Source organism: Atopobium sp. oral taxon 810 str. F0209 (genome assembly GCF_000466405.1).
GTDB lineage: Bacteria > Actinomycetota > Coriobacteriia > Coriobacteriales > Atopobiaceae > Olegusella.
Window position 1 is genome coordinate 2,168 of sequence record NZ_KE952938.1, and the last position, 57,671, is coordinate 59,838.

At 44.0% G+C, this 57,671-nt stretch carries 45 protein-coding genes (1 of these 45 cut by a window edge); 14 read left to right on the forward strand and 31 right to left on the reverse strand.

The features are described from left to right. Positions 1–225: 225 nt before the first annotated feature. The 4 genes from HMPREF9069_RS02155 to HMPREF9069_RS02170 form a co-directional block, all read right to left on the reverse strand. Positions 226–432, reverse strand: a complete 207-nt coding sequence (locus tag HMPREF9069_RS02155; RefSeq protein WP_035438175.1) for a hypothetical protein — start codon at positions 430–432, stop codon at positions 226–228. Beyond that, entirely contained in the window at positions 419–1,753 is a 1,335-nt protein-coding gene (locus tag HMPREF9069_RS02160) for a Y-family DNA polymerase (RefSeq protein ID WP_021625470.1), read from the reverse strand. The genes HMPREF9069_RS02155 and HMPREF9069_RS02160 overlap by 14 nt, the downstream gene beginning before the upstream one ends. Before the next feature lie 15 nt (positions 1,754–1,768). Next, positions 1,769–2,383 (reverse strand): DJ-1 family glyoxalase III, encoded by a 615-nt coding sequence (locus HMPREF9069_RS02165; RefSeq protein WP_035438178.1) that lies wholly within the window; start codon positions 2,381–2,383, stop codon positions 1,769–1,771. Between the two features lie 76 nt (positions 2,384–2,459). Continuing rightward, positions 2,460–3,080 (reverse strand): hypothetical protein, encoded by a 621-nt coding sequence (locus tag HMPREF9069_RS02170; RefSeq protein ID WP_035438181.1) that lies wholly within the window; start codon positions 3,078–3,080, stop codon positions 2,460–2,462. 238 nt (positions 3,081–3,318) lie between these two features. Here HMPREF9069_RS02170 and HMPREF9069_RS02175 point away from each other — a divergent pair, with 238 nt between their 5' ends. After that, positions 3,319–4,860 carry an L-lactate permease gene (locus HMPREF9069_RS02175; protein WP_021625474.1) on the forward strand — a complete coding sequence of 514 codons (1,542 nt, stop codon included), beginning with the start codon at positions 3,319–3,321 and terminating at the stop codon, positions 4,858–4,860. A 91-nt stretch (positions 4,861–4,951) separates the two neighbouring features. Here HMPREF9069_RS02175 and HMPREF9069_RS02180 read toward each other — a convergent pair whose 3' ends face one another. The 8 genes from HMPREF9069_RS02180 to HMPREF9069_RS02215 form a co-directional block, all read right to left on the reverse strand. Further along, positions 4,952–8,083, reverse strand: a complete 3,132-nt coding sequence (locus tag HMPREF9069_RS02180; protein WP_021625475.1) for an RICIN domain-containing protein — start codon at positions 8,081–8,083, stop codon at positions 4,952–4,954. Positions 8,084–8,088: 5 nt separating this feature from the next. Beyond that, entirely contained in the window at positions 8,089–8,478 is a 390-nt protein-coding gene (locus HMPREF9069_RS02185) for a hypothetical protein (protein ID WP_035438183.1), read from the reverse strand. 43 nt (positions 8,479–8,521) lie between these two features. Continuing rightward, positions 8,522–9,439 (reverse strand): hypothetical protein, encoded by a 918-nt coding sequence (locus HMPREF9069_RS02190; protein WP_035438186.1) that lies wholly within the window; start codon positions 9,437–9,439, stop codon positions 8,522–8,524. 95 nt (positions 9,440–9,534) lie between these two features. Further along, positions 9,535–10,071: a hypothetical protein gene (locus HMPREF9069_RS02195; RefSeq protein ID WP_021625478.1), complete on the reverse strand. Its 537-nt coding sequence runs from the start codon at positions 10,069–10,071 to the stop codon at positions 9,535–9,537. Next, positions 10,068–10,835, reverse strand: a complete 768-nt coding sequence (locus HMPREF9069_RS02200) for a class B sortase (RefSeq protein WP_051317758.1) — start codon at positions 10,833–10,835, stop codon at positions 10,068–10,070. Before HMPREF9069_RS02200 ends, HMPREF9069_RS02195 begins: the two co-directional genes overlap by 4 nt. Before the next feature lie 234 nt (positions 10,836–11,069). Further along, positions 11,070–11,390 (reverse strand): VOC family protein, encoded by a 321-nt coding sequence (locus tag HMPREF9069_RS02205; RefSeq protein WP_021625481.1) that lies wholly within the window; start codon positions 11,388–11,390, stop codon positions 11,070–11,072. Between the two features lie 30 nt (positions 11,391–11,420). Next, complete coding sequence (locus HMPREF9069_RS02210; RefSeq protein WP_021625482.1) at positions 11,421–14,036, reverse strand: RICIN domain-containing protein; 2,616 nt, start codon at positions 14,034–14,036, stop codon at positions 11,421–11,423. Between the two features lie 30 nt (positions 14,037–14,066). Further along, positions 14,067–16,655, reverse strand: coding sequence for an RICIN domain-containing protein (locus HMPREF9069_RS02215; protein WP_021625483.1), 2,589 nt, complete (start codon positions 16,653–16,655; stop codon positions 14,067–14,069). Positions 16,656–16,829: 174 nt separating this feature from the next. Here HMPREF9069_RS02215 and HMPREF9069_RS02220 point away from each other — a divergent pair, with 174 nt between their 5' ends. Further along, a complete protein-coding gene (locus HMPREF9069_RS02220; RefSeq protein ID WP_021625484.1) occupies positions 16,830–20,135 on the forward strand; it encodes an RICIN domain-containing protein in 3,306 nt (1,101 codons plus the stop codon). An 86-nt stretch (positions 20,136–20,221) separates the two neighbouring features. Here HMPREF9069_RS02220 and HMPREF9069_RS02225 read toward each other — a convergent pair whose 3' ends face one another. After that, positions 20,222–21,202 carry a glycosyltransferase gene (locus tag HMPREF9069_RS02225; RefSeq protein ID WP_021625485.1) on the reverse strand — a complete coding sequence of 327 codons (981 nt, stop codon included), beginning with the start codon at positions 21,200–21,202 and terminating at the stop codon, positions 20,222–20,224. 145 nt (positions 21,203–21,347) lie between these two features. Here HMPREF9069_RS02225 and HMPREF9069_RS02230 point away from each other — a divergent pair, with 145 nt between their 5' ends. The 3 genes from HMPREF9069_RS02230 to HMPREF9069_RS02240 are packed head-to-tail and all read left to right on the forward strand — an operon-like array spanning position 21,348 to position 23,429. Further along, positions 21,348–22,028, forward strand: coding sequence for a glycosyltransferase family 2 protein (locus HMPREF9069_RS02230; protein ID WP_021625486.1), 681 nt, complete (start codon positions 21,348–21,350; stop codon positions 22,026–22,028). 13 nt (positions 22,029–22,041) lie between these two features. Further along, entirely contained in the window at positions 22,042–22,386 is a 345-nt protein-coding gene (locus HMPREF9069_RS02235; protein WP_021625487.1) for a DUF2304 domain-containing protein, read from the forward strand. Then, on the forward strand, positions 22,386–23,429 hold the full coding sequence (locus HMPREF9069_RS02240; RefSeq protein ID WP_021625488.1) for a glycosyltransferase family 2 protein: 1,044 nt from the start codon (positions 22,386–22,388) through the stop codon (positions 23,427–23,429). Before HMPREF9069_RS02235 ends, HMPREF9069_RS02240 begins: the two co-directional genes overlap by 1 nt. 16 nt (positions 23,430–23,445) lie before the next feature. Here the strand turns inward: HMPREF9069_RS02240 and HMPREF9069_RS08770 are convergent, their stop codons facing one another. After that, entirely contained in the window at positions 23,446–25,389 is a 1,944-nt protein-coding gene (locus HMPREF9069_RS08770; protein ID WP_021625489.1) for a glycosyltransferase, read from the reverse strand. 93 nt (positions 25,390–25,482) lie between these two features. Here HMPREF9069_RS08770 and HMPREF9069_RS02250 point away from each other — a divergent pair, with 93 nt between their 5' ends. Then, positions 25,483–27,978, forward strand: coding sequence for a YfhO family protein (locus tag HMPREF9069_RS02250; RefSeq protein WP_021625490.1), 2,496 nt, complete (start codon positions 25,483–25,485; stop codon positions 27,976–27,978). A gap of 7 nt (positions 27,979–27,985) precedes the next feature. On the opposite strand, the gene HMPREF9069_RS02255 is transcribed toward HMPREF9069_RS02250, so the two are convergent. Genes HMPREF9069_RS02255 through HMPREF9069_RS02280 form a run of 6 tightly spaced genes read right to left on the reverse strand, consistent with a single transcriptional unit; the run spans position 27,986 to position 33,871 of the window. After that, positions 27,986–29,812: a DUF6020 family protein gene (locus HMPREF9069_RS02255; protein ID WP_021625491.1), complete on the reverse strand. Its 1,827-nt coding sequence runs from the start codon at positions 29,810–29,812 to the stop codon at positions 27,986–27,988. Further along, complete coding sequence (locus tag HMPREF9069_RS02260; RefSeq protein WP_021625492.1) at positions 29,813–30,787, reverse strand: glycosyltransferase family 2 protein; 975 nt, start codon at positions 30,785–30,787, stop codon at positions 29,813–29,815. 44 nt (positions 30,788–30,831) lie between these two features. Then, entirely contained in the window at positions 30,832–31,968 is a 1,137-nt protein-coding gene (gene rffA / locus HMPREF9069_RS02265; RefSeq protein WP_021625493.1) for a dTDP-4-amino-4,6-dideoxygalactose transaminase, read from the reverse strand. Next, positions 31,968–32,324, reverse strand: a complete 357-nt coding sequence (locus HMPREF9069_RS02270) for a DMT family transporter (RefSeq protein ID WP_021625494.1) — start codon at positions 32,322–32,324, stop codon at positions 31,968–31,970. Before HMPREF9069_RS02270 ends, rffA begins: the two co-directional genes overlap by 1 nt. A 2-nt stretch (positions 32,325–32,326) precedes the next feature. Beyond that, positions 32,327–32,713 carry a DMT family transporter gene (locus HMPREF9069_RS02275; RefSeq protein ID WP_021625495.1) on the reverse strand — a complete coding sequence of 129 codons (387 nt, stop codon included), beginning with the start codon at positions 32,711–32,713 and terminating at the stop codon, positions 32,327–32,329. A 3-nt stretch (positions 32,714–32,716) separates the two neighbouring features. Beyond that, positions 32,717–33,871, reverse strand: coding sequence for an ATP-grasp domain-containing protein (locus HMPREF9069_RS02280; protein WP_021625496.1), 1,155 nt, complete (start codon positions 33,869–33,871; stop codon positions 32,717–32,719). 256 nt (positions 33,872–34,127) lie between these two features. On the opposite strand from HMPREF9069_RS02280, the gene HMPREF9069_RS02285 reads away from it, so the two are divergent. The 3 genes from HMPREF9069_RS02285 to HMPREF9069_RS02295 are packed head-to-tail and all read left to right on the forward strand — an operon-like array spanning position 34,128 to position 37,741. After that, complete coding sequence (locus HMPREF9069_RS02285) at positions 34,128–35,066, forward strand: glycosyltransferase domain-containing protein (protein WP_021625497.1); 939 nt, start codon at positions 34,128–34,130, stop codon at positions 35,064–35,066. Between the two features lie 14 nt (positions 35,067–35,080). After that, the gene (locus HMPREF9069_RS02290) at positions 35,081–36,187 is read left to right on the forward strand and encodes a glycosyltransferase (protein ID WP_156894143.1); all 1,107 of its coding nucleotides are present in this window, start codon (positions 35,081–35,083) and stop codon (positions 36,185–36,187) included. Positions 36,188–36,211: 24 nt separating this feature from the next. Continuing rightward, complete coding sequence (locus HMPREF9069_RS02295) at positions 36,212–37,741, forward strand: lipopolysaccharide biosynthesis protein (protein WP_021625499.1); 1,530 nt, start codon at positions 36,212–36,214, stop codon at positions 37,739–37,741. A 5-nt stretch (positions 37,742–37,746) separates the two neighbouring features. Here HMPREF9069_RS02295 and HMPREF9069_RS02300 read toward each other — a convergent pair whose 3' ends face one another. After that, the gene (locus tag HMPREF9069_RS02300) at positions 37,747–38,664 is read right to left on the reverse strand and encodes an ATP-grasp fold amidoligase family protein (RefSeq protein ID WP_021625500.1); all 918 of its coding nucleotides are present in this window, start codon (positions 38,662–38,664) and stop codon (positions 37,747–37,749) included. A 40-nt stretch (positions 38,665–38,704) separates the two neighbouring features. Beyond that, entirely contained in the window at positions 38,705–39,784 is a 1,080-nt protein-coding gene (locus HMPREF9069_RS02305) for an NAD-dependent epimerase/dehydratase family protein (RefSeq protein ID WP_021625501.1), read from the reverse strand. A gap of 133 nt (positions 39,785–39,917) precedes the next feature. Here HMPREF9069_RS02305 and HMPREF9069_RS02310 point away from each other — a divergent pair, with 133 nt between their 5' ends. Both HMPREF9069_RS02310 and HMPREF9069_RS02315 read left to right on the forward strand, forming a co-directional pair. Next, positions 39,918–41,075, forward strand: coding sequence for a CapA family protein (locus tag HMPREF9069_RS02310; RefSeq protein ID WP_021625502.1), 1,158 nt, complete (start codon positions 39,918–39,920; stop codon positions 41,073–41,075). After that, positions 41,072–42,262 carry a Coenzyme F420 hydrogenase/dehydrogenase, beta subunit C-terminal domain gene (locus tag HMPREF9069_RS02315; RefSeq protein ID WP_035438191.1) on the forward strand — a complete coding sequence of 397 codons (1,191 nt, stop codon included), beginning with the start codon at positions 41,072–41,074 and terminating at the stop codon, positions 42,260–42,262. Before HMPREF9069_RS02310 ends, HMPREF9069_RS02315 begins: the two co-directional genes overlap by 4 nt. Here the strand turns inward: HMPREF9069_RS02315 and HMPREF9069_RS02320 are convergent, their stop codons facing one another. From HMPREF9069_RS02320 to HMPREF9069_RS02350, 7 genes are all read right to left on the reverse strand, one after another. Continuing rightward, entirely contained in the window at positions 42,263–44,380 is a 2,118-nt protein-coding gene (locus tag HMPREF9069_RS02320) for a DUF6541 family protein (protein ID WP_156894144.1), read from the reverse strand. 32 nt (positions 44,381–44,412) lie between these two features. Further along, positions 44,413–47,076, reverse strand: a complete 2,664-nt coding sequence (locus tag HMPREF9069_RS02325) for an RICIN domain-containing protein (protein WP_021625505.1) — start codon at positions 47,074–47,076, stop codon at positions 44,413–44,415. Positions 47,077–47,199: 123 nt separating this feature from the next. Further along, complete coding sequence (locus HMPREF9069_RS08775) at positions 47,200–49,353, reverse strand: CDP-glycerol glycerophosphotransferase family protein (RefSeq protein ID WP_021625506.1); 2,154 nt, start codon at positions 49,351–49,353, stop codon at positions 47,200–47,202. A 14-nt stretch (positions 49,354–49,367) separates the two neighbouring features. Beyond that, positions 49,368–49,796 (reverse strand): glycerol-3-phosphate cytidylyltransferase, encoded by a 429-nt coding sequence (gene tagD, locus HMPREF9069_RS02335; protein ID WP_021625507.1) that lies wholly within the window; start codon positions 49,794–49,796, stop codon positions 49,368–49,370. Between the two features lie 500 nt (positions 49,797–50,296). Further along, positions 50,297–50,827: an ATP-binding protein gene (locus HMPREF9069_RS09750; protein ID WP_353640729.1), complete on the reverse strand. Its 531-nt coding sequence runs from the start codon at positions 50,825–50,827 to the stop codon at positions 50,297–50,299. Further along, positions 50,721–51,041 carry a hypothetical protein gene (locus tag HMPREF9069_RS09365; protein ID WP_021625509.1) on the reverse strand — a complete coding sequence of 107 codons (321 nt, stop codon included), beginning with the start codon at positions 51,039–51,041 and terminating at the stop codon, positions 50,721–50,723. Before HMPREF9069_RS09365 ends, HMPREF9069_RS09750 begins: the two co-directional genes overlap by 107 nt. Before the next feature lie 27 nt (positions 51,042–51,068). Beyond that, entirely contained in the window at positions 51,069–51,344 is a 276-nt protein-coding gene (locus HMPREF9069_RS02350; protein WP_198009697.1) for an AlbA family DNA-binding domain-containing protein, read from the reverse strand. 283 nt (positions 51,345–51,627) lie between these two features. Here HMPREF9069_RS02350 and HMPREF9069_RS02355 point away from each other — a divergent pair, with 283 nt between their 5' ends. From HMPREF9069_RS02355 to HMPREF9069_RS08780, 3 genes are all read left to right on the forward strand, one after another. Next, positions 51,628–52,944 carry a CDP-glycerol glycerophosphotransferase family protein gene (locus tag HMPREF9069_RS02355; RefSeq protein WP_035438194.1) on the forward strand — a complete coding sequence of 439 codons (1,317 nt, stop codon included), beginning with the start codon at positions 51,628–51,630 and terminating at the stop codon, positions 52,942–52,944. A gap of 9 nt (positions 52,945–52,953) precedes the next feature. Next, positions 52,954–54,093, forward strand: coding sequence for a CDP-glycerol glycerophosphotransferase family protein (locus tag HMPREF9069_RS02360; RefSeq protein WP_021625512.1), 1,140 nt, complete (start codon positions 52,954–52,956; stop codon positions 54,091–54,093). A gap of 63 nt (positions 54,094–54,156) precedes the next feature. Then, positions 54,157–56,301, forward strand: a complete 2,145-nt coding sequence (locus HMPREF9069_RS08780; protein ID WP_021625513.1) for a glycosyltransferase — start codon at positions 54,157–54,159, stop codon at positions 56,299–56,301. Positions 56,302–56,408: 107 nt separating this feature from the next. On the opposite strand, the gene HMPREF9069_RS02370 is transcribed toward HMPREF9069_RS08780, so the two are convergent. After that, positions 56,409–56,885, reverse strand: a complete 477-nt coding sequence (locus tag HMPREF9069_RS02370) for a PTS sugar transporter subunit IIA (RefSeq protein ID WP_021625514.1) — start codon at positions 56,883–56,885, stop codon at positions 56,409–56,411. A 391-nt stretch (positions 56,886–57,276) separates the two neighbouring features. Further along, positions 57,277–57,671 carry the final stretch of a glycosyltransferase family 2 protein gene (locus HMPREF9069_RS02375; protein ID WP_021625515.1) on the reverse strand. It continues 1,858 nt past the right edge of the window, so the window shows 395 of its 2,253 coding nt (coding positions 1,859–2,253); the start codon falls outside the window, past its right edge; its stop codon occupies positions 57,277–57,279.

Consider the following 57,671-nt stretch of genomic DNA (forward strand, 5'->3'; position numbering starts at 1 on the left):
TTCAATAACGACCCTAAATGGCGCACATCGTGCGTCAGAGCGAAGAGGGGTCAAAGGATCGCAGATATATTGCGCCGTATCTGACGTGGCACAGGCTGCCACACCACTACACGTCAAAAAATTAATTCGCTGCAGATACTCTTCGGCAATACACCGGGCTTGACTTGGCTTAGATTTAGCCCAGTTTGCTGTTGTTAGAGGAAACCTCAACCCTGCAAGTACACTTTATGCCGAAAAATCGTCATTGGATGTTGGAGCGTGATTGTCCTCATAGGGAAAGGCTTCGGATTCAAGCTCCACAGCACGTAGGGCTGCACTAAAGCCACCAAGCGGATCAAAGGGCACAAAAATTTTGGCACGCTGCTCAAGAGACATGCGCAAACGACCACTAGGAGGATTAGGACGGAAGGGCTGACTCTTATAATCCGGCACGATGACCTCCTATCTGCATATTGCGTTCGCGAGCATTAGCTTCGGGAAGTAAATCCAGCGCCTTGAGCATGGCATTTTTACCATATTTTTGTTTGATAGCATTTATAGCCTTTTGCCTACAACGTTCGCACTCCTCGGCAGCCATATCAGTAAACAGAGAAAGTTGTTGCCCCGTGCTCTGCGCAGGCTCAACACCACCAAATTCAACACCAATACGCTTGATACGACGCTTAGCGATTGCAATCTGAGGCCAGACTTCTACTAAAGCATCGATAATATTTCTACGTGAATCTGTAGGCGCAACAAAAGTTTTGCCAGCATGGGTCCCATACCCAATAACAGCGCCGCGAGTACCACCATGCCGCACTGCATGTCGCTCCTCATCGTTCAGCTCAAAACCAACCCACACCAAAAAAGAGTGGGCGACTTCTTGGCGTTCAACCAAATCGAGTGTAAGGCGCTCGGTCATCTCCTTGGCAAGAATCAAACCCGTGCGGCTATCAACACCCTCGGCAAGCACCTGTCCATTAGAAAGAGAATGCCCACGGGAACGATATGCTTTTATCTGAGGCATCCCCACAGTCTCAATCCCCCACGCATGATCAACCAAAATCTCAGCATCAACGCCAAACTCCTGGTACAGTGCCTCATGTTGTTTTGGGTCTTGGGATGCGAGAGCCAACTCTCCCATACAGGTAATACCCATTTTTGCTAAGCGGCGCGAAATACCAGGCCCTATCCGCCAAAAATCAGTCAGTGGCCGATGATTCCAAAGTTCTATCTTGTAACTCTGCTCATCAAGCTCACCAAAAAAATCGGCACGACGCTTTGCCATGATATCAAGAGCGATTTTCGCCAGATATAGATTGGTCCCCAAACCACAAGACGCAGGAACTCCCGTCTGCCTCACAACGCTCTCCCGTATGCGTTCACCCAGCTCACGTGGTGTGCAATGGTACAAGCTAAGGTAGCCTGTAATATCAATAAATGCCTCGTCAATGGAATAGACATGGATGTCTTCCTTGGCAACCCACTGCAGGTAAATGCCGTAAATCTGAGTAGACACATCGATATAACGCTGCATGCGAGGAGGTGCTGTGATGTATGTAATACCTGCGGGAATCTCAAATACGCGGCAGCGGTTACGCACACCCAGAGCCTTCATCGCAGGTGACACAGCAAGGCAGATTGTCTTATTCGTACGCGTGGAATCCGCCACAACAAGCTTGGTTGTCATGGGATCTAAGCCCCGATCAACGCACTCAACCGAGGCATAAAACGACTTCAAATCAATTACGAGATAGTGGCGTTGCAATGCCATGAGCTGATATAAGTTCTAATGCAATACGACAATTCCAGACTTCACGCGCTCGGCAGCTTCCTTGCCGCAAAGACGCCGCACCAACGCCAAGCCCAAATCTACTGCCGTGCCCATACCCTGAGAAGTGATGATGTTGTCATCTTCAACAACAGGCTCATTAGCACATACGTGGGCAGCATGCTCGCTTAGTACATCCTGAAAACCAGGATTGGTAGTAGCACGCTTACCCTCAAGCAAACCAAGCTCAGCCAAAATAGAAGGAGCAGCACAAATAGCGGCTAGCTGCTTGCCAGCACTACCCTGTCCGCGTCCTGCTTCAGCAAAACGGAGAAGTGCTGCACACAGGGGTTCACAGACCTTAAGGTTGAGCGTGCCTGGCATACCACCAGGCAGGAAAAGCAAATCATAATTGTCAAAGTCAAAATCAGCATCTGTAATACTACAGTCGCAACGCACATAAACATCGTGACTCGATTGGACAAGCAAATCAGAGCCAACTGCCACTAAATCACAAGGAACGCCCGCGCGAAAAAGAATATCCGCAGGGGCTAGGGCCTCAACTTCCTCAAGACCTTCAGCAAAAAAGATTGCAACGCGACGGTCACAGCTCTTCTTAAACTTTGACTCCATGGCTCTCTCTCCTTCTTTTAAGCCCAACATCCCCCAGTAGTCAGCTCGTAAAATTAGCTGTACACAGCTGTATCCCCTACTTATCCAAATCACAACTACGTTTGCCAGACTCTTTTGTGGCTCCGACCTCACTAAAGTCGGGCACGCGCTCTAGATATTCTTTCGCACGCGCAACAGCGTTGTTAACTTCGTCATTTGAGCCTCGACTAAGCTCATCAACGGTCTTTTTTGCCTTCTCAATCTCTGCATCAAGCTGGGCATAAGCCTCACCGAGGCTAGGCACATTGCCAGATTTTGCCTGCTGGGCAACAGGACCAATGCCCTTCTCGGAAATATCAGAGAGTGCATCAACAAGTGCACGAACATTTTTGACATCTTCACCGATAACGGGTAGCTGAGAGGCAATCTGCCAGAGAGGTCCTTCCACCGTCGAACGCGCCTGAGCCGCTTGTTTTTCAATTTTTGCAGAGGTTGTAGCCACACCCTCAAAATCCCCTGTCGTCATCTGATTGCTAAGGGTCTTCATGCTAGTCAAGATATCTGCTGACTGAGATTTGATTGCATGCCCTTCGCGATACAGCTCAAATCCTCCTGCACCGCAAGCCAAAACCAAAACAAGCAACGCAATAAGAAGGCCTCGATGAGCCTTGCCTTCACTGCTGCGCTGCGACCACATATGCGTAATTCCAAAACCCATATATAACTCCTCACAAGCTTTTCTTGTGCGGGCAAAGTATTCTTAACCGCCACCAAAACATCCTTGACTGCCCTAAAAGTACCCTTGGCTGCCTTAGCTATAAGTCTATCTCTTAGACAGGACATGACTTCCTCAATACAAATTTCCAACTCTCTCCATGAGTCCGCCTATAATCAAAGTACCTGTTAACTGTGCGTCTCGCATTTTTTGTGGACACACAAAAAGCGAATGGAGCCTTATGGATCTCCTCATCCCCTTCTTACTTGGACTGGCCCCTATCCTTTGGCTTGTAATCGCGCTTGTAGGTATCAAAATGCCTGCTCACTTCGCGGCAGCGGGCGCGCTTTTGGTAGCTGCCGTACTTTCAGTTGTTTGGTGGCATATGCCGCTCATCAATATGGCAACTGCCGCCCTTGAAGGTATCGCGATGGCAATCTGGCCGATTGTCATTGTCATCATCGCAGCAGTCTTTACCTACAACGTTACCGTTCATACAGGTGCTATTGAGACCATCAAGGTCATGCTCACTTCAGTCAGTTCTCATCAGCGCGTACTAGCTGTACTTATCGCTTGGTGCTTTGGCGGCTTCCTTGAAGGTATGGCTGGCTTTGGTACTGCCGTTGCCATTCCCAGCTCAATGATGATTGCTTTGGGCTTTGACCCACTCAAAGCTGTGCTGGTATGCCTTGTTGCAAACGGCACGCCAACGATGTTTGGCTCCATCGGTATCCCCACCACCACCCTTGCGGCAATTACCGGACTCGATGGTACTGCCCTTGCTCTTACTCAGGCCCTGCAGGTGGCTCCTTTTGTCATCGCTACACCCTTCATCATAGTCATGATTATCGGAGACGGGCCTCGCGCACTGCGCGGTCTACTTCCCGTCACACTCACTGCAGGTCTTTCAATGGCTATTCCTGAGGTTGCAACAGCGGCCGTTATCGGTGGAGACTTGCCCATGGTCGTGGCTTCGGTCATCTCGCTCATTGCAACGTTTTTTGTTGCCCGCGCAACCAACGACAAGATTGATGTACTCTATCCGCCCCTTAAACCCAAAGAGAATATCAATGTATGGTGGGATCAGGCATTACGTGCTTGGTGTCCTTTTATTCTTGTGTTTGTCGTCCTTGTCTTTACCAGCAAACTCGTTCCAATAATCAATGGCCCTCTTTCTGCAATCAAGTCCACTGTCAATATCTATCGAGGCGATCCCACAGCAACGCTTAGCTTCTCGTGGATTAATACACCTGGTGTGCTCATTCTCATTTGTGGCATTCTTGGCGCCTTTGCCCAAGGCTGCGAGCCTCATGAAATTTGGGAGGTACTCATTGCAACCTGCAAACAGATGAGTAAAACCATCTTGACCATGCTTTCAGTCCTCGCCTGCGCCAAAATTATGGGCTACTCAGGCATGATTGCCAGCATCGCTGCGTTCTTTGTGGGAACACTTGGTGGCTTCTATCCCCTCGTTGCACCTTTGCTCGGCGCTATGGGCACCTTTGTAACTGGCTCTGGAACTTCCAGCGAAGTACTTTTTGGCAACGTGCAAGTACAAGCGGCACATTCCATCAATGCCAATCCTATTTGGCTTGCCGCCTCTAACTCTGTTGGCGTTTCCGCAGGCAAGATGCTCAGTCCGCAAAACATTGCTATTGGCTGCGCCACACCTAAACTCTCTGGTCGTGATGGAGAAGTACTCAGTCGCGTAGCCCCTTATGCCTTTGGCTATGCCGTACTGATGTCGATTCTCACCTTTGTGGGCGTACTTCTTGGCTGGTAAAGCATTTCTCACAATTGCATGACACGCATAAGCCCGACACTAGAATCCAATCTAGTGTCGGATCTTTTTTTATCTCACAAGCAAAACAGCGCTAAGGTAGCACCACTTGAGGAGCCTCTCCAGCAGGACAAATATCACTTATGCCATCACCGTCTGCATCTACAACCTCAAGTTCTGTCAAAGGTCGCTTCCCTACCGCTGTAGCGTGGTACTGCACAAAACCCTTCCAAGTATCAACCGTATAAACTTCCCCCTGAAGTCTCACAATATCTTGAGCAGAACCATTTATCGCTCCATCAGCTTGAGCTTCAAAACTAAGGCCTTTACCTGTAGCGATATCACTTTTTACTGTAATATGCTCTTTTGCTCCTCCCACCGATAGCATGTCTGCTGGCTTATCTGCACTCAGCAAAACATTATTAGCGCTACCCAGCCAACCAGCCGCTTTGATGGGCAGCTCGTTATAGGCCATAACCTTGCCCAAACGTTGATTGGTATAGCTAATAGCTGTGGGAATAGAAACCTTCCATACTGCAGGAATCCATTTAGCATGTACCGTTTGATCATGCTCAAGGGTCTGCCCAAATTCAAATACCTCATCAAAACTATCCGAACTATACCACCCACCAAATTGCCAACCAGTCGCTTGAGGAATAGGAGGCTCTTGAGTTTTATCCTCAAATCCCAACGTCTGGGCCTCAATCTGCTTGCCATGACCGTTCATATCAAAATTCAACCGCGCTGTCTTGCGCACCCAAACTGCATGTAGGTACAAATCACCGTCTGGCATGTACGCATCGCTATCCGCTTTGAGCAGAGCATCCTTGCTAAGGCTACCTTCCTTTCCAAAAGCCTGCTCAAACTCCGTTTCAGAAAAGGCCTCGTCTTTGGCCTTCGACTCCTCCCAAAGCTGTGCAAAAGGATTGTCAGAGCTTTCCATGCGATACCAGCCCTTAAAGCTATAGCCTTTTCTCTGCGCCATAGGAAGCGTTACCACATCGTCCTTATGAAGATCATCTCGCTCAAAATTTCCCGCTTCATTAGGCTCACCAAACTTTTCAATCACACCTTGATGCGGCAGATAAGTCAGTTTATGCACACCAGGCGTACGACTGGACTCATATAGACTATTGGTAGAAAACGAAGTCCAACCCGTCTGTGCACCTAAATACGACTCACTAAACGCAAAGGCTCCATCCTGCCAAATACTCACAGCACGATTGGCAAAGAAGGGATTGGCTCCTTCGGGATTAATCGTATCCGTATCAGTTCCTACCTTTATTTTGTTGGGAAATCCTTGGGTGGGATAACAGTGGATGGTGCCATCATCCTGAACCTGAATATTCATCGCATTGCCATGCGAGACCACTTGCCCTACAGCTCTTGACCAGTCACGATCGACCAGTTCAATCGCTTTGAGTTTGCTTGTAACCCCATCGGCAAGTACACGAGTGCTCAGCACCCATTTAGACTCTGAAAACTCCCCTGCATTGGTATCACCTACCGCAATCCTTGGGTAGTTGAGAGATTCTAGGGTAAGGTACGAGTTGCTAATAGGGATTGTTTCTCCTAGAACACCGTTATCATTCCAATCTGCTGCGGGCAGGTAATTTTGCAACTGCTTCTTTTGGAAGTACGCATCGCAAGCAGAACGTATCTGCTCGTCTGATACTTCGTGAACCACAATAGACACATCTATATCGCCTAGATTTATCGCTAAAAAGCCACCACGCAACAAGTCGGCCACATCAATTAAGGGTTGGCCGTTGTTATAGTTTGCAGCCGCGCCGTTGGATGCATACTCATCAATGCGAGCCGAGCCTGAAATTGTCAGAGTTGCCCCCACGGGAATAAGTTTGCCATCTTTACGCGTATAAGTACCTACAATAGGAAAATCAAAACCAGCAGTCATGCGCTGACCCTCACGCATGCCTTCAGTCTCCAGAAGCAAACCTGACTGGCAAACATACTGATTTGCCATTTGAAAAGGAATATAGCTATGGATGGTGTCATTTAAGGCATTTACCGATACTCCTTCGGTACGAGAATGTTTGTCTTGACGATAACTTTTATAGTGAGGGGCGCCTGTTACCGATAGCAACCGTGGACGCAGGGCACCAGGACCAACGAGCCCATCATTTGCCAAACAGTCGGCAAGCTCAAAACTATGCGTTAACTCCAAAGCAGTACTATCTGCTGCTCCCAAAGAACCATCTGCATAAAGATGTGCTCTATGCACATCACCCGAGTCAAGATCGACAGTTCTCAGTTCAAAGCTATTGCCATCTATCCGCAGTGCTGAATCTTTTGAAATAACTTTGTCGGAGCGTTTAGGTGCGAGAATAAACTCTCTGGGAGCATCACCTGTTGCGCCAACACGTCCTTCGCCAAGCGCAAATATACGTAGCCGATACTTAAAGCCAGAACCAAGACCCGAAACTTTACAGTGGGTATCGCTGGTAGTAGTCAGCGCAAACCAAGCCTCATTAGCAGCAAAAGTATCTTCCCCAGAGCTTTGTGCCCATACCTGATATTCCTTGGCATAAGGTACCGCATCCCAACTAAGAGTTGCGATTCCCTCAGTTGTAATATCTGTCTTGACCTTATTGTGCGCCAGCTGAGAAGGTACGCGATAAAGATGCCATTTCTGAGCAGTAGAGTTATTTGACTTATAAAGCTGGATGTTCGAACCGTTTTCGGTTTTGCCACCTTTAAGATCAAGCACTTTTCCTCCGTAATTGGAAGTCAGTGTGCTCAAACCCTTTGCATCTGTAGCAATGGTCCACTGAATAGGCAAGGAGGCTAGCTGAACATTTGAATCCTTTACCCTTGCAGTACCCAAAGCCTTTCCACTCAGCAAACCAACAATTTTGTAGCTTTTGGTCTTTGCATCATAGCTAATCTTCCAGCACTGATTTGCATTAGAAAGAGGCCATTTGCGATTGGTACGATGGTAAAGCTGTACATTAGTACCCACCGTCGTGTGCCCTCCAGCAGCATCCAAAACAAAAGAATCATCTTTGGCACTCGCAATGACATACACGCCATCTTGGATGTGTTGAGCGGCTTTGACCTCTGGAGCCCAAGCAGCAAAGCCCGCAAGCAACGCAAGGGTGAGCATTGCAACTAACAAAGCGCGTCCAAGTCTGTACGCAAAAGCTCGCTCGTGCCTATAGAAATCTTGTACATACACACGCACGGAAGTACCTGCTTCACATGTCATTTTGCTCACCTCTCTCGACTGATCTGTGTTGTAGTTTTACCTGCAAGCAAAGCAGCCCCACCAGCAAGGGCAAAACCCGTAGCCGCAAGGACGTATCCCATAAGGTCAATGCCCGTTTTGCCATAGCTTGTCTTTTCTTCTGCAGGCTGAGATGGCGGACTATCCTCTACCGAAAGCGATAAATCAATTGCTCCATTGTTGGCAGTACCAGATTCTTTAGAGCCACTCCACCGGTCGCTTTGCAAGTCGTATGTCTGGTCACCTATCAGCTGTCCGCTTTCTACAGATAGAGCCTCAGTATCTTGGGCAAAACCTATCCCAGGGCTTATAGAAACCATCAAAGCAAGAGTCAAAACCACAGCAGCAAACAGGCTTATCACAGGAGGGCTTGACACACTCCCTGCTCTTCTTCTTGCAATCATGCGTATCAGCCCCTGCCTACTGCGTCACAATATCTTTGAATTCACTGGCAACCTTTGCAGACTGGCCAGCTTCAGCATCCTTGTTCTCGTTCCAAGCCTCACGCGCAGAGACGATACGATAGCCACTCTCGGGAGCCTCATCGCCTTTCAGGGTTGCAGCATACTCACCTGCTGCCAAAGTTTGCTCACCCATACCATTGGGAGACTTCATCGAAGTTGTCTCTTTGATTTCAGAACCACCATCGCGAGGGCCCTGCAAAATTTTGCCTGTCTCTGCCCAGACTTTTACTGCCTTACCTGCAGGCAAAGCACCTTGAACATTAATGATGTAGTCATCAGAGGTATCAACTGTGCCAACACGCATACCGCTGTACTTAATGGCAGTAGGTACCGTCAACAGATACGTACCGTTAGCATGTTCAACACCTCCACCGTCAGGCTTATCGTCACCATCTACGCTGGCACCATCTACCCAAGCACCATCTTTGGTGGAATACAGCAAATCAACTTTGCCGTCATTGGCACGACCCTTGTCCTTGGCAGCACTCCAGGTTTTGGTCTGAGAGTCATAAACCTGATACCCTTCAAGAGCAAAGTCTGAATCGGGTCCTATCTCACTCCCTTGGCCACTCGTACCTGGAGTCTGTCCACCCTCATTAGCTATTTGAGTTTTGTCATCTACCAGAGCAGAGCGATACTGCACCGTTGCAGTCCAATCACCTGCAACATAGACATGACCATTCATCTGAATATTGTCCGTAAAGTCACAGCCATAAGTCACAGGCGCTCGAGTACCTTTATGCACAAGCGGCTCACTATTTACTTGCTCGGCCATTGCCACAGCTGGCAGTGAAGACAAAGCACAAGCAATACCTGCGCTTATGACGGCAGCTGTACGGGCAGAGTGGAGCAGATGAGCAATATTTATTTGCATTTGGGACATCCTTTCTCAGCATGTATATCTTCAAAAACAGCGAAAGAGCTACGGTGAGCGAGCCCGACAGCAATATCGAAAACCCTTAGACATGACTAGCCCACCTTTACACGGAAGTCCATGGTCATGCCATTTGCTTGTTGTTGAGTCTTGATATGAAATGCCGAAAAAACTACCTGGCCTTTGTGCTCCCCTGTAGGAACTTCGCGCTCAAGATCTATCTCATCAAGATGAGTTCCTGGAGCCAGGCTCTGAGGGTTTTTATCTTTGTGTTTGGCATTCCATACGATTTCGTTGTCAGAAAATTTGCCATCATCATTGCAATCCACGTAGACCACAGGGACCATATCAACAGGATTACCCTGGGGATTTGCAAGCAACAACCCCACTCGACTAGCACCAGATTCCCAAAACACATCGGGCACACTCTGAAAACTGGTATATTCCTCAATAACGGCGTGTGCATCCGCATTTGACTTGTGCAATCCCGTACTGTCACCCACATAATCCACCGCATTAGCAAGGTAGTTTTGCCCTGTAAGGACAAAGGCAACTCCTACCGCTGCGAGACCAATGCCACATACTCCAAGCGCAATCTGCCATAGTCGTACTCTCTTTTTGATTTGTTTCATCTAGTGTCTCCTTCGATGCAATAAATGATGGTTCTCTCGTTTGACCAGCTTGTATAACTGCAGGTAACAAGGCTAATTACATGATTTGGAGGGGACGTATTATCAAGCGCAATGTCAGCTTTTAAAAGCTCGTCTTGATACCAAGCAACAAAATCTTGTTTATCTGAAAATCTGAGCTTTGGACCCTCTGTTGCAGCGTTAACTACCCTCACAAAAGCCGGTCGCAAACACAGTTTTCTTGTAGGGGTCTGTAGCAAAATCTGGCTATGTGCTTTTGCCCATGAAGCATCAAGATACTTACTCAATGGAGCAAACATTGCACCGTCTGGTGAATGATGTCCATATATCACTGCATTCGGCGCTAATACATTGCCCTTGCAAGCTGCATCAAGGTAGGCACATCCATAAATATTTTTTCTACCTTCTAAATCATGTGTAAGATAAAAAAGTGGTTTATCTACATCAGCTGCAACAATAGGTAATGAGATTGGTGTATCAGGCACGCTTAGCCACGCAACAACCTCTGGATGCTCGCTATGCAGAGTCTCCCAATCCACTACAGGGAAAATTGGCTCATCCTGCACATCGACCGACTGCTCCGCACTTACTTGTGACCCCGATGCGAGATAGCGCTGAGCATCATTTGCTGCAAAACGCATAAGTACAAGAGAAACAACTATGCCTGCAGAAAGTCCCAGAGAGCAGATCCCTGTCGAAAGCAAAACTGTCTTATACCAAGGACGTCTTGTATAACGCCGCAACATAGTCACCCCCATCAACTCTGATAAAGGGCACTGTAGAGGGGGCAGCTTGGATTTAGCTTGTTGGTTTACTGACTGACAGCTGCAGGCAGTCTAGCAACAGCAGCTTGGACTCGCTGGTAAATTAAAAGCCGCAATAACGATTTAAAAACCAAAGATGAAAAAGTCATAAAGAAAGGGCTGTGGATATCCACAGTCCTTTCACAAGAATGCAAGCTTATAGTGCTGACGCTTTGCTTACTGCCAGTTTTGCGTGTACTCAATGAGCGTATCTCTTAGGGTTACCAAACTCTCATTACTCATAAATACACGAGAGGACAACACGCCAGAAGCAGTCCCGTCAGCTGCGGGAGGAGTATCTACCAACACAAAGTCAATCATCGATTGCCCACCATTGGTGCGAATCATTGCAATATCAGCATGTACGCCACTGCGCACATCAGGCGTTGCTTCTACAGCAATAGCATTTCCCTCAATGGAACTCTGAGCAGGATCAGGCAACATATCAGCAGAAATACGTGGAAGCTGATTGGCACCATTTGCTTCGTGCTTTGCCATGTATGTCTCCTTCTTAAATAACTTAGCTCACTAGTTGAACAGACGAATAATTCCACGAGGAGTACTGTAGCGCCACATACTCCTATTAACGACGCCTTCATCAGGGGCAGCCTCAATCATACGGTCGTTACCAAGATAGATGGCAATATGGCCTGGCCAGGAAATGAGGTCACCACGCTTACGGCTACCCAGAGATGATATATGCTGGAGGTCTCCCCTTTCCCAAAAGGCATTAGCATACGCCGCGTGATAGCCACCATTGAGGCCCTTGTAATAGTGGTTATAGGGATTCATCGAACCAAAGTTCATACCACAGGCATATGCGCACTGCAGAACCAAGCCTGCACAGTCAACACCAACACCAGGCGCACAGGCATAGTCCCAGATATAAGGAGTTCCCAAATACTCCTTCGCGCGTTTAATAAAGGCTTCAACGCACTCACTACGCGAAGCAGTCCGCGAAATTCTTGAGGGGCTTGCGTAGTTGAAAGGCCATCCGTAATTACGCCATGCACCCCACACTGTATTTGGACTCAGCTGAACCATCCATGAAGGGTTTTGGTAACCGAGCTTATTAGGTGCAGTTTTTACTTGGAAACGCCAACCCTGGGCAACAGTATTGTTGGAAGTATAGGCATCCACATTGACACCGCTATAATTCTGAGCACCTGCCACATCCAAAACTGTGCCCAACGCAGAGACAATCCGCAGGCCATACTCGCCCATCTCAAAACGCCATTTCTGAGCAGCAGAGTTATTACCAGTGTACTGCTGCACATTTGCACCACGCGCAGCAGAACCACTCTTGATATCTAGAACCTTGAGACTATTGCAATTGACAAGGGCATACCAACCATTACCAACTGACTTGAGCCACCACAGTTGGCTCACTTGATTATTATCGGTAGCCATCACAACATTTGCGGCATTGGCACTGGAGGCGCCTTTTACTGCAAGACGTAGCATCGGGGAGACAGTAGAAGCTATTTCATAAAAGCCCTCATTAGGAGCAAAGCTTGTTTTGGTAAGCGTCCAACCCTGTGCAGCAGTTAAATTACGGTGATATGTTTGGATATTGGAACTATTAGCAACTTTACCGCCATTCAGATCAAGCACCTTGCCATCAAGAGCAGATCGGAATTCAAAACCATTACCTAAAGTTGCGCCAACAACCCATTCACGTAGTACACCAGCTTGACGACCCTGCTGAGCATTGCTCTTTTGTACCACAACATACTCGCCAGAATTGATATTCTGCAGAGTGACATTACCATTGGTAAGCGTGCGAATATACCATTTTTGAGCTGCAGTTTTATTAGAACGATACAGCTGAATATTAGTGCCTGTATTCCAAGAACCACCTACCACATCGAGCACATAGCTAGCATTTTTTGCAGTGGAAATAACATAGGCACCTTCAGCTACCTTTGGGCGATACGCATCAACAATAAAGCTGGTAGCGTCTGCCGTGCGTTGACTTACAAGCTTACCATCCACAAATGCAAGTGCTAAATCATCACGAGTGGCAGAAACAAGTTTCCAGCCTCCTTCAGAGGGCACTAGCGCCCACTTCTGGGAGATACTATCGCTAGCCTGCTGCTGACGTATTGCGCCTCCAGGTAAAATATCACCTAGGTCTAACTGTACTGCCTTAGCTGAGCCCGCATTGAGTAGCTGGTAATAACCTGTCTTTACGTCACGCTTCAGATAAAACGCCTGAGCAACCGTGTTGTTACTCTGATACGCTTGTAGCTGTCTGCCGTTATCTTTGCTTGCGCCAGGAACATCTACAGCCTTATTACCGCTCTTAAAGGTGTAAAACTCTTCGTTGAGCTTTTCGCTTTTTGCTGGCGCTTTTCCTACTAGAGAAGTAAAACTGAAACGCTGAGCGACAGTTTCATTAGAACGGTAAAGCTGCAAATTTGTTTTTGGTGTAGTCTTGCCGCCGCTCAAATCTGCAACAAAGCCATTGCCCAAAGCAGACCAGAGCGAAAAGGTGTCATCCTCGTTTTTGATAATTGCCCACAGTTGCGACAAACTACCGTCGTAACTCTTCTGATAAATATTTGCGCTATTAGCGGCTTTATCACCATCAACCGTCAGCACCTTATTGCTACCGATATTCGTTAGTGTACGCCACTGATGTCCGTCACGTTCCACCGTTGCCACACGCCAAGACTGAGCCGCTGTGTGATTGTGATCCCAAAGTCTAACGTTAGCCTTCTCTTTTTTTGAGCCACCCTCAACATCCAAAACACCACGAATACGAGAAGAAGAAATTACGTAGTCGCCATCAGCTAGGCCTGGCACCAACTCATCAATTCCGTCTTCAACTTCCTCAGCAGGCGTGTCTGCAACTGTCCCTGTCGTAGGTGTGCTCGTACTACTAGTATGTTCTACAGGACTAAGTGCTAACTCTTTTTCCTCGGGAAAAACTGTGTTCGTCTGTTTTTCGGCATCTGTTTCTTCATTAACGCTTACGGGCAACTCACGACTAGCGGTTGCTGGCTGTTCGATTGAACTTGGCTGCTCTGAAACGGTCGCATCCTCTGCAAGTGCCAGTTGAGGTGCAAGTATACCTAATGAAAGACTTAACACTGCACCTGTAGCTGCAAGAGCTAAATGACCCGTAAGCTTGTTTTGCATATCCCATCTCCTAAAAGTGCTAGCACAAATTTATACACGCATTGACCTAGACGTCGGTCTTAATACTACATCCCACCACTGATCTTTCCATCCCCCCATTGAACTGTAGTACGCCAAAGGACGAGTACAAATCTCATAACCTGTCTGGTCACCAGGTTTACCACCCGTAATACCACCCCACTCATTTTGATGAGCGGCAACTTCGGTAGTATTCGAAACGATTCCTGCAGTATGGCTCAAATCGGAAAGCAGGACATCTCCCGCTTGAAGATCTCGCACATCACTAATGTAGAGTACTTGCCAACCGCGACTTTTTAGATTGGAACGCATGTCCCCCGTCCAACAAGCACTACCTGTTTTAAAACCAGCAGCCATCAGACTAGAAATTACCAATGAAGAGCAATCATAATCACCACGCTCACCCCAGCGATAAGCTTGGTCATACCCATGCTTATCATCTTCTGCCATGGCTACCATATACTGAGAAAACTGCTCAATAGCAGCACCTACACCTTTCGCTTTACTCTTGCGAAGCAACCAACCCTGTGCCACCGTTCCATTATTTTGATCCTGTTGGACGTTCGTCCCTGATAACAGCTGACCCGCTGCGATATCTAGCACCTTACCCGAGCCATTCACAAAGGTAAAACCAGTATCACCAAAGACAATCTGCCATTTTTGTCCCAGTACATTATTTGTTGTGTATTGGGCAACGTTAGCCCTATTAGACTGAACAGAACCCTTAACACCAAGAGCTTTGTTTGAGTTCGCAGATACAATACGGTACCAATTACCCCCTAGAGAACTAATATGCCATGTCTGCGCAGCGGTGCTATTTGCTTTGTATATTTGAACATTAGCACCATCATTTCCCGAAGCACCACTCACATCTAAAGCTAAATCGCCGTTACCCGCTGCACGAATTTCATACCAACCCTCGCCATCAAAAACTCGGGTACCCTCAAAAATCCAAAGCTGTGTATCAGACCCATTCTGCTGCTTCAGCTCTATATTTGCTGTGTTTTTAGCAACACCACCTGCAATATTGAGAACCGCACCCAAAGCACTTTGGAGTCTAAACCCACCACACGAACCCAAGTCTCCCAAACCAAAAGTAAGTGACCAATAGCTTGCTTTATCCGCCGTTGCCTGCATTACATTGTGACCATCATGTGAGAGGTACAAACCAGAGCCGATATTTCTAAGCTGCCATCCAACTGAATCTTGTTTGAGTTGCCACCTCTGTCCATATCCCCCATTCCAAGAATACGATTGAACATTGGCGCCAACTTTTGTGCTGCCACCACTCACATCAAGCACTTGGGAAGAATTGCTAACACTATTAATACGATAAAAGCCTTGGGTGATACTTGGATTCCACTTGGACAAACCCCAAAGCTGGGCAGATGATTGAGCTGCAACGTCTGCAGTTTGTAGTACCGAGCCTGAATCTGCAAGAGCATGACGAGTCTTTGCATTAACAAAATAATAGCTACCAGCACCATCGGATACTAACTCCCACAGCTGATAGAGATTATTCTTTTGACTCATCTGCTGTGCCAACATAGTGCCCGCGACAATATCCGCTGCAGAAGCGCTAACAGAAAGGCCCGACTTGTCATTACGAATACGCCAATACTTACCTTCACGAGAAAGATAAAAACCCTGAGCCATCGTATTGTTCTTGCGGTATAGCTGAACTTTTGCACCAGCCTTGTTAGAGGCTCCAGCTATATCAACCGCAAGAGAACTTGAACGAGAAGTGAATGTATACGACCCTGCTTCAGGCTGCACACCTGCATTTCCCGCAGAATGTAAAGACTCTGTTGGGTCACTCACACCAGCAAAGCCCGCAAGGACATCTACCAGATTCCAAATCTGTGCATTTGTCCCATTAGATTTATAAATCTGAAGATTAGTACCGTTTGTACTACGAGCGCCACTGACATCAAGTACAAAGTTACCCACCAAAGCAGAACGCAGACGCGCTTGACCTTTTTGCTCATTCACCCAATCAACATACCAGCGCTGTGCCGCAGTACCGTTTTGTACATATTGCTGCACATTGGTGCCATTTGCCGCTTTTGCACCAGTGACATCCAATACGAGTCCACTCTGCTTGTTTTTGATAACGTAACCATCTTTATCGGCTTGGAAGCTCCACTCCTGAGCACCTGTACCATTTGCCTCGTAAAGCTGTACATTAGCGCCTTTTTTCTTGGAGCCACCCTTTACATCTACAGAACCACGGCCAGCAACGGCAGATTCAATAACAAAAGAATGGTCTTTCAAAGGAACTTCTGCAGAAGGATCCTCGTTTTCAATGGCATTAGAAGACATCGTAGTGGTCTCAAGTCTTGTTTTTGTAGCATCTATTAGCTGATTAGACTTGGCTTGGTTGGTAGTATGTTCTAGTTGGACTACTGACTGGCTTGGGTCTTCTTCAGAATCCAAATCATAGTTCAGACCTGCAGAAACGGCTTCTTCAGATACAGACGGTGTCAAGGTATTATCATCACTAACCTCAGCGTAAGCAAAGGTGGGCACACTCAAGACTAAAGCAGATCCCAAAACAAGCACTAGCGGTATTTGCTTCATTTGTAAACGATTGACGTACATTTGCGTCTCCTATACCTGTTTTACAGGGAAAACATACTTATGATATATCCTAACTTGCATTCGACCGAAAATGCTTATGACTAAATTACATAAGCTGGACTTGGGATTGCCTACATAAAGTAGTTCATTTTGTCGGTTTTGATTTGCCTTATTCCAAAGCGAAGGGAAAAAGCGATGGCTAATAAATCTACGCCACATACCAAATGTTTTTTCTTCCGTAAACGTCATGCTATTGCAGCTATGGCAGTTGCGCTTCCCCTGTTAGCAACTCCTGGCATAGCCTTTGCTCTAGATGAAACACCTAGCAGCGAAGTTGTACCTACAGCAATTGAAGAAACCACAACAAATCCCACCAATAGTAACGCTTCTAATCTACTTATTTCTATTCCTGTTTCCGAGGAAAACAACACTCAATCATCTCTCCCTACAAATAATGAAACAGTTACCGAAGCGGAAGTGCTACAAGATGAGACTACGGCCGCACATGAAGTCCCAAAAAACGAACTAATAAGCTCAACTGATGAAGTCACAAAATCCACTCCTACTGAACTATCTTCAGTTGACACCGAAACAAACTTCATGCATAAGGCAGTGGATACAGATACTCCCGCTGAAGTCACCGATGGTCTCTATGAAATTGCAACTTTTACCGATCCTAACAAAGTAGTGGACGTACGTGGCGGCTCTCGAAATAATGGCGCTGCGGTACAGACCTATCGCTCTAATGGAACTGGTGCACAAGTGTGGCGTGTCACGCAATTAGGAGGCGGTCTTTACACCCTACAAAATCTTCGGTCGGGAAAATACCTTGATATTCCTGCTGCAAAAGCAGTCGAAGGTGCCCAAGTTCAACAATATACTGAAAATTCCACTAAAGCGCAGCAATGGGAAATCGTCCCCGATGAAGGTCGCAAAGGCTACTTTGTACTTCGCGCTTACCTAAATGGCAACCTCGTACTCGATACAAAAGAAGGAATTCTAAAACTAGGATTCGCAGATGGTGATGCTACACAGGCTTTTTCTTTCGAGAGGATAGTAGCCGCTGTAAGTGATGGTCTTTATGAAATTAACAATGTTAATGCCCAGAAACCTATTGAAATCCCTGGTGGCAGCAACAAAAATGGCGCACCTGTTGCCATCTATGCTTCCAATAATTCAGCAAGTCAACGCTGGCGTATCCAACTGGCAGGTAAAGATAGCTATACCATCCAAAACGTACGATCGGGCAAATTCCTTTCTGCAAATACTAGTAAAGGAAAGCTTAGCCGTATTATTTCCCAGCGTGATGCTAGCTATGCCTCAGACCAAATTTGGAAACTCAGCCCTGTTGATGGCAGCGGCATATTTACCGTAGTATCAGCGCTAGATTCTAATATGGTATTAGATGTCACTGCTGCAAAAACCACAAACGGCACTAAGCTCCAGCTCTACAAAAGCAACGGCACCCTTGCTCAATATTTTTCATTCTCACAAATCAATCAAAATATTGCAGATGGTGTCTATGAACTCAAAAACCTCAAATCGCATCTTGCGCTCGAGGTAAATTCTGGCTCTATCACTCGTGGAGAGAATATCCAGCAGGGCAATAAAAAGACCGATGGATCGCAGTACTTTTACGTTCGCTACAATCACGGCAACGGCTATTACACCTTTACCAATGTAAAAAGTGGTAAGTGTCTGGAAGTAAAGGACGCTTCAAACTCACAAGGTGCCAATATTCAACAAGGCGATGTCGCTAATAGCTATGCTCAACAATGGACCATCCGTGAAGATAATGGTCTATACGGAATTTATTCCGCAATAGGAGGACTGGCACTTGACGTAAGTGGAGGTTCAACTGCCAGTGGTGCAAACGTACGGGTCTGGACTTCAAATGCTAGCGGTGCACAACGCTGGACATTTAAGCATGTAGACCAGTGGCTTAACAATGGTACCTACAAAATTATTGCTACAAATAACAATGGCAATGTTTTGGCTGTCGTTGACGGTAGTCACAATAACAGCACCGCTATCACAACCCGTAAGGTACAAAAAGCTAATAATTACCAAAAGTGGCAACTAAGTTGGGATGGAAACTTTATCAAGCTCATTAATGTTGCCACCGGTAAAGCACTTGATATTCGTTCTGGTAAGACTACTAACGGTACCATTATTCAACAGTTCCGCAGCAACAATAGCAATGCGCAACGTTGGCTACCTGTAATGACGGAATCAGGAATTATGCTGCAATCTGCCCTTGATGCACATGTTGTTGTGGATATCGCAGGTGGTAGTAAATCTGCTGGAGCAAAAATCCAAACATATACCAACAATAATTCCTTAGCTCAACGCTTTTTATTTGTAAATTCAGCTCTACTTGAAAATGGAACTATTTACACCATTTATGTTGACCCTGAAAACACTCTCGCCAAGTCCAATCAAGTAATGGATGTTCAAGGTGCTTCAAAAGTAAGCGGCACACGTGTACAGATTTACACTACTAACAAAACCGCTGCACAACAGTTTGAACTAATCTCTGTTGGTGAGGACAGCTATCGCCTGCAGAACGTCAATTCTAAATTGTTTATCACTGCAAATGCTTCTGGCACAATCACCCAAACTGCAGCAAATAATTCCAGCACTGTATGGCTTCCTCGCTGGGATGATACAACCGATTCAATTGTTTTGATGTCTTCTAGCCAACTAAAGGCAATCACAGCAGTCAACGGTAGACTTAACCTAACAAATTGGTCAGAAAACAACTCTACCCAAGGTTTTCTTTTTACTAATATCCCACAACAAAAGCGTCTTCATGGCATTGATATCTTTAGCGGTGATGGAGATGCTGGCATTAATATCGCACGCATACCCGCAGATTTCATCATCGTAAAAGCAACACAGGGTACTGATTACACCAATCGCTACTTCCGCAAGCACGCCGATGAAACCCTTGCCGCTGGCAAGTTACTTGGTCTTTACCATTTTGTAGACACAACAAAGGGAGCCATTAATGAGGCACGCTACTTTGTTGATACTATTAAGGGCAAGGCTGGGGAAACCAACTATATCGGCAAAGCGGTGCTATTCCTTGACTGGGAAAACAATGATGTTACAGGTCAAAACAACATCAGCAAGGGTCCAAAATATGCAAAGGCATTCCTTGATGAAGTAAAGCGCTTGACTGGTGGTGTAAAGCCTCTTATTTATATGAGCAAAAGCGTTACTGGCAGTAGCTATAACTGGCAGAGCGTTGCCGACGCAGGTTATGGTCTTTGGATGGCTCAGTACCTCTATAAATACTATGATAATGATGTAAAAGGTCACGTAGATAATCCCACCCTCATTTACAACGATGCCGAAGATGGCCAACGCGAGTGGAGCAAACCTACCCTCTATCAGTACACCTCAAAAGGAAAGCTTCCAAACTATAGTAAATATCTGGATATGAATGTCTTTTATGGCAACGCTGCAGACTGGAACGGTTTGGCAGCAAGGCATTAAGTACTATAGAGCCAGAATCATTCCATATACAAAAAGGCCTCTCAATGAGAGGCTTTTTTGTATCACATTTCTTTAACTAGAAAATGTTAGCTCAGTGGATATCTGCGCTCGCGCTCATACTCTGCGGTCACTTGGAGTTCCCACGCACGACGGTTGCTCTTAACAACCGTATCCAAAATCAAACCACAACAAAGCAATAAAGCTCCCAAGCCACAAAACGCCACTGCGAGAATTGCAGTAGGGAATCTCTGGACAAGACGTGTTACTTGGAATTCCCAAATAACAGGTACGCCCAAGACTAGACCAATGATGATGCAAAGTGCGGCAAGAATTGAGAAAAACGGTAAGGGCTTATAGTCCTTAAAAAGACCTGCGATCATTCCTAAAACTTTTGCACCATCTGAAAACGTATTGAGCTTTGAAAAGGAACCTTCTGGACGATCACGGTAATTAATTGGCACCTGAACAATACGCCAACGTTTATCAACTGCATGTATAGAAAGCTCTGTCTCAATTTCAAAGCCTGATGAGATCACTGGCAAAGTCTTTGCAAAAGCACGAGAAAATGCTCGATATCCCGTCATGATATCTGCGTAACGAAAACCATAGAGCCTATTAATTGCCCAACGAACCATGTTGTTTCCAAGACCATGGAAAGCCCGCTTATTTTCTGCACCATAGGTTCCATTACTAAGACGATCGCCTACCACATGGTCTGCGCTTCCATCGAGAATAGGTGTAATTACTTCGCGTACTTGCTCTACGGGATAAGTATCATCCCCATCAACCATTACATAGCAATCCGCATCAATATCACGTAACATCTGGCGTACGACGTTGCCTTTACCTTGCCTACCCTCAAAACGAACAACCGCCCCGTGTTCGCGAGCGATTTCAGCGGTACGATCGGAAGAATTATTGTCATATACATACACAGTCGCCTCGGGAAGATACTTATGAAAGTCATCTACAACCTTTGCAACTGTCAGTTCCTCGTTATAACAGGGGACGAGCGCTGCTATAACTGGCTTCTCTGGAGTTAACACTTTTGCATTCGGTTCAGACATACATCTCCATCCATCGGTAGCATCTCTTGAATCTTATCATTCAATTCGTTGCGCCAACTAATGATATTGACATACAACACGCACTCTTAAACAAAGATACGGTATGCTTCTACTAGTAAAAAGCTGCAAATCTAGGACGTAGCTAATGAAAATACTTGCAATAATTCCAGCATACAACGAGGAAGACTGCCTCGAGACAACCGTAAAGGAATTCGAAGAGGTTTGCCCTAATGTTGACTACCTCGTAATTAATGACGGATCAAAAGACCACACTCCGGAAATTTGCGATGAGCTTGGACTTAATCACATAGATATGCCCATTAACACAGGGCTTGCTTCTGGATTCAGGGCAGGCATGAAATACGCTTTGAAACATCACTATGATGCAGTTGTTCAGTTTGACTCTGATGGACAGCATATCCCCAGTTATATCCCACTCATGGCTAAAAAACTTGAAGAAACGGGTTGTGACATTGTTTTAGGCTCACGCTATCTTGCTGGAGAAAAGGCAGCAGGTCTGCGGAATGTAGGTTCGCGGATTATCTCCCACATGATTCGCATGGCGACTCATATCACAATCACCGACCCCACCTGTGGACTACGCATGTATGGCAAGCAGATGATTCCTCTCTTTGCAAAAGGCTTTGACCTCGAACCAGAACCAGACACAATGGCCTTACTCCTTCGAAATGGTGTTACCGTCTGTGAAATACCTATTTCCATTCGTCAGCGCCAAGGAGGAACAAGTTATCTCAATCCTTTCCGTGCATCTCGATACATGCTCAGAACACTGGCATCCCTTGTTCTGTTTGTATGGTTTAGGTAGGAGTTAGGAAATCATGCCCATATTTCAGCAAATTCTCTTATTAGCCGGCGCCTTACTTATACTGGGAATAGTTATTCATTCGGTGCACAAAAAAAGAATCCTTATTGATGACTCACTTTTTTGGATTGCACTTGCTTTGTTTCTCGTCATTTTAGGTGCCTTCCCACAAATTGTTTATTTCTTCGCACGAGTTTTTGGTTTCCAATCCCCTGCTAACCTTGTGTTTGCTGCAATCACAGCTCTTTTATTGATTAAAGAATTCCGTACTTCCGCAAAGCTTTCTCTGCTTAAAGACCGCGTCAACCAACTTGCCCAAGAAATTGCCTTACGAGATTCAAATGACAAGGATAGTAAGTAATGAATTCAATACGTGTCAGCATCATTGTCCCGTGTTATAAGGTTGAAAAATACCTCCCCCGTTGTCTTGATTCCCTTGTAAATCAAACGCTGGAGGGTGTAGAGGCTATCTGCATTAACGATGGCTCTCCCGACCACTGTATCGACATTTTGCATGATTACGAAAAACGTTATCCCGGGCGTATCGTCGTTATTGACAAGCAGAACGAGGGTGTTTGGCGTGGTCGCTGGGATGGAATAAAAAAAGCTCGTGGCGAATATATTGGCTTCCTTGATAGCGACGATTATGCCGAACTTGATTTTGCTGAGAAGCTTTATGACGCAGCAAAATCCTCAAATGCTGATCTTGCTGTATGTGGCTTCAGTCGCATAGACATGGAGACAGGTAAAAAAATCACCCATGAAATGTGCCTTAAAAGACCGAGTTTTAGCATTGATGAAGACCCTGGCAGGTTAATAGAGATGAATGGTGCGCCTTGGAACAAACTCTGGCGTGCTTCTATTCTACGTTCCATGTGCGACCTACAAGTACCGCCAAAAGTTCTCGACGATATGCTTTTTCAGATGCTCGCTTTCCTTGAGATGCATGGAGCCATTGTCTTTACACCTCATAGTCTCGTGAATTACATGATTCGTCTTGATTCGATTATCAACACTATCTCTTTAGAAAAGCTGCAAACTGGCTATGATGCCTTTCTTGAGGTTCGCAAGCTCTACGAGAGCCATAAAGCCAGTCTCGAACTACTTCAGGCGTTTGATGCAGTAGCTTTTGAGCATCTGGGTATTTCCATGATGTTCCGCATTTCATGCGACAAGAGCATCAATCTCTCTGAGCAAATAAAAGTCTGTACTGACTTCTTAGACAAACATTTCCCCACATGGAGACAAAATCCATATATTTCTTTTGCCTATGCTCAAAAGCAGGGCGGAGCATTTAAACGACTATGGCTAGCCCAGAAAGTTTACAAGGCACATCTACTCGGTCCATTTCTCGGGCTTTACCGCTTCGCTATTGATGTTCTACACATCGATATCAAGTGGTAAATCATCCCGGATTCAATTACAAAAGACCTAATAAGAAAAGTAGTCTCACTGCAAGCTCTTCGGTCGGTTTCTGCCGCAAACGCTCAGCAAACATGGTTTTGCTGAGTCGTTTGCCATCAAGTATGCAATCAATCATAGCGAGGTCATCTGCATCCAGACGCTGAGCATAGCATTCCTTAAAATGCTTAAGTTGTTTCTTTATTTCGCTCAATTGCCCTTTGCCGAGAAATGTTTTGATACGAAACGCCAATAAAGCTAAACCCCCACTACCTGTAGGGCTAACACTGGAGGTTAAACGCCGATAATCAAGCGATGCAAAGTCATCAAAGTAAATCTCACCCAAGCCCGCCGCTACAAGCGCCATCCACCAGTCGTGGGTATACACTCCCTCACTACCGTTGGCAAGCAATTCTTGGACAAGGGTTCTGTTCATCAAAGAAGTATTGCCTGAACACACGCTTTCTACAAGGAGCGTCGGCAATGAAACTCCAATGCGATTGAGCTGCGATCGAGCAATAAAGTTCATATCCTCATCGCAGAAGTTATACTCGCTGCAATACAGTTGAGGAACGGACTGATCTCGTGCTGCAATCATTCGCACTGCTCGACTGATTTTGTCTGTATGCCACGCATCATCTTGGTCGCAAAAAGCTACAAAGTCGTAGCTATCATCTGGCATCGTCAGAGCGTCAAAGAATGAACCAACAACACCTTTATTCTCCCCAGCCTTATACTGCAGCAAGCCTTTTGCGGCATATGCCTCTAGCAATTCCAGCGTTGAATCTGTAGACCCATCGTCCCGCACAAAAAGATCAACCTTTTTATCTTGAGCAAGCACAGAATCAATCTGTTCGGCTAAGTATTTTTCTCCATTATAGGTAGACATAACAACAGCCACGCGGGAATTAACTACAAGACGATCACCTTTATCAAGCAAATCTGTTGACTCCAATTCCCGTGGTTTTATCTCTGGCTCCGCTTTTCGTCCTACCTCATATAAGGCAAGTTCCCAATCCATACCTGCCCTCATTACAACCGTCGCATTAAGCACATCATGCATATGGCACCAACTCAAACGCTTAAGTGGCGAAAAACCTAAAAGTTCTGCCATTCCTTGGCAGAGGTCTTTTTCTGTCGTATCGAGCTGTTCTCCATAACATTGCAAAAAAGCTGCAGCTTGCCGCACTCGTGCATCCACACTATCCAGCTGCTGAGTACTGGGTAGTAGCTTATGTACATAGTTTCCTAATTTTTGCAAAATACCAGTTGCAGAAGCAGAACTAGCACCTACTGAATTATTTCCATGCTGTCGATAGAGCATCGTTGCTTCTGACACATAGCCAATATGACCAAAAGCGGCTGCCGTCAACATAAACCACCAATCATGCATGATAATCGAGCTGCGAATCTTAGGCAGGCGCAATGTATCATGGTATAAAGCTCGATTAACAAGCATGACACAGCCAGGAGAAACATTTTGTGCAAGGAGATTTGCAAGTGAGACTCGATTGGAATTGAGTCCAGAAAAGTCCTGGAATGATGATGCTATCACCTCAAGAGACTCATCAACAACGGCTAAATCAGAAAAGACAAGAAGCGGAACATCTTTTCCGTACCGCTCCTCTAAACAATGCATCTCCTTTATCTCGCGTTCAAGCTTATCTACAAGCCATACATCATCTTGATCACAAAATGCAATATAAGGAGCAGTTGCCCTGTCTACCAAACTGAAAAAATTGTCTCGAGCATTTCCATGAGCCTCAGTATTGGCTACATCGCGTATTCGTTTGTCATGCTCGGCATAACGGGCCACAATAGCAGTCGTAGCATCTTGGGATAGGTCATCTGAAAGCAAGAGCTCCCAATCGCGATAGTTTTGCACTAATAGCGATTCCAGCTGACGCTCAATAAAACACTCACCGTTATAGCTTGCTAATAAAATCTGTATTGAAACAGCCATATTTCACCCTAGCTATATATGAACAACAAAAAATCATCCCTTATTACATTACTATGAAGACAACATTTTTCATTTCAAGAGCTTGGAGTTCTCATGCATCTCAGAAATTATCTCTACCTTGCTGGGATAGCTCTTATTTCCTTCGTACTTTTACTTCTCTGTTGTCACTACTCTAGGCAGCTTCTGGCTAAAGAAAAGCATCGTAGTAGTTTTGAAATACTTGTTCTATTCTCAATATTAATTTTAGGCACAGCAGCTATTCTTGGAAATCAAATCCTTGGAACCGCTAACGTTACGCTTGGTTTTAGAAGCAGTGTAAACGATACATTTGATCAGTACATTCCTTACTATCTGGATATTATTCACAATGCGCAAGTCGGTGGTTTACCCTTTTGGTCCCACCATTTTGGTATGGGATCAAGTTTCCTCGCTAATCAAGAATGGTTAATGGATCCTTTTAACATCGTTTTAATTCCACTATGCCTTGTCTTTGGTGAAGAATTCTTGGCCCAAGCACTCGCCATTACCTTCGCCTGTCGTGTGTTCTGTGCTGGTCTTTTTTTCTCACATTTTTTGACTCGCTTTTGCTCAACTCCTCTTGCACGTATTTTTGGTGCTTCTAGCTATGCTTTTGCTGGCTACCTCTTTACTGTGGGCAAGCATTATTTCTTTGGTACCGCTTGGGTATTGTTACCACTGATACTGTTGGGTCTTGAAGATCTAATGCAACGCAAATCAGCTGGTGCATTCGCATTAGTTAGTATCACCTCTGCGATTTATATTTGCTTTAGTGTCTATTTTGCGTTTATGACACTTATTTTTTCACCCATATACGTTGCCTTACGCCTTCTTATCATAATTGAGGAAAATCAAAAGGGACATTATTTCCAGCGCTTCTTGCTGTGCGCAATGTCCGTACTTACTGGTGTATTGCTAAGCGGCATCATGCTCTTTCCAGCAGCCTACTACATTATTGCCGAAACAAGCCGCGTAGGTGGAACAGCTGCTTCCTCAAAGGGTACCGCTCTTAGTATGCTATCAAGCTTTATGTCACCCCGTGGTATTGGGTTCATATGTAGCAGACTTATGGGTAATGCACTTATAAGTGTCGGCACAAACTATGAATTTATGCCCAATAACAATGAGCTGGAATTTTTCCAAGGCGGGCTAGGCTGCGGCGTATATATCCTATTAGGCCAATTTCTCTATTGGGTATACAGTCAAACGAGCACAAGGCATCGTATTGCCGCTACATGTGCCTTACTATTTATCACGTTTTATTCGATTAACTTCTTCCTGCCTTCACTTATCACGATATTTCGTTATCCCACCTACCGTGCCTCCCTCAGCATAGATGCAATACTAATTTGTGCAATGGCAATAGGGCTTGAGAAAGGTTTTATTGAGCGCAAACCCGCATGCATTCCACTATTGTTCTCCATTTTTTTCTCAGCCCTTGTACTCATGTGGTCCTTAAATAAAACTATCAATTCTCGATTGCAATGCATGTTTTTCATTGTAATTCTGGCGCTTTCAACGCTTTTGACTATCCTCTGTTTTAAAAAACAAACTTGGATTCCAGTACTTACACTTGGTGTCTGTGCATTATTTATTTCGAGTTCTCTGGTAGATTCCTTTTCGGAAATTAATCGTAATCCACGCATAGTACCAAGTAATAAATTCCCACCAGCGGCAAGTCAGGCGCTTAGTGGAAACACAATCACTGCCTTGTCTAAGCTACAAGCCCGTGACAATAGCTTCTATCGAGTAGAGCGCGATTTTCACAGTCTTACAAAATGGAATGATGCACTTAGCTTTAACTACGCAGGCATTTCTAGTTATAACAGTGCAGAAGATGGTGAACTAGGAGATTTCTTTAATAAACTCTGGCCAACAGCCATATCTCATCGGACAAATAATTTCAGCTGTTATACCTTCCCTATAGACTCCACCAGCTCCCGCATGATGGCTATTACTGGTATTCGCTATCTCATCTGCCAGAACCCACTACCCTCAAAAACAAGCTGGGCAAAGCAAATAGAACAAGTTAATGGCTTATATATCTACGAGATAAGCTTTAGGGGAACCATAGTAAGCCCTCTTTATCTCAGAAATTCTGTGCTAAGCCAATCAGATGCAGAGAAGCTTAACATTAAACAACGGCAGCAAGCACTTGATAACAGTATCATTGTAGAAGACAGCCAGATAAGCTTACTCAATATCTCTTCCAACCAAAACAAGATTGAGACAAAAGTACAACTAAAGCTTGCTAGTGATAACTCTATCAGTGGCATCATCGACACTAACAGTGACGGGATTGCCTGTCTTGCTATACCCCACACAAAAGGCTGGAATCTTACTCTTGATGGCAAGCCTTTAGAAACTTTCTCCGCAAATTATGGCTTTATCGGCTTTAACTGCCCAGCAGGCAGACATGTGCTCCATGCCTACTATATCCCTGCTGGCATTATCCCTGGAATATTGATAAGTATTGCAGGAATTGTCTTCACTGCCGCATTCGTTATTTACCTCATTAAGAATAAATCCGTTGTTGATGGAGATATTCGGAACAACCGCAGGGTTAACTGATGCGATATTAGGCTCTTCTTGCCAAACTAGGAAGACATAACCAAATTGGAGCAGAAAATATCAGCGGGGACATATAACGGAATAAAACAACTGGACCGAATATAAGGGTGACAAGTAAGCCAAAACAAAGTGTCAAAGGAACAACTAACTGCATTTTCCGTTCGCATATAACATGAGCAAGTAACAATAGCAGTGCCCACACATAGAGTCCAGACTTGCATATCTGGGCCAAAAGTGGCAGACGAGCATAAGGCATACTCCATCGCTGCTCATCTTTTGGGAATACCTTATCTCCGAATAATTTATCAAACACATGCTTATACACAGGAAATTTGCTTTGCCGTTCAATAGTTATATAGTCAGACCCAGGAAGTGAAAAATCGACATAGTCAATATAAGCATGAGTCATTTTGGCATCATAGTACTTAATGTCTGGATACCACAAACCATATGTAAGCTCAAGATGGGCAAGGATGTAACTACGCGGATGTCTCAAACCTAAATGTGCCCAAAACGCAATAAAGCCCTTAGGATCCTTGCTAATCAACTGGGTATTAAGGTGCGCTTTATACTGATCTGAAATTCTATTGTCACGAAAATAATTATGAGAATTGAGAAAGTGCTCGGGCATATACGTATAGAGTTGATTAAGATCTTCCTCAGATAGGGTATTTTGCTCATGGTTCCATACATAGACGAGCTGTGTTGCAGGAACGCTCATCATTTCCGTAATGGTAGTATCTTTTCGCGCACCCATCAAACTAAGTATCGGGCCATGAAACAATAGATAACCCACGCATGCCATAAAGACAACGGATAACAGCCTTACGCGCCATACTTTTGGCGATGCTAAAGCAAGCGCTACTAAAACAAAAATTAAGGTATAGAAACCATTGTTACGACACAGACAGAGAAAAAGTGCCCAAAACATCATTCGAGCGGGATATTTCCAAGATTGCCAAAATTTCTCTGATTCGTTTACCGCTATAAATAGCAGCATCAAACACATAGCAAAAGCTGCCATAAAGGGTGCATCTTGTAAAACTGAAATAGAGATTATTACAAGACCTAAGTTGAGACAAAAGAACGCTGTACTAAATCCCAACGCCTTATAACCAAGACGAGTATTTAAAAAATTGAGGATACGCCATACTACATAGAGAATAAAGACTAACTGCAGAAGTGTAAGTACTGCAAACCCCAATTCATAAGCACCAGCTATACTCCAACTTGTATGAACAAAAAAATAAAAGAGCAGCTGATAAGGAATAGACCATTTTGCTTGTAGTATGCCTTGACTTATCCCTCGATACCATTCAGGAGAATCAGCCTCGTAGATACCTGGCCAGAGCGCAAGCCACGCGGCAAACCACAAGACACATATCAGACTAAATGCCAGATAAACATGCTTTTTACTAGCAGAGATAGGAGTGTGATTGGCATGCCCCCAGCTACTCATCCATTCTAATAAATAAAGTACCAACGGAAAGAAAGTGAACACATAGAGTAGAGCATTCCCTAGTACTGACCCTAGATGGACAAATCTATCTTGCCAGATAAACTGAGTTCCCAGAGCCATACAAAATGAAAATATCAAACTCAAAACAGCAGAAGATATAAGATATTTCGGCGTGTGCTTTGATGTAAAAATGCAATTCCACAAAAGGAAGAAGGCAACGCAAAGGATAGGCAATACTAGTGAGCCTTGGACGCTCTTCTCAGCTGTAAAAGATGCGAGATAACGGAGCACTCCACAAGAAGAAATTAATGCAGAAAAAAGTGTGAGGACTTTTATCTGATAAAGCTCGGCTCTACACATCCCATTATCCTGCATTTAATTATCCTTTTCTGGATGCTGGGTATCGTTCTTTTCCGTTCCAACAGGAAAATTAACCCTGTCACGAACTACATACTGTGGGGTTGAATTAACCGAGAGCACAATATTGCCTACGTACTCACCAATCATCCCCAAAGCAAAAAGCACTACGCCAAAAAAGAAGAGGAGTAGACAAATGATAGAAGCCCACCCCGCTGGCATAAGAGGATCCGTCATTTTTTGAATGATGACTACAATTCCTGCAATGAAGCCCACCACTACAAAAAACATGCCCATCCAAAAAACCATGCGAAGCGGAAGTTTGGTGTAATTAAAATAGGAAAGCCATAAATTGATTAACTTCCTAAGGGTATAACCAGAACTTCCATGCTCTCGTTGGTGATGCTTTACCGTCACATTACCAATTCGAGTGGTCATACGAGTAAAGAGTGCATCCACAAAAGGATTGTAGTTATGGAATTTAATCATCTGATTTTTGATTTGAGATGTGCACATCCAGAAACTTGATGTCTTCATATCTGCAGGTTGTTCAAGCAGGATATTTCCCGTAACTTTATTAAGCCAGCTCGAAAAACGCTTAAAAGGACTTAGTGAGGGTCTTTCTTCGAAAACACCATATACCACATCATACTCACCACTCTCCATTGCACTAAGCAGTAAGGGGATCTGAGATGGATGTGTTTGCAGATCATCATCCATACAAAGCACCAAGTCCCCTTCAGCATAGTTAAGGGCGCACATTAAAGCGCTATGTTGCCCAAAGTTACGCATAAGGCAAATGCCATGGACATTGGGATATGCTGATGCAAGCCCGCAAATCTTGTCATAGGTTTTATCAGGGGGATTGTCGTTGACTAATATGAATTCACAGTCATAGACAGCACTTTTTTCAAACTCAGCCTGTGTCAAACGAACAACATCATCAAGACTTTCCTCCGAATGGAAGCAAGGTACTATAACTGAAACGAGCACACTATCCCCCTGAGCCGCTGTTGTTTTAATCTTGGTTGCACCCGCTAATTATTATTGTAAAAAGACAAAATTGCAGTAACAACTGCTCGTTTATCTTCGTCAGCTAGGTTGAAATACATAGGCAGTCGTACCAACCGATCACTTTCACGTGTTGTGAACTCATCTTCCCCATTAAAATGACCGAACAACTTGCCCGCTGGTGCTGAATGCAGGGGAATATAGTGAAAAGTTGCTTGAATACCCCGCTCCTTAAGGTAGGAAATTAATGCAGTCCTCTCACTAAGGTTGGCACATTTAATATAAAACATATGTGCATTATGCACGCATTCATTTGGAATATGAGGTAACCCGATATCTCCCCTTTTAGCAATCAGTTGCAGCTTTTCCCAGTAATAACTCCAAGTCTCAAGCCGGCTATCATTAATTTTGTCCGCAACCTGCAGTTGACCCCAGAGATATGCAGCATTGATATCGCTAGGAAGATAGCTCGACCCCCGGTCTACCCACGTATATTTATCAACCTGACCACGGAAGAAGCGCTGGCGATTGGTCCCTTTTTCACGAATAATTTCTGCGCGGTCATTATAGATAGGGTCATTAATGACCAGAGCACCACCCTCACCCATAGAGTAATTTTTTGTTTCATGAAAAGAGTAACAACCAAAAGTGCCGATAGTACCCAGTGCGCGGCCTTTATAGCTACTCATTACCGCTTGGGCTGCATCTTCTACAACCAAAAGATTATGTTTGCGTGCAATGCTCATGATGCTATCCATCTCACAAGCAACACCGGCATAATGCACTGGCACAATTACTCGTGTGCGATCAGTAATAGCAGCTTCGATTTTTGTCTCATCAATGTTCATGGTATCAGGGCGAATATCAACAAACACTAAAGTTGCGCCAACCATCTGAAAGGCTGTAGCAGTAGAAGAAAAAGTAAAACTTGGAAGTATTACTTCATCGCCAGGTTGAAGATCACATAAAATAGCAGCCATTTCAAGCGCAGTAGTACCTGAGGTGGTAAGTAGTGCTTTTTGAGCTTTAAAGCGCTTTTCAAGCCAAGCATGACAACGCTTAGTAAAAGGACCATCACCACTAATCTTGTGATTATCCTCTACAGCTTCACGCACAAAAGCCATCTCGCTCCCAATAAAAGGTGGTACATTAAAATTAATCATTACGCTACTCCCAGCGAATAAATGGCAATGCCACACACGATGAAAACTAATGCTATATACTTCTGCAGATTCATTTTCTCATGAAAGATTGTAACGCCAAAAATAGTTACATAGATATAGCTGGTAGCTTCCAGCATGGGACCCATTGAAAGCGGTATGCCTCGATAGGCAAGGATCGACATGATAGTTGACCCTATAAAAATGATATAGCCCCCGATTACAAATGGATTCAGATATTCCTTGATTGTTGAGCTATAGTGCCGCATAGCGGATTTCTTCAACAACACCTGAGCTACTGCTGCAATAAATACCCCAAAAAGAAGAATAAAGGCATAGCGTAGATCTAGGTTTTCCATGGCTATACCTCTTTTCCATTATTAGCTGCACTATCCTTTTTATTTGCATCTGCTGTGGTATACAACACAACGCCAATAAGCACAATAAGCCCACCAATAAGCTTAGGAATACTTACCTGTTCTTGAAAAATAAGCACTCCCCAGATAAGGCCCCACACCACAGTGACTGCTCTATTCGCATACGCAGTCGTAAGAGGAAGATACTTGATAATTTGCTGCCAGCCCAAGGCGTAAATGCCTAAAATACCAATAATGCCGCTATAGTACAGCACAAAAGGAATGCTGGGAAAAGCGAGTCCTGAAGCAACTTTACTTAATACGGTGCTGAGAGAATAAAACATCAACAGAAGTTGCAATAAAAGATAGATTTTTAGCTTTGATGGACTCATAAATTAATGCCTCTCCACAGGTAAGAAGGGTATGAGGTCTTCCAATTGAGAAGACTTAAGGATAAAGAACCCATGTCGGGAACCGCTGTCAACGATATCTGTTGACATATCCCCAAAAGAACTCACAAATTCAACTAACTCAGGACATGCTTCTCGAACGATATTCAATGTTGCAATATCGTTCGAATCAAAAATAAAGCGAATCATGGCATGAGCTGCTGTATGTAAGGAGGTTATATTGGGCTTTTTTCCCAATGCACAATCAATAACCGCCCCAACAAAATCAATGCCTGTAGAAAGCGGGACAAGACTACTACCAATGCAGTCTCCACCCATGCGACTTCCAATCTCAACAATCTTTATTTCCCCCGTGGGAAGCAACATGAGTTCCGAATGAGAAGCACCATATTGCACGCCCAAACTATCGAGTGCATGAGGAACTATTAACTTAATCTTCTGATAGATTTCTTCAGAAACTGGCGCAGGTTCAAGGTGGCCGGTTTCTATAAAGTGCGGGGCTCCAGAGGTAAATTTCTTGGTCAGCGCAAGAAAATGATGTTCTCCTTTCCAAGAAATATATTCAACACTAAATTCTTCACCATCCATACATTCTTCAATGAGAGCTTCTTTCGCAAAAGATGAGTCAATGGCACGCTCTACCGCATCTTGAAGAGCAGTCATATCAGCAGCATCAAGCTTTGTGATACTACGACTCCCCGAACGATCTACAGGCTTAACTATGAGTGGATAAGTCATACCAAAATCTAATATAGGCTCGCCCGCACGAATAAGGCGGCTTTTAGGAGAAGGATCTCCGTTACGCTCGAACGTTTGACGCATCAAGTGTTTGTTTGTAGATTTTTCTACCGTATCAACAGAATTTGACACCAATCCTAAACGCTCGGCAACCCGTGCAACGGTAATATTTCCCAAATCAGATCCAATAGTACAAATACCCTCAACTCCAACTTTATTACAAATATCGCAAATTTCGTCGATTTCAGTAATTGAAATCGGGTAGAAGACATCAGCGGTCTTCTCACCAATCGAACCATCCTTCCAAGCAAACACATGAGTCTCAAGTCCGCGTTCTTTTGCTTTGAGAATGAGGGGGTTCTGGAAATCTGAAGCTCCAATAATGGCAATCTTTTTCGGCATGCAAATACACCGACCTTTCCAGCAAAATCTGCGAACATAACACGCCATCCTCCATGCCAATCATATGGAGTAACATGCATAGCGATGTCATCCATGCACTATTTAGGAAGAATCCCCATAGTTGCCATGATGAAAATGAAGTATAGCCCATGTCTGTTGCCAATCCGCTTAGCCAGCTGAAGGACAACTATGCCATTATTGGGACTAGATGTTGTTGCTTACTTGTCTCTTGTAAAGCTTTGTAACGGAGGAGTGTATGGACCAAAACGAAGTTATACGTTTGGTTGAAACTCTCAATCTACGCACTATCGAGCTTCGTGATTCTGATATCTATTCGGCGGGGATTCGCGCAAATAATATTCACAAGCTCACGCATCCTTTGACCTTTGATCATCTTCGAAGTGGTTTTCGCGCATGGCTCACTTCACGACGTTTTGCCCGCGCCCCTCGTCATGAGCCTCGCTCAAACTTGGATCCCACTACATGGGAAAAGAGTTTACGTCCAGGTAGTAGAGCAAAAAAGGTAGTCGTGTACTCATGCATCACTGGTGGATATGACGTTCCCCTCGAGCCACTAATGGATGTGCCCCAATTAGATTACGTTATGTTCCTTTCTGGTTCAGAAGTACCTCACTCAACAAAATGGGACATACGTCCTATTCCTTCTGAAATCCAAAGGTTAGCTAATAATTCTTTGATTAATCGCTATATCAAATTTCACCCCCACGAACTATTTGGGGATTCGTATGATGCCTCAATCTATATTGACGGTAATATTCAAGTGATTTCTGATTTGAGTTATTACGCGGATATGATTCATCCTCAAGCGGGTATTGCCTTGCATTACCACCGAACTCGTAACTCAATTGCTGATGAAATGATTGCCTGCAACGCATTAGGAAAAGGGTCTCTTCCAAAAATGCAAGCGCAGGTTAACAACTATAAAGCACAGGGGTTTCCCCTAGATTATGGTTTACTCGAATGCAATATTATCGCAGTTGATTTGCATAGCACACTTAGTAAGAAACTAATAGCTGAATGGTGGGATGAACACTGCCGCTTTGATAGCGGCCGCGATCAGCTTGCCCTGCCCTACGTATTGTGGAAAAACAACATCCCTATCGAGTATGTAGCTACTATGGGGCATAACGCTTATCGAGATTCAAAGGTTTTCATCAAAAACCATGACGCTTAGAACAGGATTATCTGGTGAAAAAAGTATTAATGGTCTCTTGTGAAGGTCTAGGTAATGGCGGAGTGCAAGCAGTGATGATGGGTATTGTGCGGGGGCTTAAGTCACACTGTCACTTTGACATGCTACTTTTTACATCAGAGCGTCGTTATTATGACGACGAATTTGAATCATATGGAAACATCTTTCGCATTCCTCATTATGAAGGATCAAATCCATTTCTCATCTACTCAGATTACTATCTTCGGGGTCAGCATCTCTATAAAAGGGTTAAAGAGATTTTGAAAGAGCATGGACCTTACGAGGTAATTCATTGTAATAACGACTTTGAAGGTGCTTTGTGTCTCAAGGCAGCAGCTGAAGCTGGTGTACCCATACGTATCATCCAAGCACATGTCGAGCTCTCTCTTGCTAATGAAAACATACTTCGTAGGCATATTGACCTTAAAAGACGAAATCTCATTTGCCAATATGCAACCACATTAATTGGGTGCTCAACTAAGGCATGCAGTAGCTTGTATGGCCCAGATGCTCCTTTCATTATCATTCCCAATGCCTATGATGCTCAGCGCTTTAACAAAAATTTGTATTCCCTTCATAACGACCGACTGACACTCATACAAATTGGAAGATTTATCGAAAATAAAAACCAGTTATTTAGTGTGTCAGTTCTCAGGCATATCCAAGAATACATTGCAGATGCCCAGCTAAACCTTGTAGGGTTTGGAGATGATTCTGAATTATCTCGTCTGCATCATGCCATTGAAGAAGCAGGCCTAACCAATTTTGTCCACTTGTATCCAAGTGATGCAAATACCCCAGAATTACTTAGTGGTAGTTCAGCTCTACTCTTACCTTCTCGACATGAAGGCTTCGGCATCGTCCTTGTGGAAGCACAAGCTATGGGAGTGAGATGTTACGTCTCCGATACAGTGCCGCGAGATGCCAATGTGGGCGGGTGCAGCTATCTGCCTTTGCAAGACGGAGCTGCAATATGGGCAAGGCGCATCGTGAATGACTACTCGCAAGGTCTATGTAAACATCACGACTATGATTGCACACAATTTAAATCCACTACGGTTATAAAAAAAATCAGAGACATCTACTTTCCCTATCAACACTAAGCATCAAGAAGAAGGACAACGCACATGACAGACTCATCAAGACAGAGGGAAATAGGAGCACTTGTATCCTATGCAGATACCTTTGTTGCAATGGCAGTTGGCCTTTTATATGTTCCCCTACTCCTACGCACCATTGGTCAGGCGGAATACGGTCTATATCAACTCATCGGATCAATCATTGCATATCTCAATATCATCAGTTCAATGCTTGCTGCTGGCGTAACTCGGTATTACTGCAAGTTTTTTGCTCTTGGCGATAAAGAAGGCATGGCAAAAACGCTTGGCATTTCCAAAAAAATCTACAGTACAGCAAACATTGTTGTTGTCGTTGCTGCTACAGCTCTCATCTTCATCGTTCGCACGGTCTATGTGACATCTCTATCTCCCTGGGAGTTAAATGAAAGTGGCATTATCATAGGTTTGCTCGCCTTTAATTTAATGCTGACCATGAATAACACTCTTAGCATTGCCGTTATTACAGCTCATGAGCGTTTCGTTTTCCTGAAGCTATCAAATCTTACTTTAACTGCACTTCAACCAATTACCGTGCTGCTAGTGGTTCAGGCAATGCCATACGCAGTTGCAGTGAGTGCCGCGCAGGTTGCCCTCAATGCTCTACTAAGATTTGTACAGCGAAGCTATGCTATCAAGAAACTTGGTATGGATACCTCTATCCGCAAGTATGATCGAGACCTTGAACGAGAACTTATGCGTTTCTCCAGAAATATTCTGCTAAGCACTATCGCGGATCAGATTTTTTGGAAAACTGATCAACTTATACTGGGATACCTGTATGGCACCTCAGTCGTAGCCGTTTATTCCGTCGGTATGACCATTAATACAATCTATTTGTCACTGGGTATGGCTGTATCGTCAGTTTTCATGCCACAGGTAAGTGAATTGTGGCACAAAGACAAAAATATTCAAGCAATATCAGAGCTCTTTACCCGTGTAGCACGAATTGCACTTTATCCCCTGCTTCTCGTACTGCTCGGATTCATTGTCTTTGGCAAAGAATTTATCATACTTTGGGCAGGCCCTAGCTACGTTGAGGCATATCTCATTGCTGTGATTGTTATGATACCTTTTACTGTTGACCTCATGCAAAATATCGGTTTAACCATACTTCAGGTAATAAATAAATACGGATTTAGAAGCATGGTTTATCTTACTGCGGCAACACTCAATATCATCCTCACTCTTATTCTTGCCCAGACTTTTGGTGGCATAGGTGCCGCTATTTCTAGCAGTATTGCCATCATTATCAGTAGTGGATGCATCCTTAATTGGTATTACCAGACAAAAATTCATCTCGATATGATGATTTTTTGGAAAAATATCATCCGTGAAACAATTCCTCTAGTTGCCTACGCAAGCATCATGTTTTTTGCATGGTCACGCTACAGGATGGGCGTCAGTGCCATTGGTTGGATACCTCTAATCCTAGGCATTCTTATATTCAGTCTTGGTTTCTTGATAACCGCTTATCTCTTCTCGTTTAATAATTCCGAGAAGAACCTAGTAAAGCATCTCATTCATTTCAGCAATGATTAGAAGCTCTAACCAATCTCAAGCAGCTTCGCATACTCGTCAGCGTACTCGGCGGGATAAAACTGGTTGTAGCCTGCGCCGTGATAGAGCGTAATTTCGCTGAAGTAGAACTGTTTGCCCATGTCATAAAAATCGACACGGACATACTTAAAATTCTTTGCAATCTCAGTGCCAATGCGAAGCATTTCATCGAGACATTGTGGGCGCGGCTCAACGATTGGTTTAGTGATTTTTTTGTACTTAGCTTTGGAAGTGAACTGGAATGGCAGAAGTTTCCAATCAGGTGTAAAGAAAGCACGGTAGTTATCACCCTCGCGGTCGATAACCTTATATACAAAGGCACATTTCCCATTGAAGAAATGCAGTTTAATATCGGCTGGCACCCGCCCCTCAGAATCCATAAGAAGCTTTTCGATAAGCAAGCAAGGCTGAATATTTTTGTATTGCCATTCACGCGTTTCATAGTAATGGTTGAGCGTCATCCACACATGACAACGACCCCTCAGACGTTTGTAATCTACCTTATTGCGATCTCGAACAATTTTCCAAGTGCCCGCGCCACTATTGCATTTGATAATCGTGGGATAATCTGGAAACGCTTCTTTGGTGACTTCCTGCCAAGAATTAAGCTTTCTTACCAGCGGCACCAGATGCTCTTCACCAAAATGCTCAGCAATATAACTTCTAACACGATATTTATCCGCCACCATCGTGCAAAAATCGCGGTGATCATGGAGCTTGAGCCAGCACATCTTTTCATTGAGTGTCTGCGGATTATCAAGATTAGGAGCATAGCCTAATACCTGCGTAAAAATCTTCTCCTCAACCTTGCGCTCGCCCATAAGCTGCATGGGAAGTTTAAATTTCAAAGCAAAGTACAACCAACGAACGGGATAGGCCTCTTTTAGCTTACCGACAAAACTCATATGCTTCTCTCTTTCAAATTTTTATTCAAGCTCGCAAGACCTAGTTGAGATAAAAATCGCGATACCACTCGGCAAAAGCTCGCAGACCTTCACGCAGAGTTGTCTCAGGTCGATAGCCAAACTCGCACTCTAAAGCTTCGGTATCTGCATAAGTCATAGGTACATCTCCTGGCTGCATGGCTACAAGCTCTTTATGTGCCTCAAAATCAAAACCCTGAGGCAGCACACCTGCGCGCACCAATTCTTCTTGCAGGGTGCTGACAAAGTCGAGCAAACTTTCGGGACGACCGCCACCAATGTTGTAAATGGCATAGGGAGGCACTGGCAGTCCGTCTACGCCTGTTTTGCGCTCAGGAGCACGGACAAGTACCCGTACAATACCCTCGACAATATCGTCGATATAAGTAAAGTCACGACTACAATTCCCATAGTTAAAAATCTTGATAGTGTCGCCCTGTAAAAGCTTATTAGTAAAACCAAAATACGCCATGTCAGGACGACCCGCAGGACCATAAACCGTAAAGAAACGCAGTCCCGTCGAGGGAATGTCATAGAGCTTGGAGTAGGCATGCGCCATCAGTTCATTAGATTTTTTGGTAGCAGCATAAAGAGATACGGGGTTATCCACGCGGTCATCAGTGCTAAAGGGTACCTTGGTATTGCCGCCATATACTGACGACGATGATGCGTAGACTAGGTGTTCTACACCGCATGCTCCCCCATCGTAGCTGTGTCGGCAGGCTTCAAGAATGTTGTAAAAGCCAATAAGATTTGACTCAATATAGGAGTCGGGATTCGTAATGCTATAACGCACACCTGCCTGCGCTGCAAGGTTCATCACAATATCAGGCTGATAACGCTCAAAAAGGGAATCAACCAAAGCTTTATCTGCAATCGAACCTCGGATAAAATCCCAAGAAGCCTGAGGGTTTGCTTCTGCACGCTCACCAATCTTTGCTAGGCGCCATTCCTTAAGTGAAACGTCATAGTAGTCGTTCATATTGTCAATACCAACAACATGACAGCCCAATCCCAGCAAACGTTCCGAAAGATTCGATCCGATAAAACCTGCAGCGCCCGTTACCAGTACTATCTTGCTTTGCAAGTTCATGTCACTCATCTTTACTCCATTACTCTTGGCGCCAGCTCAGCTACATGCGTTAAACCCCATATAATCAATACCGTATACTAGCATTCACGCCCATCAAAAGGCTGTCGCTACGGCATTCGCAACATAAACGAAGGGATCTGAAATGAAACTTTTGATAGGTGGAGACTTCGCCCCTACCAAACAAAATTTTGATCTTTTTGAGCAAGGCGATGCTGAGGCACTCTATAGCTCTGAGCTTTTGAATTATCTCAAGACTTTTGACTATCGCGTCTTTGACTTTGAAACTGTATTTGAGGGCAAGGGCACTCTTATCGAAAAACATGGGCCCCTTATTACCACACCTGTATCCTGTCTTCCAGGCATTAACGCTATCAATCCCAATCTCTTTGTATTGGCAAATAACCATATTAATAACCTGGGCAAGGAAGGTATTCAGCACAGCTTTGATATTCTTGAGCAAAACAATATCGCCCATGTTGGCGCAGGTGTAAATCTAACCCAAGCGCGTGAACCCTATATTCTCGAGCATGGAGGACTCAAAATTGGTTTTTATGCCTGTGCTGAGCATGAATTTAATGCCGCCGGTGAGCAAAAAGCAGGCGTCAATCCCTACGACCCACTGGAAAGCTTCGATGATATTCGCAAGGCAAAAACACTCTGTGACTATCTCATCGTTTTTTATCACGGTGGCATGATTGAGTATCGCTATCCCCTACCTACTGAACGTCGGGTATTCAAAAAATTTGTCGATGCTGGTGCCGATCTTGTAGTTGGCCAACATACACACTGCATCGGCTGTGCAGAAAACTATCAGGGCAAAACTCTCCTCTATGGACAAGGAGATTTTCTTTTTGCTCGTCCTACGCTCAATGAATATCGCTACTCTGGACTCCTACTCGAGGTAACTATTGATAAAGATGGTCTTAGAGTCGATTACAATCTGCGTATCAAACCGCAAAACACTATTCGCTTGGCTACTGATAAAGAAAAAACTGAGATTCTTGGAGCTTTTCAACTGCGCGGACAAGAAATACAAGACCAAAAACGCTATACCGAGATTTATCGAACGCATCTTGAGACACGCAAGGGTTTCTATCTTGATAGGCTTCTTGGTAAATTTGGACGTTCACTTATCTATGCTGGTCTTAACAAGCTTACAAGCGGACGCTATCGCAAGTGGAAGATGCGCCGACGCTTTGACAAAACCGACTGGCTTATTTTGGATAACTGGGTAAGCTGTGAGACGCATCAGGAGCTCTTCCGTGACATGATTCAAAGTGAATGGCAGGAAAAATCATGAACGAAGTAGTACCTCCTCATCGCTGTACAGGTTGTGGTGCCTGTTCAATAGCCTGTCCTGTCAGCGCTATCACTATGGAGACTACCCCTGATGGTTTCTTACATTCACATATCAATCAGGACGTCTGCATTAATTGTAAGCGCTGTCTCAAAGTATGCCCCGTGCTGAATCCACCTGAAAAAAGGAAACAAGAGGCAGTGTATGCAGCGCAGTCACCAAACGCTGCCGTGCTCCAGCATTCAGCCTCGGGCGGTGCTTTTTTTGAGCTTGCAACAGCATTTTTAGCTGAGGGGGGCAGCGTCTATGGTGCCACGATGAAGCTCGAAAATTCTCAAGCAGACATCTCTCATCTTGCTGTAACTGACCCACAAGATCTGCCCTGCTTACAGGGTTCTAAGTATGCACAAGGTCGCGCATATCCTGTATTCAAAGAAATTCGCGGAAAACTTCGCCAAGGTGAGCGCATCCTTTTCTCAGGGCTTCCCTGCCAGGTCGCAGGACTTTACGGCTATCTTGGAAAGAAATTTGAGACACTCACCACAGTAGATATTTTTTGTCATGGCAACACCTCACTCGACCAGCTCAATTGCTATCTCACATATCTCAAAGACAAGTATCACAGTGATATCGATGAATATATCTTTCGTGATAAAGAACGTGGCACTGGTTACAAACCAAAAGTCACCCTCAAGTCTGGCAAAGTAATTCGCCAGACTACTTTTCAGGAAGCGTATTGGTATCTCTTCCAAAATTCGAAGTTCTATCGCGAGTCCTGTCACAGTTGTCCTTATGCCAGTCCCAAACGCATCTCGGATATCTCCATTGGAGACTTCTGGGGTATTGAGCAAGTTCGCCCTGAACTCTTGTCAGCTAAGGACGGTAGACTCAATGAGCGTTATGGCATCTCGGCAGTGCTTGCAAATACCAAAAAGGGCAAAGCACTCATACAAGCAACACAACTTGTTTTAGAAGACTCTACTATTGACGAGGTCGCATCTCACGGCGCCGCCATTCGTGAACCCCAAGCAGCTCCAGAGGACCGAGCTCAGGTACTTGAAATGTTCCGTGAGGGAAACTTTGCCCAAGCTAAAGCCTATGCCAAACGTCAACTTGGCTTGTACTATTACCTTGACCTGCTTTCTGACACACAACTAGTTAAACTCGCAAAAAGAGTTCTTGGAACTTAACTAATCTGCCAGTGCATCGATTTTGTATAACCTCATATCATCTTTGGCGAGTATCACTTCAAACCCTGGTGTTTCATCAGTAAGTGACACGAAGCCTTTCCAATCTCTGCTGTGGAATTTATCAAAGAGACTCGATTTACCATGCTTAGCATCAAAATCTTTATCTAAAAGCAAAAGGTACTGTGCGCCCGTCTTTTTCACCGCTTTTTGCACTTCGCTGTTGTACATATACTCATTGATTTTGTCTGAAATGACTTCACTCTCAGGAGTATTACTTCCGTCAAATCGACGGTAATAAGTATTAATATCACTCAAGGGATAGGCAAACGCGCTGCCATCACCAGGCACATTCAATACAAGATCATCCTTTGTAATCTTTTTTACCCTAGTAAGAAAATCGCGCTCGTCTTGATCCAAAATTGAACGAGATATGTCATTGTATCTATGAGCGCGGCTCCCTGTATACCCAAAGGCAGTCGAAATAGTGACACCCTCATACGGAACCTTGATATTGGGATAAAAAATCATCACAAACGATGTTGCTAAAAATATACAGGGGATTAGCATGCGTTTAAAACGGCCTTGCCCATCCTGAACCGCAAGTTCCTCAAATAGATGCTGGGCTACACGTACGAGTGATTCCATACCAAGAGCTGCAAGGGGCATCGCCAAAATACAAGCAATAGATGCGAGGCGATTGTAGTCTGTATACCAAAATCCCGTCATATATTGCTTAAAGGAACCGTCAAGAGAAGCTGAGATAACAAAGAGAATACAGTAAAGGAGGAAACTCCCACTTATCCAAAGATAGTTTCTACGGTAGAGACTATAAAGGATACCCAGCCATACAAACAATGCAAGCAGAGGTTGCATAGGCACATCTTTAAAACCTAAGAAGAGTGCTTCGATAACCGTAGCGCGAAGGGGGGCATAGGCATAATGCACATAAAGAGCGACGGAATTGACAAGAGGTATCTCATAACAAATACGCCACGCCGCTACCACAAAAAGTAAGAACGTTGCTATTGCTACAACTGCACTAAGTCGCGAATTATGACGTGATCTATTTATGTTTGCACGCCAAATTATCCCCATGAGATATGGAATTAAAGCTACACCTAGGGTAAAAGCCATACTCGGATGAGCAAAAACAAGAGCTAATAAACCCGCAAATAAGATGGCGATTTTCCCCAGCTCATATTTCTTTTTTAAGGCATCTTCAGACACCATAACAAACAGAGCGAGAAACGCTGGTAGTAGAACTACGCCAAGAAAAAACGAATTCTTCGCCTGAGGAATAAGAATGTGCCAAGGGAATACTCCAAAGGCAAAAGGAAAAAGCGCTCCCAAACGCAAGGCGAGTGGTTTTTCTTTAAGCGTAGTGCGCAAAAACAAATAAATGCCCGCAGGAAAACAAGGTACGAGTAAAACTGCATTGATAACATTAGCCCCAAACGCCGCATTTTGATTTGTAAAGCCCGTAATCATTGCGGCAAGCACATGCCACGCCGCTGGATAATAAGGCTTCCCCATAATGGATGCATGGGATATATCCTCAAATAAAGAGGAACTAAAGATTGACCATTGACCAGATTTTACATAACGCCAAACCAAATTGAGATGTTCAGTATTATCTGTTTTCCACGTAAGGGAGGACGGACCATCCAAGGGTCGAAGATAATACAGTCCAAAAACCAAGAGTGCAATCAACAGATAAGGTAAAAAAACCTTGAGTTCCCCTTTGAAAGAGTTTTGAGATGTGCAAATAGTTCCTAGATGTTGGGACGAAAATTGTAATTCCCCTCTCCTCCGCTGCAGTCGTCTAAAAGCCAGTACCACAGTTGCAAGCAAACACAAAGGAAGTGCCACGCTTACCCAAGAAGCAAAGATTCCAAGTTTTTCAAATACTATGCCAACTACCGTGTAAAGCGTTATCGTCACAAGGGGCGCTAAAGCAAGACTGAAAAAACGATCATAATCACATGCTCTTATTAAGAAATAGCCAGGTAAACATACAAAAACTAGGCAAATAGGCAACGCAAGAAAAAAATGAAGCCACATGACAAATTCCTTTGTTTGCAAATACAAAGAAGAGAGGATGGCGACAAATGTCGTCACCCTCTCCTCATCTCACATTATAAGCACGACCTCTAGTACGAAAGGCAAGTTGTACCACGAGTGATGTTGTCATAGACCCACTTGGCATTGCCAATCTCTAGACGACAGCAAGCCCCAGACTGACGAGCCCCAAGCTTATTGACATAAGGATACAGAATCTTAGTTTTTGCATAATACAAAAGCGAGTGGAAACTAGGCCCCATACCCGGAGTCTTGTAGAATTCCGTCCAGTAATACTCACCAGTTTCATAGATGATGCCATTGGGGCCCATATCACCGTAATAAGCTTTTTTACCAGATGTCCTGAATAAGCCCTTTGGCGTAGGAGATTCAGGTTTGCCTACTGAACAACGGAAAATTTTATGGGGAACCCAAGTATCATTTTCAAGGTGGTACACATTGACATAGAAACGACTCTGATCGATGGTAATTATGTACTTGGTACCGCTCGATAGATTATTAATTTTGCGATAAGTCACATAGGTAGAGTACTTCCAGTTACTTCTCTTACCCTTTTCATTGACGTAAACATACTTGCCACCACTCAAATCCCAGTGACTTGTATCTTGAATAATCCATTTCTGTGCAGCAGTATTATTATTTTCCCATTGGTGAACGTTGGCTCCGTCTGCCTTTGAAGCTCCAGAGATATCCAGTACAAGGCCAGATTTAAGGTTTTTGAAGCTTAACCAACCACCATCAGCAATTTCTACTACCCATTTTTGTGCAGCCGTCCCATTGCTTTGGAATTGACAAACATTAGCTCCTGCCGCACTTGATCCATGATAGATTTCAACAAGCTTGTCTGAGTTAGCATTTTTCAGGGTAACAACGTTGTTCCCTACATTAGTTACTTGGAATTTCTGGCTATCAAAATTCCTAAATCTGCCTGCTGAAATGTTGCCACCATTTTTATTATCTGTACGATTAGCACCAAGCACAGTACCCAGCTGAGAAACAATCTTGTAAGTGCCATCTGCAACAAGCTGAGCAGGATTAAAAACAAAGTACGAATAAGAGTCTGTAGGCTCATATAACGAAAGGGAACTTCCATCATGAACTTGCCCACTACCTAGACCTAAAACCCTATTTGGCACTGCAAGGCTATATAATGAAAATGCATTACCATTCCAAGCAAGATCCCACTGATTATGTTCATTAGCTACAGTGGTACTGTCGCCATCTTGAATAAATCCTTTTTCAGGATTGAAAGTTAACCAACCGCCAGATGCTGCGGTGCGAAAACGATACACATTCTCATATCCATCAATTTTCTTAATTTCAAAGCGCTGCGCACGAGTGCCATTGGAACTAAACATTCTAACTGCTGTTCCTGAGGTATTTCTGCCAGAAGTAACGTCAAACACCTTGTTTGGATTAATGAAGCTACCAATGGTATAGATTCCCTCATCAATTAGACTCGTTTTTTGTAAGTTAAAATTCTGAGCGGACGTACCATTCGCTATAAAGCCTTGGAGGTTGATACCACTACGATTTTTTCCTCCGCTTACGTCTAACAAAAGACCCGTCGCCTTATTGATCAAGCGAAAGCTTCCATCAGGATTACTGCGCAAAGCCCACTTTTGATTATTCAGACCTCGTTTAGAATCTTGGTATACATTAGATCCATTGACGACACTATTTTTCATAGTAAGAACTTTGCCAGTTCCCATCAAATTGATGTAGTAAAAACCATCGCCCGCATTTTGCAAATACAGCTTCTGCAACTGTGAGTTTGAGGTTACTTTCTCAAGTTGGACGTTAGCGCCATTTGACTTTGAGCCGCCTTTAACGCCAATAGTATAGTTTTGATTATTCGCTGTCGTGATGAAATGAGCGCTAGAAGGCTTATCAATGTCACTTACTGCAACCTCAGGATGCGCTTTGTAAATATAAAAACGCTGCGCCTGAGTATTATTGGATTGGTAAAGTTGAACATTGGATTCATTTTCAACCCGACCACCATATACATCAATAACAAGATTCTTATTAAGTTTAGAAACAAGGTTATACGCACCATTGGAAAGAGACTTCAAAAACCAAAGCTGAGCATCACAATCTTCTTTCTCAGCATCGATTTCAATATTTGCTTTAACAATACCCTGCTCCCCAGTGACCTGTAACATCAATTTGGTACCGTGCTTAGCAATGGTGTAATACCCATTGCCTTTGTGGACAAAATCCCACTGCTGAGCGGCAGTATTGTTATTTTCATAAAGCTGAACATTTGCATGGCTATATTCTTTGTTATGCCAAACATCTACAACCTTGGAAAGACCTTTGTAATTTCCAGAGCCAATTACATAGGTGCCATCCTCAAGGGGCGGCTCTACCTCATCAGCATCAATTGCATTTGACTTCTCATCTTCTAAAGAAGCAGGAACTTCCTTTGCGTTCTCAGTAAATTCTCTATTCAAATTTTCAGTTATTTGATTGTCTTCATGAGCTGAATTTTCAACATCCGAATTAGAAAGAACATCACTTCCAACTACAACAGAATCAGAACTTTTGAACTCAGTAGATGCCACCGATGGAGCTTCAGCAACTACAGCTGAATCTCCATAAGCCATGCTGCTAGCAGCTGTGGCCGCCTCTCCCTGGCTATCAGTTTCTGCAAAAGCAAGGACCGGGGCAGCAGCTCCTAGGGCAAAAGCTAAACCGCATACTACAATAGATTTTTTTAAGTTCTTGTGCATGAATACTTATCCTTCCTGCACAGACCGACGTTATCATCCAGTCTTTACAAAGTTATGAAGATAGTAACACAAAACCTATGCGCAACTTATTATTTCGGCGCTTTCAAGGAGAAGATTAGTAAATTAGTAACCTTGTTTTTTTATAAAACGATATGTACGTGCACGATTTTCTTTATCACGATAGGCATACCATTGATTCGCTTTCTTAAGATTCTCGTCTAATGCCACACACTTATTGTCCAGAACCTCCTCAATAGCCTGAACTGTTTCATCAACATTTTGCCCCATAGATCCAGGCAAATCCGTATTGAAATCTATATAACTCCCTACGTATTCAAGGAAATCTGCCTGATCGAATTGGTAATAGACTACTGGCTTATTCTGATATAAAACATCCCAACACACACTGGAATAATCCGTTACCAGCATTGAGCATTCCATGATGAGCTCATTGAGTGGACGTTGTCCTAATGGCACCAAATGTATGCGCACATTATCACTTTGAAATGCCTCAGTAAACTCATTGATTTTGGGGTGTATAAAAAAATATAAGCTAGCATCGTATTCTTCAAGAAGGGACTGAAGATGTTCATTATGCAAGAGTTGAGAATATGCTCTGAAATACTCACTTGTAGTAAAAACATCCATACTCTGTTCTTCGAGCCAAGGACGCCAAGTAGGCATAACAAGTATCATAGGATGCTGTATATCAGCATGATTCTCAATCACATCCCAACGTGATAAACCTAATACTGCAACCTGCTGCTTTGCATAACCAAAGTAATCTACAATTATTTGCCGCTCTGCCTCGGATGAAGTAAGAAAGTATTTTATAGGACTTGAATTACTTGCACCAAAACCCTTATCTACGCGCTTCATCGCAATGACGCCATGCTGTAAAAACAGCATATCTTTCTTCCGCATGCGCGATTGAATGATGTTGGGCATAGCGCGCCATTGATAGAGATGCTGGCTGGAGTCAGATCCGATATAAAGATTCGCCAGAAGCGAATAAAGGAGATGACGAAAACCCATAAAATTCAATATATGACGACCGTACTTTTTTAATTTTGCATAAGCCGACGCATTTTTATCTATAACATAATAGATGTCTTTATTCTCGGTAGTCGGTAGCTCATCCATGCAATATCGGAAAAAGTAGTAACCATTATCCTCTGCAAGCGAGCAAAACTTCTCGTATACCAACCAAATATTTCTTTTCCCTATAATTTCTTTTACGACAGGAGCAAGCAAAACCGCTAATAGTGAGCGCATTCTCGTAGCAAAACTGTCATAGATAGACGATGGCCTACAGGTAAAAGCAAGGCGTCCAGCTTTTGCTGTTGCGTAGGGAAAAAAGATTAACCCGTCCGGGAGTTTCACTCGAGTACCATGCAAAATAAAACGATGCGTTATTTTTTTGGGAACCTTGACGTACACACGATAGGATTTTCCACCTTTTGAAACTGTGACAAAAAAATCCCAGTATATTTCCTGTACTCCTAATTTATCAGGGAAAAAAGAAGTAGAAATGATAGTTCGATCAACCTGTACTTTAATTTCCACTTTTAATTCATGAACAAGAACTTCCGAAACACTTCTATATACCAATTCCAGACCACTACAAGAAAACTCCGTTTTTGGAATTGCCACTTGTATAGAAACTTTACCTCCCAAGCCACAGCTCAAAGAGAGTAATTTGCCAAACAGATAATTTGAGGGAACCTCATCCTCCCAAGAAGCTAGGAGCGATAATGTGCGATTGCCTTTCTTTGCGTAGGGCGTAACTGCAAGCGCACTTTCATTTCCCACCTGATGTGAAAATGTAGGATAGGGAGCTTCGTGGAAAGCTTCTGTTATAAGCGATGGGTAGTAATCCGCAGCATAATCACAATAACTGGTATTACTTTGTAATGGCAGAGATAAACTGTATGAAAAAAACTGATCGCCTTTTTGATCTGACACAAGCAGACCAAATGAAGCACGTCTAATATCATTTTCACAAAAATATCTAAGACAATTTCGTAGGTCAAGCGAAATTAAATGCGAACTAATGACCACATCTGTAAGCTCTTGTGCCCAAAGTACCTTTTCTCGTTTTATCAGATAAAGCCACATATGATCGCGCAAGTCGAACTCGCGAGGAAATCTAATTTGAAGTAACTCCTCTTCGCAAGAAACCTCAACTACCAGTGTGCGTAGCTGAGCACGCGCCAGTTCCGTTGAAACAAAATCTACCGACTCTGCGATTAAAGCAGCGTCTTTATAAAAGTTCATAAGAAACAATCCACCTAAGACTGAAGTCTGCTTTTTACGTCGGTAGTAGAAATACCTTCTGTGCGATCTAAATAGACCACATCACAGTATTCCTTGAGATACTCAAAACGATCAGAACCAGCCCAGTCACCACCCATTACCACGGTATCAATGTGATACTTTTGTACGTCCTCAATCTTTTGTTCCCAGCTTTTCTCGGGAATTACGAGGTCAACATAACGGATAGCCTCAAGCATCTCTTTGCGCGTCTCATAGTCATAAAACGAAGTTTTGCCTTTGCCTGCATTGAATTCGTCAGTCGAGAGAGCCACCACAAGATAATCACCAAGTGCCGCTGCACGCCGAAGTAGGCGGATATGACCGTAATGCAGCAAATCAAAGGTGCCATAGGTCAACACACGCTTAAGACCAGTATATTCACCGTTTCCAGAAAAATAAGGCATTGGCCGCCTTCCCCAAGTCTTCAAGTATTCGCAGATAAATCAACGCACATATTCTACCATCCCTCCCCCAAAGCATCCGCCTTAACCTATACTCGGATTAACAGAAAACCAGAAAGACGTACCTAGACCAACTGCAAAAGCCTAGGAACAGCCAGAGGTAGTAATGGTAAAGACATTGCCCTAAATCGTAGCCATCCGAGGAAGTTCGTTTTACATCTTTAAAGTAGAGTTTCTTGAATAGGACAGCTTCAATCGGTGACACAAAATTGTGCGAGGAAAGTGAAACCCAGTCTATTTATTGTATAAGTTTCGCTATTTCACAATATTTCAATCATTAGCCTGCATATTTACTCATATTAGGAAAGTTGCAGGAAAGTTAGAAACCAACCAAAACCAGGCAAAAGAAAGTTACGGGCAATCAATATGACGACACTATAAAGCCTTTACCTGCTCGTATTCTGCAGATGGGCGGCGTAAAGAAAGTTGTGGGAAAGTTAGCTTTACGCCCAAATAGGCACGTACCGCATATATCGAGGAGCAGTTGACGGATCAACTGGCTTTATTAATTCCGCATCCACTGTCGCCGCAAGCAGCTTCGAGACGGTAGATTGGCTAGGCCCCCCTTCACCAAAACGAGAGCGGAGCGACTTGTTAGTCATAACATCACCATTCGTGAAGCAGATGCACGCATGCCAATAGCATGCCATCATGCGATCCCAAGCATCCATCGAACGGTAAGGTACATAGGACATGAGGGATACCCTCAGGCTTCCTCCAGCTCCCTCATATTCAACTACCTTCGGTGCAGGAAGATACGATGCTTCACACGAGGAGATAATCTTATCCCATCCAGTACCAAGCTCCTCGCAAAAACGGAAGCGCCTCATAAGGCTGGCAAGACGTTGATTCCTAGACTTAGGTGGGTTATCCACCAGACGCATGAGATCGACAAGCAACCTCCTGCTGGGACTGAGGCATCGGAGCGTTGAGAAGCTCAAAGTACTTTGGGTAGTCAAGTAGTGAGAGCACATCGGGTAGTACAAGCCCACCTTTCGCAGTAACGCTCTCAAAATCTGACTTAGTAATGCGATCCCAAACCTCAGATTCGACAGTCGGATACTCCCGCAATTTTTTTGTGTAGCTGCCAACCCTGACATACGGAATCCCCTCGAAGTCAACCGTGTGATAGAAGGCTGCACGCACCATGAGCACTGTGACGTGCTTGCCATCAATCTCTGCCTCCATAAACTCAAAAGAGGCATTATCCGTAAGCTAGTGATGGAGCCAATTCTCAAGCTCCTCATTGCCCCTCTTTTCGAGCCTATAGCAAAACGAACTGCCCGTCACCTCGTGTGTCTCGTCATCTATGCCCCACACTATATAAGCAGTCGAAACGCCAAGTCTGCATGCGGAGTTTGCCAAAGCACTCACTCTCTGCCCAATCATCTCTGGGTTAGAATTATTTGACTTGAACTCAATCCACTCGGTTTCCGAATCGTGATGACGAAGCTCTTCTACAAGCAACGCAATGTCAATGTCTGTGCTCATATACCATTCCGCATCCATGTGATAACAATTCATAATTAATTCTATCGCAGAGCGAAACGCTACCGACGGGGGTAACATTCCAATAAACAGACTGATATGAGAAAACCGAGGAGCCAGCTAGTTCCCACACAAACATCGTCACAACAATAGACCCCTTTTCCCAAACTAAACCACGGAAACGGGAGAAATTCACTGCAAAAGTCAGGTTCTACCATCCCTCCCCCAAAGCATCCGCCTTAACCTATACTCGGATTAACAGAAAACACATCATGAAGGGACTGGCGTGAATACAGCCAAAATGAAACTACGCCAATTAGCACGTACCGCGGGCAAGGCAGTACTTAGGTATTTTCCCAAAGCTCGTCAAAAGGCACGCGCAAAGTGGTGGGCTCATGAAGGTCGCACCTATGCAAAACTCACGGCAAACATCAAAACTGATCCAAAGGTTGTCGTATTTAGCTGCTTTATGGGGCGTTCCTTTGCAGACTCCCCTCGTGCTATCTACGAGGCACTCTGTGCAGATTCTCGTTTTGATGACTATGAGTTCTGGTGGATTTTCCGCGAGGACAGGCTCCAGCAGTTCCAAAATGATCCTCGCCTAGCTCGCGCACATATTGTCCAACGCAGTACCGAGGAATACCAGCGCCTACTCGGTTGTGCAAAGTACTGGATTTTTAATGCTCGTTGCCCGGAGTATGTGCAACCCAAACCCGACCAGGTCTATGTGCAATGCTGGCATGGAACGCCCCTCAAAAGACTGGGTTATGATGTGCAAGTAGATACCACAAATGCCCTTAATACTACGCTTGAACTAGCGGATCGCTTTAAGATGGACTCCGCCAAATGGAGCTATCTCATCTCTCCTTCTCCTTTTACTTCGCTGCACCTTAGCGACGCTTTTGGACTTGAAGAAGAACGCCGTCCTTCTGTTGTTTTAGAGGTTGGTTATCCCCGCAATGATCGTGTCGCCCGTGCCTGCGAGTCAGAAAGTTCTCTTGCTGCAGCAAGAGAAGCTGTGCTCAGCGAACTAGACATTCCACGCAACAAGAAACTCTTGCTCTACGCTCCCACCTGGCGTGACAACGACTATAAAGCGGGAATTGGCTACGTTCAAGACACACTCATCAACTTTGACTTACTTCAAAAAGAGCTGAGCGATGAGTGGCGTATTTTGTTCCGTCCACACTATTACATCGCTAACGAATTTGATTTTGAAAAGTATGGTTCATTCGTCTATAACGCGGCATCTGTACCCGATATCAACGATCTCTATATCGTAGCTGACGCACTCATGACAGACTATTCATCGGTGTTCTTTGATTACGCTGTTACTGATAGACCGCTGATTTTCTACTGGCCCGACTTTGAATATTATGATGACCATGTACGTGGTTTTTACTTTGATCCACACAAAATTCCAGGGCCCAAGTGTACTACCAGCGAAGAAGTCGTCAACGCCGTACAACAACTGAATAGCTGGCAAACAAGCTATGGTGAGGAATATAAGCGCTTCCGTAAGTACTTCCTCCCCAAAGACGATGGCCACGCAGCAGAGCGCGCCATCGAACATATTTTTAACTTGAATACTGCTCAGCGTTAGGACAACAAGATGCTGAGGGTATTAGGCATAGGCTTACGTCTGCTTGCATGGATATTTAGGCATTTCCCTCTCCAGAGGCGTATCGTTATGCTTTCACGCCAAGGAAGCAAGCCATCTGTGGATTTTCTCATGCTCAAGGACAAACTAGCTGAGATAGACACTGCGCTCCCCGTTATAATTCGCTGTACTAAACCTGAACAACATGGAATCATGCAGCTCATAGGCCCTATGTGTAACCAGCTCTGGTATGCCTGCACCTCGAGGGTTGTTATCCTTGACGGCTACAACCCCTGCATCTGTATCCCCCCAAAGCGACGGGGAGTTTTTGTCATTCAACTATGGCATGCCGTGGGAGCAGTTAAAAAGTTTGGTTACCAAAGTCTCGATACTCCTGCTGGTCGTTCGAGCTCCTATGCAAAACTCGCCCATATGCATCAAAACTATGACCTCATAGTCTCTACTGGTCTAGGAAGCAAGCAAGCTTATTCGGAAGCTTTTGGGTATCCAGCAGAGAAAATAGTTTCCTTGGGATTACCCCGCATAGATAATCTGTATGCAGCCCCTTCAAAGGAGCATGTGAAAAAACTCCTAGCAAAAGACTATCCTTGGCTCTGTAATGGCAATAAAAACATCCTGTATGCCCCCACTCTTCGCACTGCTCATATCAAAGATAACTGGGCAGAAGATGCTATTTGTAAGTTGGCGCGCTCTATCGTCCCGCTCCCTGTTAACCTCATTGTCTCCAAACATCCTCTTACTACTCTTAAAAACCCAAAGGAACTGCCCTCAAATGTTTTTGTAATGCTTGGTCATCAAACCGAAGAATTACTACAACTAGCAGATGTTGTCATATCTGATTATTCTGCAATTGCTCTTGAAGCTGGTATTGTTGGTTGTCCCGTACTTTTTTATATGCCTGATTACGAAGAGTATCGTCTTTCACCTGGTCTTAATATTGATCCGATGAAAGATAATCAGCTCTTTGGTACGGCTCTGGCAAGTGAAATCGCAGAAGTACTAAATAATCCAATAGCACTACGCTATATCCAGTCCGAGTTTGCCAACTTTATCAATACCTACTTTACTGGGCTTAATAGGCATTCAACCGAACGCGTTATTCAGCTCATCTGCAAGCATATAGATAAATAAAACCAATTCATATAATTTGCGATAATAATTAGTACTGACAACTAGCGAGACAAAGGATATCAGATGGCTGCAGTATCGGTAATCGTACCTACATACAATGAGGAAGAATACCTCAGACAAGCCTTAGATTCGCTAGCTCAACAAACTCTAAAAGATATTGAGATCATTTGCGTCAATGATGGCTCTACTGATAATTCACTTGCTATCTTGCAGGACTATGTCAATCGTTATCCACAGTTTAAACTTATTGACAAGGAAAACGGTGGTTATGGTTGCGCAGTCAACATAGGGATTGCTGCATCAACGAGCGAGTATATTGGCATTCTTGAACCTGATGACTTCGTTGATATCCATATGTTTGAAGAACTCTACCATTATGCACATTTAGATACCCTGCCCAAACAAGACATCATGCCTGCTGCAAAAAAATATCTCACTCAGCATCCAGAAACAAAAAAGGCTGATATAGTTCGCTCCTCTTTTTACCATTATTGGGATGCCAATGAGTATGAACCTGCAACTGTAACCACTCCTCCAAGCTATGAAGGATTGCCTCATCGCGTTACGCTTGGCACAGTGCCCGAGTTAGCTTTAACTGTACGGGATCATCCTGCAGTTTGGGCATGTATTTATCGTCGTGAATATCTCATCCAAAACGATATTCACTTTGTCGAGGCACATGGCGCAGGATGGGTGGATAACCCTTGGCTTTTTGATACAGCGCTTACAGCCAAAACTCTCGTATGGGTACCCAAGGCGTATTACCATTATCGTCGCACCAATGAGAACTCTTCCATGTTTACTACAGACTACGATATTCCTCTATCCCGTATAGAAGATATGCTTGCAATTTTTGATCAACATCCCGAGGCTGACGAGCAAATATATAGGCATTTTGCCCGCCGTACGCTTCGCCTGATTGTCAGTATTTTTAACGGTATGCGTTTAGAAACTGCGGAGCCTAGGCTTCTTGAACGCGTACAAGCAATTTTTTGCCGCCTAAAACCTGAAGCCGTGCTCGATAATCCCGAGATAGAAGAGACGCGTAAGATTTTTTATCGAGAAACTGTAGGTCTCTATGATAAAACCCTAAAGGATATTGAACGCGTCGAAAAACCGCAGCTCACCCTGCTAGTAGATGCCCATAACAACTATGCCTTTATTTCGGCAATTTTACGTTTGCTTAATACCCAAAACACTTCTGCACCCATTGACATCATTGCTTTAGATGCGGGTGGCAGTTGGGATTTCTCTGCTATTTTTACTCAAAATGTTGCTAAATATGACAAACGCATCACTTATTTAGACTGTACAATTTCCGATGCATTAGAACAGGTACGTACAGACAAGATATACGTGCTAGCACGTAACGCTACCCTAAAAAAAGACACTTCATTTGATCTGATTTCAGTAGTACAACAAAGCTCGGCGGATATAGTGTTACTCAATTCCCTGAACACTCTCGACTGCCCTGTGGGAGAAGTTCCTCTGAAGGCAATTTATTCTCAACTATTTGAACTCATGCCCAAGGAGTTTGGTAATTTCTGCATTAAGACCAAAGTATTTAAAGATTTTATCGCCAAATTAGAAATTAATCCTTTTGAGTTGAGCTCTGCCGAACTTACGCTTCGAACTCTTTTTGCTGCTTACACAATCGAATGCAGCAGTCTCAATTGTCAGCGTGTACTCAAGCGTGATTTAGCAGCGGGTGCCGTGCGCGTTGCTCGAGAAAATATTGATCCCGATAAACTTAAAATGAATCTCCTCATTCGAATAAAGAATCTACTGATTGAGCAAAACGCGTTTACTGAAGCTGAAAAATCGTTTGAACATTTCGCTGCAGATATCATTGCAAAAGATTTACAGGAAGATGATTTTGTTTCATTCAAAATCAAGGCGCGGTTTACAAAGGAGATCTATATTCCCCAGCTCTTGCCCCACCTTGAAAACCAAAGTGAGTTCGTCACTCAAAGTCCTGAAGAATTACTTTATCTGCTTCTTCATAATGAAGAACTCTATCATAAGCAAACTGGTATTAAACGCTATGTAAACATGCGCAATCATCGAAATGAGTTACGCGAACAGTACAACATGGTCAATACACAAAACAAGAAGCTTCAAACATCGTCAAAAAAGGATCTAAAGGGATTGTATCATGCAATCCAGACAGCGGGTTTTAGAGCAACGTTACACAGATTTTTTAGTTAAATAACCCTTGCTTATTAGTATCAAAGTAATTTGCAGCTACCCGTTTATCCACAGCTGGCGCCATCTTAGATTCAGGCTAACGCTATTGCTCATTAATCTAACAAATACTACTGTCGCTCGAGTTCAGCTACAAAAACAGAAAAGTCTTGGACATCTAATAATCTCTGTATAGCATCGTGATTGGTAAATAGGCTAGTTAGTTCACGATAAAAGTCCGAAAGATCTCCCTCAGGGTCAGATGTTATATTGACGAGAAAAATCGCACGCACTGGTTTGTCATCCCAAATAACTTTGTGATTAAGGAGACCGACAGCTATAGCAGTGGGCGCGTCTACAGCAATAATAGGATGAGGCACAGCAATAAGATTACCAAAGGCGGTGGAAGCAACCTGTTCACGCTGGAACACAAGTTTCTCAAAGTTATCGTCAAGCCCAAATATGCGCTCCATCTCACTGCAGAGAAAATGTAGTACTACGTCGCGGCTTTTGAAGTCAAGATGAGGGAAGAAGAGCCTAGGATCTAACCACAACCTCCCACCTGTATCAGTATGTTTACTTGTAGTAAGAGCGCGAGTTTCCCGCATATGTAATAACTGTCATGCAGGAAACTTGCACTTTTTCCGAAGACTGCATCATATTTGCGGTTCCTTCCGTGGAATGCATATCTAAGTTTTATGACTAGAAATTACATGTACTGATAACAATTCACCATGAGAGGAACTGCCAAAGGAACCTGGCAATGCATTGCATGAATATTAAGTTTCGTCGAAGATTTTGGCATCAAAGCTAGGTAAATTTAGTTAACAGACTTCAATACAAGGTGTAAATAGCACCTTAGGATTCATGCTGTCCAAAGCACCAGATCATTTAAGAAAAATCGATGGTTAACCGTAGGCAGAACAACGGCTAGTAATACAGTTGCGATAATGAAAATAGGCATAGGAAAGCATAAACCATGTGTAGCGTAGATCTTCGTTAATAGTAACGCGTCTTTCTGATATGGCTATTTTTTTGTTTGAGTATTTTACGTGCTATTTTGGCAGGAGCAGTAAGAACTGAACCTATGCGATACGATTTAGATAAGCGTAGAGATTCTAGACGTTTTTTGAGTAGCTTATTCGTTTCAAGAGACTCCTTCAACACAGTTTCAGTTTTATTGAGTGTTTGCTTTTGTGAGCGGATCGTATTCTCTGCAGCCACTTTTGCCAGATATGCCTTTTTCTTCGACACCTCGGCATTCTCCATATGCGTTCGAAAATTATCTGGCTCTCGAATTAGTACTTCAAAGTTTCTCTGATCAACTGAGTCCAACGCCCAATATGAATATTTTTCTGCAAAACTAAGAGTATGGTAATCATCGCGCGCATTGC

Excerpts from the sequence above, each read along its gene's own strand:
- HMPREF9069_RS09365 (WP_021625509.1), bottom strand. The coding sequence starts at position 51,041 with ATGGAGGCAGAGATTGATGGCAAGCACGTCACAGTGCTCATGGTGCGT.
- HMPREF9069_RS02295 (WP_021625499.1), top strand. The coding sequence starts at position 36,212 with ATGACAGACTCATCAAGACAGAGGGAAATAGGAGCACTTGTATCCTAT.
- HMPREF9069_RS02325 (WP_021625505.1), bottom strand. The coding sequence starts at position 47,076 with ATGCACAAGAACTTAAAAAAATCTATTGTAGTATGCGGTTTAGCTTTT.
- HMPREF9069_RS02230 (WP_021625486.1), top strand. The coding sequence starts at position 21,348 with ATGAAAATACTTGCAATAATTCCAGCATACAACGAGGAAGACTGCCTC.
- HMPREF9069_RS02180 (WP_021625475.1), bottom strand. The coding sequence starts at position 8,083 with ATGACATGTGAAGCAGGTACTTCCGTGCGTGTGTATGTACAAGATTTC.
- HMPREF9069_RS02225 (WP_021625485.1), bottom strand. The coding sequence starts at position 21,202 with ATGTCTGAACCGAATGCAAAAGTGTTAACTCCAGAGAAGCCAGTTATA.
- rffA (WP_021625493.1), bottom strand. The coding sequence starts at position 31,968 with ATGATTAATTTTAATGTACCACCTTTTATTGGGAGCGAGATGGCTTTT.
- HMPREF9069_RS08775 (WP_021625506.1), bottom strand. The coding sequence starts at position 49,353 with ATGAACTTTTATAAAGACGCTGCTTTAATCGCAGAGTCGGTAGATTTT.
- HMPREF9069_RS02220 (WP_021625484.1), top strand. The coding sequence starts at position 16,830 with ATGGCTAATAAATCTACGCCACATACCAAATGTTTTTTCTTCCGTAAA.
- HMPREF9069_RS02315 (WP_035438191.1), top strand. The coding sequence starts at position 41,072 with ATGAACGAAGTAGTACCTCCTCATCGCTGTACAGGTTGTGGTGCCTGT.
- HMPREF9069_RS02190 (WP_035438186.1), bottom strand. The coding sequence starts at position 9,439 with ATGCAAATAAATATTGCTCATCTGCTCCACTCTGCCCGTACAGCTGCC.
- HMPREF9069_RS02270 (WP_021625494.1), bottom strand. The coding sequence starts at position 32,324 with ATGGAAAACCTAGATCTACGCTATGCCTTTATTCTTCTTTTTGGGGTA.
- HMPREF9069_RS02235 (WP_021625487.1), top strand. The coding sequence starts at position 22,042 with ATGCCCATATTTCAGCAAATTCTCTTATTAGCCGGCGCCTTACTTATA.
- HMPREF9069_RS02170 (WP_035438181.1), bottom strand. The coding sequence starts at position 3,080 with ATGGGTTTTGGAATTACGCATATGTGGTCGCAGCGCAGCAGTGAAGGC.
- HMPREF9069_RS02165 (WP_035438178.1), bottom strand. The coding sequence starts at position 2,383 with ATGGAGTCAAAGTTTAAGAAGAGCTGTGACCGTCGCGTTGCAATCTTT.
- HMPREF9069_RS02360 (WP_021625512.1), top strand. The coding sequence starts at position 52,954 with ATGCTGAGGGTATTAGGCATAGGCTTACGTCTGCTTGCATGGATATTT.
- HMPREF9069_RS08770 (WP_021625489.1), bottom strand. The coding sequence starts at position 25,389 with ATGGCTGTTTCAATACAGATTTTATTAGCAAGCTATAACGGTGAGTGT.
- HMPREF9069_RS02160 (WP_021625470.1), bottom strand. The coding sequence starts at position 1,753 with ATGGCATTGCAACGCCACTATCTCGTAATTGATTTGAAGTCGTTTTAT.
- HMPREF9069_RS02275 (WP_021625495.1), bottom strand. The coding sequence starts at position 32,713 with ATGAGTCCATCAAAGCTAAAAATCTATCTTTTATTGCAACTTCTGTTG.
- HMPREF9069_RS02310 (WP_021625502.1), top strand. The coding sequence starts at position 39,918 with ATGAAACTTTTGATAGGTGGAGACTTCGCCCCTACCAAACAAAATTTT.
- HMPREF9069_RS02205 (WP_021625481.1), bottom strand. The coding sequence starts at position 11,390 with ATGGCAAAGCACGAAGCAAATGGTGCCAATCAGCTTCCACGTATTTCT.
- HMPREF9069_RS02195 (WP_021625478.1), bottom strand. The coding sequence starts at position 10,071 with ATGAAACAAATCAAAAAGAGAGTACGACTATGGCAGATTGCGCTTGGA.
- HMPREF9069_RS02215 (WP_021625483.1), bottom strand. The coding sequence starts at position 16,655 with ATGTACGTCAATCGTTTACAAATGAAGCAAATACCGCTAGTGCTTGTT.
- HMPREF9069_RS02240 (WP_021625488.1), top strand. The coding sequence starts at position 22,386 with ATGAATTCAATACGTGTCAGCATCATTGTCCCGTGTTATAAGGTTGAA.
- HMPREF9069_RS02285 (WP_021625497.1), top strand. The coding sequence starts at position 34,128 with ATGGACCAAAACGAAGTTATACGTTTGGTTGAAACTCTCAATCTACGC.
- HMPREF9069_RS02210 (WP_021625482.1), bottom strand. The coding sequence starts at position 14,036 with ATGCAAAACAAGCTTACGGGTCATTTAGCTCTTGCAGCTACAGGTGCA.
- HMPREF9069_RS09750 (WP_353640729.1), bottom strand. The coding sequence starts at position 50,827 with ATGTGCTCTCACTACTTGACTACCCAAAGTACTTTGAGCTTCTCAACG.
- HMPREF9069_RS02350 (WP_198009697.1), bottom strand. The coding sequence starts at position 51,344 with ATGAGCACAGACATTGACATTGCGTTGCTTGTAGAAGAGCTTCGTCAT.
- HMPREF9069_RS02250 (WP_021625490.1), top strand. The coding sequence starts at position 25,483 with ATGCATCTCAGAAATTATCTCTACCTTGCTGGGATAGCTCTTATTTCC.
- HMPREF9069_RS08780 (WP_021625513.1), top strand. The coding sequence starts at position 54,157 with ATGGCTGCAGTATCGGTAATCGTACCTACATACAATGAGGAAGAATAC.
- HMPREF9069_RS02280 (WP_021625496.1), bottom strand. The coding sequence starts at position 33,871 with ATGCCGAAAAAGATTGCCATTATTGGAGCTTCAGATTTCCAGAACCCC.
- HMPREF9069_RS02300 (WP_021625500.1), bottom strand. The coding sequence starts at position 38,664 with ATGAGTTTTGTCGGTAAGCTAAAAGAGGCCTATCCCGTTCGTTGGTTG.
- HMPREF9069_RS02200 (WP_051317758.1), bottom strand. The coding sequence starts at position 10,835 with ATGTTGCGGCGTTATACAAGACGTCCTTGGTATAAGACAGTTTTGCTT.
- HMPREF9069_RS02255 (WP_021625491.1), bottom strand. The coding sequence starts at position 29,812 with ATGCAGGATAATGGGATGTGTAGAGCCGAGCTTTATCAGATAAAAGTC.
- tagD (WP_021625507.1), bottom strand. The coding sequence starts at position 49,796 with ATGCCTTATTTTTCTGGAAACGGTGAATATACTGGTCTTAAGCGTGTG.
- HMPREF9069_RS02370 (WP_021625514.1), bottom strand. The coding sequence starts at position 56,885 with ATGCGGGAAACTCGCGCTCTTACTACAAGTAAACATACTGATACAGGT.
- HMPREF9069_RS02305 (WP_021625501.1), bottom strand. The coding sequence starts at position 39,784 with ATGAGTGACATGAACTTGCAAAGCAAGATAGTACTGGTAACGGGCGCT.
- HMPREF9069_RS02175 (WP_021625474.1), top strand. The coding sequence starts at position 3,319 with ATGGATCTCCTCATCCCCTTCTTACTTGGACTGGCCCCTATCCTTTGG.